The organism is Sporichthyaceae bacterium, from assembly GCA_036493475.1.
GTDB lineage: Bacteria > Actinomycetota > Actinomycetes > Sporichthyales > Sporichthyaceae > DASQPJ01.
In genome coordinates, this window is sequence record DASXPS010000081.1 from 1 (window position 1) to 45089 (window position 45089).

Consider the following 45089-nt stretch of genomic DNA (forward strand, 5'->3'; position numbering starts at 1 on the left):
ATCACGGAGTACCCGCTGGCCGCCGCGAAGTCGGTGCCGACCGCGATGGCCGCAGGCCCGGACGGCGCGGTGTGGTTCATCGAGACAGGCGGCAACAAGATCGGCCGCATCGACCCGACCACCGCCAAGATCACCGAGCACCCGATCCCGACGCCGAAGGCCACGCCGATGGGGACCGTGGCGGGCGCCGACGGCGCCATGTGGTTCACCGAGGCCTCGGCCGACAAGCTCGGTCGATTGAACCCGGCCACCGGAGCCATCACGGAGTACCCGCTGGCCGCCGCGAAGTCGGTGCCGACCGCGATGGCCGCAGGCCCGGACGGCGCGGTGTGGTTCATCGAGACAGGCGGCAACAAGATCGGCCGCATCGACCCGGCAACCGGCGAGATCAAGGAGTTCCCGGTGCCCAGCGCCAACAGCGTGCCGGTGTTCATCGCGCCCGGCCCGGACGGGGCACTGTGGTTCACCGAGCTGAGCGGTAACAAGATCGGCCGCGTGGGCGGCATCTGAGGTCGCTGATTGACTTCGGTCATGGCCCACGTCCGGCCCTGCCCGTGCGGCAGTGCCGTCGACTACCGAGCATGCTGCGGCCCGCTGCATGCCCGGCGGTCCACGGCGGAGACGGCGGAGGCGCTGATGCGGTCGCGCTACAGCGCGTTCGTCCGCCATGACGTCGACTATCTGTCGGCCACCTGGCACCCGAGCACCCGCCCGACGCACCTGCAGCTGGATTCGTCAGTGGTCTGGACGCAGCTGGAGATCGTGCGGGTGCGGGCCGGTGCCGCGGGCGATCGCCGCGGTCTGGTCGAGTTCCGTGCGCACCACACCCGCGGCGTACAGGCCGAGCGCAGCCGGTTCCTGCATGAGGACGGGCAGTGGTTCTACCTGGACGGCGAACGGCTCGACTGATCCACGCGTCCTGACATAACGTCCATTATCGGCGGAGGATCACCTTGCGTCCGAAGAAGTGTGGGTGCGCGGACACTGTTCTTCGGACGTTACGAGAGGTCGGGCGGTTAGTTCCAGAACTCCCAGCTGTGGAACGAACGCCACCCGTGCCACTTGAACACGTGCGCCAGTGGGCCGTAGCTGTAGGCGCGCCACGGCGTCCAGTGCCGGTGGGTGTCCCAGCGGGTGACGTCGCAGCCGTTGTGCAGGGAGATCGCGCGCTTGCAGGCGTCGCGAGCGTCCTGCCGGTAGATGTCGTTGCGTAGATGGCTCAGCCGCTGGGCGTGGAAGCTGTCCCAGCTGTGGCACACGGTCGACGTGCCGGTACACCAGGGACCCGCGGCAGCGCCGGCCTCGGCGGCGCCGGCCGCGGGAACGTTGAGGGTGACGACGGCGGTGGCGGCAGCCAATCCGACGAGAAGGCGGCGAGGTCCGCGCACGGCTACCTCCAGGGTGAGCACACCGGATGGTCCGGATTACCCCAAGCCTTACTCTTCGCCGGAGTTATGACAACCGGACGCGCCGGGCGGGCTAGATCCAGCCCCAGCCGCCCCAGCCACCCCAGCCGCCGCCGCCCCAGCCCCAGTGGTGGCCGAAGCCGATGCCGTGGCCCCAGTGATGCCAGCCGCTCCACCAATGGCCACCGCCGCCCCAGTCGTCCTCGGGGTCGATGCCCTCACAGGTGAAGGTGACGCCATCCCAGCACTCGTCGCCCCAGACGTCGTCGCAATCGCAGTCGTCCCAGCGCCAGTGGTGGTGATGATGGTGATGGTGATGCCACGCAGGGGCCAACGCGGGCGTGGGAACGGCGGCGGGCATCGTCGCGGCGCCCGCCGACGGCGCGGCGAAGGCGGCGAAAGCGACAGCGGCAAAGACAGTCCCCGCTGCTCTCTTGATTCCGATCATGGGTTCCTCCGGTACGCGCAGTAGCGGGGACAAACAATGATCAACTTCCATCAACCCGGACATATCGGGCAAGTGTTGGTTGTCACGTATACCCGTGCACACCTTGGCAATTCACGGCCTTTTCCCGGGCCTGATGTCCCCCTGCTCCCTTGACGCCCCGTTTGGTCGGCGATAAACATGAGGATTGTTCGTCGTTAACCTCACGCTTGCTAGCAGAGCGGCGGTCTTCGTGAGGCCGGGATCCGGGGCGCCGTGCGCGTCTCGATCACGCAGGAGACTGGATGCTGCGTCGGGTCGTGGCCGCTGCCATGCGCACCCGCCGCGCCACCGCCGCGGGACTCGTGGTGCTGGCCGCGGTGGGTTTCGCCGCCCTGCCCGATGTCCGGGAGCGCGCACTGCCGCCGCTTGGCACGCCGATTTTGCAAGTGCGCACCGCTACCCCGGGTCTTTCCGCCGACGACACGGAACGCCTGGTCACGGCGCCATTGGCGGCGGATCTGCGGGCCAATGTGACCGCCCTGGAGTCGGTCCATTCGGTGTCCCGGAGCGGACTGTCCATCCTCGACCTGAGGTTCAGGGCTGGCTCCATCAGCGATCGAGACCGTCAGGCGGTGCAGGAGCGTCTTGTCGGGGCCCATCTGCCCGGCGCCCCCCAGCTGGTCTCCCCCGCCGACCGCCTGTTCCTCGTCGCGGTGCACACGTCGCTGTCCCCCGCCGCACTCACCGAAGTGGTGAACAGCCGCATACGCCCGTCGTTGCTCGGCGTGGCCGGCGTCAGCAATGTCTGGCTGTGGGGTGATGTGGAACCACTCTTGGTAATTGATCAATTACCCACAGTTGATACGACGGCAGTAAGCGAGAAAGTGCAGCAACGGTTGGCCGAACTGGCACCGGGCCTGCCCCAGGCGCAATTCGATCCGCGGGTTTATCGCGCCGCGGACTATCTGACCGCCGCCCGGCACCAAGTGGCCCGGACAATGGCGTGGACCGTGCTCGCGCTGCTGGTGGCGCTCGCCGTGCTGTTGTTGGATTGGCGACGCGCGGTGCTCACCGCGGTTGCCGTGCCGCTGCCGGTGCTCCTCGATCTGGCGGCGCTGCGGGCGCACCACACCGCGGTGGACGCGATGACGTTGACCGGGCTGGCGGCCGTGGTCCCGCTCGTGCTGTTCGACGCCGTGGTGCTCAGCGAGGCGGGCGTGCGGGCCCTGCGCGACCGGGCCGGCGATCCCGTCGGTCAACTGTCCTCGATGCTGCACCGGCTGGGCCGGGCCGGACTGCTGCTGGCATTGGCCCTGCTGCCGGTGCTGTTCCTGTCCGGCCTGCCGGAACGTCCGTTTCTGCCCCGCATCGCGGGCGTCTTCGCTGTCGGCCTTCTCGCCACCGCGGCCACCGCCCTGCTGGTCGTGCCGACGGTGCTCGGTGCCCTACCCGGTAGGCCCGCCCGATCCCCGGCCCGCCGACTACTCCGGGTCGGACACGACCGCGTGCTGTGGCCGTTGGCCCGGCCCGCAGTGGCCGTCCTCGTGCTGTCCGGGTTACTCGCCGCCGGTGCGGTCGCCTGTACCCAGGTCACCACCCGGATGCGCCCCGCACTGCACGATCCGGCGGTGACCGTGCGATTGCAGGCCTGGCCGGGCACCACGCCGGCCCAAGTGTCCGCGGACCGCGACCGGGTGCTCGCCGGGGTACGGGGCCTGCCCGGGGTGCAGGACGCGGCGCCGTTGCCGGACTGTGCGGACACCCCCACAGGTGGCGACGGACAACACTGTGCCGACGTCGCCATCGCCCTGGCCGCCGGCGCCGACCGAGCCCACACGCTCGCCGCGGTGCGCGCGGTGCTGGCCGACTTTCCCGGCATGTTCCGCAGCGTCCGGGCCGATTTGGACACCCGGCTGTCCGCCGCGGCGGCTCGCCCGAATGCGGACCTGGTGGTGCGGGTCTCGGGCAATGATCCGACGACGCTGCGGACCCGGGCGGAGACGGTGCGCGCGGCGCTGGCCGGCGTGCGCGGCGTGCTCGCGCCGGCCGTGGCCGGTGCGCCGGACATCATCGAGCACTCCGACACCATCGGCACGCTGAGCGTCGAGGCCGGGATCAGTGGGCGCGACCACGCAGCGGTGCGCGCCGACGTGCGCACAGTTCTCGCCGGGCTGGCGCCGGCCGGCGGTACCGACGCGCATCTCCTCGACGCCGCTCCCAACCGGCACCGAGTTATCGCCGCGGGCCTCGCGGTCGCCGTCGCGCTGCTGCTGTTGTTGGTGGGCGCGCTGGGTGCCGGCGCTGCGCTGCTGATCGGGCTGGCCGGGGTGCCCGCGGTGCTCGGTGCGGGAGTGATCGCGTTGTGGGTCGACGATGCCCCGTTGGGGCCGGGCGCCGTCACCGGGTTGGTGGTACTCGCGGGTCTGCTGCTGCGGGCCGCACTGTTGATAGTGCCCGATCTGCAGCGGGACGATTGGGCCGAGAACGCGCCGCCCGGCGGCGAGGCCCGGCGGGTGTCGCACGCGGTACCGCTGCTGCAGGCGTGCGCGGTGCTGGCGGTGATCACTGTGCCGTGGCTGATGACCGGTCAGCGGGCCGGCACCGAACAACTCCACCCCTTTGCGGTGGTGCTGCTCGGCGGAATTCCGGCACTGGCGGCGGTAGTCGTGCTGGTCCTGCCGGGCACAATCGGTCAGTCGACCGGACGCACATCCGAACAGCGCGCCGGTGGATCTACCGGCGCGGCACCGGCGCCGATATCGGTGAAACGTTGGATCGACGAAATCGACGCCGGCCGGTCACGTTCGGTCCCCGGCTGACCCGCAATAAAGGGCGACCAATTAAGGCTTGCCTAATTTGCATTTGGGGTCCACCACTTGGTGGGACCGGGCAACTTCGATGAGGCGCGGCGGGGTGCATTTGCCCTAGTCTGTCCGGGTGAGTACCTTTCGCATCAGCGAGGTCGCAGACCTCATGGGGGTTAGCGCCGACACAGTGCGGCGCTGGACGGATGGCGGCCGATTGGCCGCCACCCGTGATCATCACGGCCACCGTGTAGTGGAGGGACGGGCGCTCGCCGAATTCGCCCGCTCGCTGGCCGAGAACCCCGAGCCCGGGCATGTTGTCGCCGCGTCGGCCCGCAACCGATTGCGCGGCATCGTCACCAACGTGCTTCGGGACAAGGTGATGGCACAGGTCGAAATGCAGGCCGGGCCACACCGCATCGTGTCGTTGATGAGCCGGGAGGCGGCGGACGAACTCGGGCTTGAGCCCGGTGTGCTCGCGCTGGCGTCGGTGAAGTCGACGAACGTCGTCATCGAAATTCCGGAGCCCGGTTGAGCTTGACACCGGACCGCCCGCCGCCATAGGAGTTTCCCATGCACCCACACCCGGCCCGCCATCGCAGAATCGTGCCCCTCGCCATCAGTGCCCTGGCTCTTGCCATGGTTGGCGCCTGCGCGTCCGACACCAGCAGCAAGCAGGTCCCGCCGGTGGTGGAAACACCCTCCGCCTCCGCTTCCCCGTCGCCGAGCGCGACCGGCACCGCGACCGGAGATCTCACCGTGCTCGCCGCCGCCTCGCTCACCGAGGTTTTCCAGAAACTGGCAACCACATTCCAGTCCGAGAACCCCGGCGTGCACGTGACGTTCTCCTTCGGTGCCTCGTCCACGTTGGCCCAGCAGATCGTGGCGAAGGCGCCTGCGGACGTATTCGCGGCCGCGTCCCCGGCCACCATGAAGACCGTCACCGACGCGGGCGATGCGACAGGCAACCCGCAACTGTTCGTGCGCAACGTGTTGGAGATCGCGGTGCCGCCGAGCAATCCGGGCAACGTCACCGGGCTGTCCGACTTCAGCAAGTCCGACCTGAAGATCGCGGTGTGCGCGGTGGCGGTGCCCTGCGGTGCCGCGGCGGACAAGGTGTTCAAGGCGACAGGTATCAGCGCGGAGATCGACAGCTACGAGCAGGACGTCAAGGGTGTGCTGACCAAGGTGGAATCCGGCGAGGCCGACGCGGGCCTGGTCTATGCGACCGACGTGAAATCCGCTGGGGACAAGGTCAAGGGCATCGACTTCCCGGAGGCCTCCAACGCGATCAACGACTACCCGATCGCGGCGCTGACCGAAGCCAAGAACCCCAGCGCGGCGGCGGCCTGGATCGCGTTCCTGTCGAGCGCGGAGGCCCGTCAGGCGTTCACCGACGCCGGCTTCCAGCTCCCGTCCTGACGCACCGTTCGATCCGTTGAGCCGGCGCGAGCGTTCCGGGGTACCCCCCGCATTGTTGGCGCCGGCCGGGTTGGCTCTGCTGTTCCTGATCGTCCCGCTGCTCGGTCTGTTCCTGCGCGCCCCGTGGCGCTCGTTGCCCGATCGGCTGCGCGAACACGCTATTCGCGAGGCGCTGCAGTTGTCCCTGGTGACCGCGACCGAGGCCACCGTGGTGGCCGTCGTGCTCGGTGTGCCGCTGGCGGTCGTGCTCGCGCACGGCCACTTTCCCGGCCGGTCCTTCCTGCGCGCCCTGGTGACCGTGCCGCTGGTGATGCCCCCGGTGGTCGGCGGCGTGGCCCTGCTCTCCGCGCTCGGACGGGCCGGGTTCGTCGGCAAGCGAATCTACGCCTTCAACGGGTACTCCCTGCCGTTCACCACCACCGCGGTCGTCATCGCCGAGACGTTCGTCGCGATGCCGTTCCTGGTGATCGCCGTGGAGGGCGCGCTGCGCGGCAGCGATGTGCGTTACGCGGAGGCCGCGGCCACGTTGGGTGCGACCCGGTGGACGACCTTCCGCACGGTGACCCTGCCGTTGGTGGCGCCGGGCGTGATGGCCGGAGCCGTGCTGTGCTGGGCCCGCGCGCTCGGTGAATTCGGAGCCACGATCACCTTCGCGGGCAGCTTCCCGGGCCGTACTCAGACCATGCCATTGGCCGTCTACCAAGCGCTGGAGACCGACCCGCCGGCGGCCATCGTGTTGAGCATGGTGCTGCTCATCGTGTCCGTGGCAGTACTTGCACTGCTGCGCGAACGGTGGGTCGCCCCGTCATGAGTGAGGGCCTCGTTGCGGATTTCCAGGTCTCCCGCGGGGAGTTCACCCTGCGCCTGGACCTGGCCGTGGAACCCGGTCGGGTGAGCGCGCTGCTGGGACCCAACGGGTCCGGCAAGAGCACCGCGTTGCGGGTCCTGGCCGGCCTGCTCGCCGTGGACTTCGGCACCGTGCGATTGGCCGGCCGCGATCTGGAGGACGCGTCCCGACGACTGCAGGTGCCCGCGGAGCACCGGGCGGTCGGCATGGTGTTTCAGGACTACCGGTTGTTTCCCCACCGCAACGCGCTGGACAACGTGGCCTACGGGTTGCGCCGCCGCGGCATGTCTCGGCCGGCGGCGCGCGAACGCGCGGGCGAATGGTTGGCCTACGTCGGATTGACCGAATACGCCAAGGCCAGGCCCGCGCGGCTGTCCGGTGGCCAGGCGCAACGCGTCGCACTGGCCCGAGCGCTGGCCACCGAGCCGGACCTGTTGCTGCTCGACGAACCGTTGTCCGCGTTGGACGCGGCCACCCGGATGCAGGTGCGTGGCGAGCTGCGCCGTTATCTGGCCGGCTTCTCCGGCGCGGTGCTGATGGTCACCCACGATCCGGTGGACGCCATGGTGTTGGCCTCGGACGTGGTGGTGATCGAAAACGGCGCGGTGGTCCAGCGCGGCCCCGTGTCGGAGGTAGCCGCACACCCGCACACCCAGTACGTGGCCCGGTTGGTCGGGCTGAACCTGTACCAGGGATTGGCCGGGGCCGACTCGAGCGTGGGCATCTCCCCCGACGTGCAGCTGCACACGGTGAGCACGGCCGAGGGCGCGGTATTCGCCGCGTTCGCGCCCACCGCGGTGTCCATGTTCCGGGAGCGCCCTCATGGCTCGGCGCGCAATGTGTTTCCCGCCCGGGTGGCCGACCTGGAAATGCACGGCGGCACCGTCCGGTTGAGCCTGGAGGGCGTGTTGCCGGCGCTGGCGGACGTCACCGCAGCCGCCGTCACCGAACTGGATTTGGTGCCCGGCCGCGAGGTGTGGTTCGCGGTCAAGGCCAACGAGATCAGTGTGTATCCCGCCTAACCGAGGGTGAGCGGAGCACCAACTCCCGGCACGACGGCAACAACGCGGGAAAGTCGGTGGCGCGCGTGCGCCGTTCGCGCTATCCATGAGCAAGCGAAACGGTCGAGTACTACGAATGTCCGATAGGTCGGGCTGCGGGGTGTACCGCCGGCCTTCTCGGGAATTCCGCAAGCAGCAGAACCGTTGTGGTCGTGTGCGGGTGTCACAGGGGGCCCGGAGGCCCGGAGGAGTGCGTGAATTATGAGTGAGCGAGCGCTGCGCGGTTCCCGTCTCGGAGCAACCAGCTACGAGACCGACCGCGACATCGAGCTGGCCCCGCGCACCATCGTCGGGTACGACTGCCCGAAGGGCCACCACCTCGAGGTGCCGTTCTCGGCCGAGGCCGAAGAGGTGCCCATGGTGTGGGAGTGCCGGGTGTGCGGTGCGCTGGCGCTGCGTTCGGACGGTCAGCGCGACGATGAGAAGCGATCCAAGCCGGCGCGTACTCACTGGGACATGCTGATGGAGCGCCGGACGCGCGAGGAGCTCGAGGAGATCCTCGCCGAGCGCTTGGCCGTGCTACGTGCGGGCGGTATCCCGGGCTACGGGCCCAACAAGAAGTCCGCGTAGCCATCACTCAGGGCTGTTCCGGCCCCGGCTCGTCGTCCACGACCTCTCCGCTGACCACCCGTCCACCGCCGGATTTCGGCCCGGGGCGCGGTGGTCGCGGCATGAATGGCCCCCCGCCGAAGGGCGTTGGGCCGGCCGGGCCCACCACCTGCACCCGGTGCACCATCCAGCCGACCAACAGCCGCCGGGCCAGCGGCCGGGTGAACGGCAGCACCAGGAAATAGCCGAGGATGTCGGTGAGGAAACCCGGCGCCATGAGCAGCGTGCCGCCGACCAGCAGCAGTCCGCCGTCGGCCAATTCTTTGGTGGGCATCCGGCCGGCGTTCAGGCTGCGGACAAGGTTCTCCCAGGCCCGACGGCCCTCGTGCCGCACCAGCCAGGCGCCGAGCACGCTGTCGGCGATCAGCAGCAGAATCGTCGGCCCGGCCCCGATGGCCTGCCCGACCTGCACGATCACGTAGATCTCCGCGATCGGGACGAGCAGTAACGCCAGCACCAACCAGCCCATGGCTGGAGCCTAGGGCGTGTCTCTCAACCCCAGCCGGCTACCGCGGTTGCGAGACATGCCCCGGGGCGGGGTCAGAGACCCAATTCGTCCAGGCTCCGCGAGCGCGACGCGACGGTGGTCAACGACCGGTGGGGGGCGCGCACCCGGCCGATGCGTCGGGTCAGTCCCCACAGGGTGACCCGCCACAGGGCCTCGACCACGATCGCGCGGCTCATCTTCGAGGTACCCAGTTCGCGTTCCACAAAGGTGATCGGCACCTCGATGACCCGGAACCCGCGGTCCACGGTGCGCAGCGCCAGATCGATCTGGAAGCAGTAGCCCTGCGAGTACACGGTGCCCAGGTCCAACGCGATCAGCGTCTTGCGGCGGAACGCGCGGAATCCGCCGGTGGCGTCCCGAATCCCCAGACCCAGCACCAGGTTCGCGTAGGCGGTGCCGCCGCGGGAGAGCAGGCGGCGCGATGCGGGCCAGTTCACCACCGCACCGCCGGGCACCCACCGTGAGCCGAGCACCAGGTCCGCGCCGGGCAGGCCGGCCAGCAGTCGCGGCAGGTCCTCGGGGCGGTGCGAGCCGTCCGCGTCCATCTCGACCAGCACGTCGTAGTTGCGCTGCAGGCCCCAGTCGAAGCCGGCCAGGTAGGCCGCGCCCAGGCCCTGCTTGCCGGTCCGGTGCAAAACATGGATGCGCTCGTCGGCGGCGGCGAGGTCGTCGGCGATCTGCCCGGTGCCATCCGGACTGTTGTCGTCCACCACCAGGACATGGGCGCTGGGCACCGCACTGGTCAGTCGGCTCAACACGCCGGTCAGGCTCTGTGCCTCGTTGTAGGTGGGCACCACCACCAACACCGATTCACGTTCCACCGCGCGGCCCCCTCCGGATGAACCCGGAAACCACGGTAGTCCTGCGGCGCCGCGGCATCCGGGAGTTGCGGGGTCGACACATCACGATCGAGCCAACCCCGAGCATCACCAGGACGAGTTCCGGCCAGGCGCCCAGGCGCATCGCAGTGGTGCGGCCTGCGCGCAGCGGAACCTGGCGCACAATGACCTCGCGGGTGAATTCCTTGCTCTGCCGTACCACGTGACCCGCGGGGTTGATCACCGCACTGATTCCACTGGTCGCGGCGACCACCACCGCGCGGCCGGTCTCGATCGCGCGCAGTCGGGTGATCTCCAGCTGCTGCTCGGGTTGTCCGGTGTGCCCATAGGTGGCGTTGTTGGTCTGCACCACCAGCACTCGGCCGCCGCCGCGCACCACGTCGTGTACCAGGTTGTCGTAGGCGACCTCGAAGCAAATCAGCTCACCGAGGTGGGTGCTGCCCATCTGCAGCAGCCCGGCCCGCGGCCCCGGCTGGAAGTCCCGGGGCACCCGGGAGAACCGGGCGATCAGCTTGGTCACCAGGCGACGCATGGGCAGGTACTCCCCGAACGGCACCGGGTGACGCTTGACGTAAATCTCGCCGGGGCCCTGATTGGGGTTCCACACGATGCCCGCGTTGCGCACATAGCGCGGACCGCCGTCGAGCACCGCACCGATCAGCGTGGGCGCCCCGATGTCGTCCACCGCCGCGGTAATCCGGAAGCTCACCATCGGCTCCTCGAACGGGTCGAGGTCCGAGGAGTTCTCCGGCCAGACCACCAGGTCGGGATGCGGGGACCGGCCCTCGCGTACCGCGGCGGCCAATGCGTGGGTGGCCTCCAGGTGGTTGGCGAAGACAACCTGTTGCTGCGCGGCGGTGTCGTATCCGGCCCGCGGCACGTTGCCCTGCACAACAGCGACGGTGACCATATCCGCGCCACCGGAGTGCACGGGCACGGCCCAACCGAGGCAAGCGACCGCGGCGAGGATCGCGGCGGGCAGCAGCGCGCCGCGCAGGCAGCGGGCGCGCAGCTGCACCAGGGCCGCGGCGAGCACGCACCCGGCCAGCGCCACCGCGAAACTGATCAACGGCATGCCGCCGATCGCGGCCAGCCGCGCGAACGGGGCATCGGCCTGGGCGAACGCCAGCCGTCCCCAGGGCAGACCGCCGAAGGGGACGCGCGCCCGCAACGCTTCCGCGGCCACCCAGATAGCGGCCTGCCACAACGGCCAACCGCGCCGCCCGGTGGTCCAGGCGAACCCGATGCCCACCGGCATCAAGAACAGCGCCTCCAGCGCGGACAGCCCGACCACCGCATCCCAGCCGACCACGTGCAGCCAACGCAGCAGCACCACGAAGAACGACATCCCGAACGCGAAACCCAGCCCAGCGCCTTGCCCAGCAGTGGCGCCCCGGCAGAGCAGACTGAGCGCGGCGACCGCGACCACGGCCAACGGCCAGGCGCCCACCGGCGGGAAGGCGAGCCCGAGCAGCACACCGGCGAGCAGCGCGCCGAGCAGCTTGCGTCGGTCCAGGCGTGGGCGATGCCGGGTGCGTTGCCGGGGCGATCGATGCCGGTGGCGGAGTAGCGGGCGCCGCCGCCCCGCCGATCCGGCGTGGTGGTCCCCGACGAGGACGTCGTGGCCTGCGCGCACGCTGCCCGATCCCCTTCGCCAGACGACAGTGCTCCGAGTGTGCACCTCCACCCTGCCGTCGTGCCGGATTTGGCGGGCGCGCCAATATAAAGTAGAGTAGTTATCATTGATTCCTAGGCGGGGGTTCGGCGCGTGCACATCGATCTGTGGATGTCGGTCGCCGGGCTGCTGGTGGGCTTCCTGGTCGGGCTGACCGGGATGGGCGGCGGGGCCTTGATGACCCCGATGCTGGTGATCGTCTTCCACGTCGCCCCGCTCGCCGCGGTCTCCTCCGACCTGGTCGCCTCGCTGGTCATGAAACCGATCGGGGGCGCGGTGCACCTACGCCGCGGCACGGTGCACAAGCCGCTGGTCAGCTGGCTCGCGCTGGGTTCGATCCCGGCCGCCTTTGCCGGCGTTCTGCTGCTGCGCGGGCTTGGCGGCAACAGTGCGGGCGTGCAGCACACGGTGAAACTCGCACTGGGCATCACGCTGCTGACCGCCGCGGCCGGGATCGTGCTGCGGGCCTGGTTGTCGCTGCGCGCCGCCGGGCGCAGCGAGGCGCCGCCGCCGGTACGGGTGCGTCCGCTGCCCACGCTGCTGGTCGGAGTGGCGGGCGGCCTGGTGGTCGGCATGACCTCGGTGGGATCCGGGTCGCTGATCATCGTCGCGCTGTTGTTCATGTACCCCGGGCTGAGCGCCGCGGAGGTGGTCGGCACCAACCTCGTGCAGGCGGTGCCGTTGGTGGCCTCCGCCGCGCTCGGGCACATCCTGTTCGGCGACTTCCGACTGGACCTGACCTCCTCGGTGCTGCTCGGTGCAGTGCCGGGCGTCTACCTGGGCGCCCGGGTCTCCGCACTCGGTGCGCACGGAATCGTGCAGCGCGCATTGGTCGGCGTGTTGGTGCTGTCCGGACTCAAACTGCTCGGGGCGCCCAACGGCTACCTGCTCACCGCGCTGGCCCTGGTGGTGCTCGCCGCGATCGCGACCCGCTGGGTACGGCCAAGTTCTGACGGTGCTTCAGCACCCGCGCCGACTGCCGTCGCGTCGGTGCGCGCCGATTTCGCCTGACGCTCCGTCAGGTTATCGACACCCGGGCCTTAAACCGAGGAAGGATCCGGGGGCCCTTCGGACCGACCTCGGGTTCGCTGGGTGCGAGACCGACGCCGTTGTCTACTGGGTCCCCGGATCCTTCCCGTGTTCAACCCCCGTACCGCTCGGGGCGTCCACTGCTCCGCTGGATTTCTCACGGGCTGGTGGTCGGGACGGGATGCGCCCCTGGCCCGTTCGCTCCTGAACACGGCGCCGAACGTTCGGTCCGATCGGAGATTCTTCGGTTGACGGCCGAACCGTACTGCCGCGATCGTCGGCCACTCAACCCTGCCCTCACCTGCATCGTTTCGCGTTGCCGCAGGTCAACCCGGGTCAGCCCAAGCTGGGAAGTTTCTGCTTTTTTCCAGATTCCCCGGCGTGTCGCGCGCGACACGAGGAATGAGCGTTATTCGGCCCCCGGAATGACCACCTCGGCGCGGGCACTGACCACCAATAACGGAGTCTCCAGGACGCGGCCGGCCGACGGCGAGATGTCCGGACGCGCGCGCACGCACACGTGCGCGGTCAGCTCGAGGGTGCGGCTGCGGTTGCCCACCCGTACCAGCTTGGCGGTCACCTCCAGCACGTCGCCGGCCATCACCGGGGCGCGGAAGACCAGCTCGCTGTACGACGCGAGCAACCCTTCGTCGCCGTCGGTCTGCAGACACATATCGGTGGCCGCGTCACCGAACAGCCCCACGGTGTAGGCCCCGTCCACCAGCGACCCGCCGTAGTGCGCGGCGGAGTGCGGCACGTAGCGGCGGTGAGTGACCATCCGGCCGGGGTACGGGGTCATGCGGCTGCTCCACCGAGAGTGTGCGCGAGATAACTGGCGACCTCACGCGGCGTGGTACCACGGGCGAAGATCTTGTCGACGCCGAGTTCGCCGGCCGCAGTCGGATCGAAGCGCGGGCCACCGACGATGAGCAGCGGGCGAGGACCGCAGGGATACGCCAGCCGCATTGCCTCAGCGACTTCCCGGGTGTTGTGGAGGTGCGCGTCGCGTTGAGTGACCACCTGGGAGATCAGCACCGCGTCGGCAGCCAACCGCCTGGCGGTGCTCACCAACTCACCGACCTCGACCTGCGAGCCGAGATTGTGTACCGCCATCTCCCGGTAGTACTCCAGGCCCTTCTCCCCGCCGAAGCCCTTCACGTTGAGGATCGCGTCGATGCCGACGGTGTGCGCATCGGTGCCGATGCACGCGCCGAGCACCACCAGTCGGCGACGCAACCGGGACCGGATCTCCCGGTTCACCTCGGCGGGGGTGAGCAACGGAAAGTCCCGCTCAGCCACCGCAATCTCGTCCAGGTCCACGCCGTGCCCGACGCGGCCGTAGATCACGAAGAAGGTGAAGTCCGAGCCCATGCCGCGGGTGTGCACCACGGTCGCCGGGTCCAGGCCCATCGTGCGGGCCAGCGCCAGTGCCGCGGCCTCGGCGCGGGCGTCAGGCGGGATGGGCAGGGTGAAGGAGACCTGCACCATGCCGTCATCGGTGGTGTCGCCGTAGGGGCGCACAACGCGGCTCATGCCGCGCCCGGCCATTGCGCTGCGCTCTCGGTGTTCTCCAGCAGCTCGGCCACCGGGTTGAGATAGCCCTCGGCCTTGGCCACCACCCCATCGCGGCCGCGTCCGCGGTCCGCGGGCCGGCGCATCAGCCCGAACGTGCCCTCGCCGATCGCGGTCAGCAGACTGTCCCCCTCGATGCGGCGCAGCAGGTCGATGGCCTCGCCGAGCACGGTGTTCGCCCGAGTGGCGATGAAGCCGTCCGGGGCGGGGTGGAAGTCCTCCCCCAGTGCGCCGGCCGCGTCCAGCACGTAGCGCACGTTGCGCAGCGCCAGGTCGCGGTCGGACAGGAACGGGGTGACCACGGCCTCGGTCATCATGCCGACCAGCAGGATGCCCTGCCCGGTGAGCGCACCGGCCAGGTTGAAGAACCCGTCGAGCAGGTAGCCGCGGAAAATGTCGCCGGTCATGTGCTTGGTGGGCGGCATCCACTTCAGCGGGGCGTCCGGGAACAGCGAGCGGGCGAGCAGCGCGTGGGCGAGTTCCAGGCGGAACGAGTCGGGCAGGTCCGGGTCGATCTCGAAGGCGTGACCCAGACCGAGTTGCCAATCGGCGAGCCCGGCCTCCTTGGCGAAATACTCGTTGAGCAACTGCGACACGGTGACCGTGTGGGCGCCCGATACAGCGTCCGCGGTGGTCAGATAGTTGTCCTCGCCGGTGTTGATGATGATCCCGGCATGCGCGTGGATCTGCCGGGCGAAGCGCTGGTCGGTGAAGGTGCGCAGCGGGTTGATGTCGCGGAAGAGGATCCCGTACATCGAGTCGTTGAGCATCATGTCCAGCCGCTCCAGGCCGGCCAGCGCGGCGATCTCCGGCATGCACAGCCCGGAGGCGTAGTTGGTCAGCCGCACGTAGCGACCGAGTTCGCGGGAGACCTCGTCCAGCGCGGCACGCATCAGCCGGAAGTTCTCCGCGGTGGCGTAGGTGCCCGCGTAGCCCTCCCGGGTCGCGCCCTCGGGGACGTGATCCAGCAGTGATTGTCCGGTGGAGCGAATGACCGCGACGACGTCGGCGCCCTCCCGGGCGGCGGCCTGCGCCTGCGGGATGTCCTCGTAGATGTCGCCGGTGGCCACGATCAGGTAGATCCACGGTCGGCGCGGTGGATCGCCGAGTTCGGCCACCATCGCCTCGCGTTCCGCGCGCCGGGCGCGCACCCGGGCCAGTCCCCCGGCGGCGGCGGTACCGGCCGCGGCCCGGGCAGCCTCGGCGTCGCCGGCGGCGGGCAGCCGAAACTGCACCGCAGCGGCTGCGGCCTTCTCGGCGAGTTCGCGCAGGTCGCCGGCTTGTCCGCGCAGCAGCGCGTCCCAGACGGGCAGCGCCACCCCGTGCTCGAGTCCGACCTGGCCGTGCACCGCGTTAACCAGATGGTTGGGCCAGGGCAGACCGTCGGAGTCGGCGCCGGTCAGCCCGGCCAGCCGCAGCACGGCCCGCTCCACCGAGGTGGTGGTGTGCGCCTTGGCCATCTCGACCACCGGCTCCCCGACCCGGCGGGCCAGGTCGCGGGCGAGCGCCACGGTGCCCGCGTCCAGCTCGAGCTTCACGAGCCCACCTCCGTCGCCAGTCGGCGTTCGTACATCGCGCGCAGCCCGGCTTCACTGCGCAGCAGGCCCAGCGCGATCCGGTCGTGGCCGGGCGCGTAACCGTTGCCGATGAGCAGCGTGACATCGGCGGCCAGACCCTCGGCGCCGAGGGCGGCAGCGGCGAACGAGGTCGCCATCGAGAAGAAGATGACCGTGCCGCGCTCGGCAGTGGCCAGCACCGCGCCGTGCTCGGCGCCGGGCACGTCCACGCAGACCACGGTGACGTCCACCGGTCCGCCGCAGCCGGTGATCGCGTCCAGCACCGACAATGGGTCGCGGGCATCAATGACCGCGATGTGCTCAGCCAGGCCGGCGGCGCCCAGTGCCTCGGCCTCGGCGGCATCGCGAACCAGTCCGACGGTACGGCCGGCGCCGGACGCCCGCGCGGCAGCCAGCGCCAGCGAGCCGCTCTTGCCCGCCGCACCGATCACCGCGACCGAGGGGCGCCGGCGCAGCACCGCACGCTCGGCGACCACCCGTCCGGTCAGCGCCGCGGCGCCGGCCACATCCAGCACCGCGAGCGCGAGGTGGGAGTCCAGATCGTCGGGCAACACGGCGGCGATCGAGCGGCCGAACAGGATGGCGTGCCCGGCGGCAGGCACCTGCTCGCTGCGGCCGGACCAGCCGGCCAGACCGTCGCGCAGGTGCAGTGGGGTGAGGGTGAGCGAGACCAGGGTGGCCACCCGATCCCCGGCGCGCAGGCCGAGCGGTGAGTCAGGGGCCGCCTCGGCCACCCGGCCGACCAGCATGCCGCCGGAGCCGGTGACCGGATTGTGCATCTTGCCCCGCTCCGCGACGATCCCGACGACGGCTGCGCGCACCGCGTCCCCATCCGGTCCAGACACTGTGAGGTGATGCTCGGTCAGCTGGCGGTAGGACGCGGCGTCCAGGTTCAACCGCTCGATCTCGATGCGGACCTCATCCGCCCACAGCTGTGGGTCCGGGTCCAGCCGCCAGGCGGCCTGTGGCAGCACCGGGGTCTCGTCGCACACCCGGTGGCAGCCGAACGGCGAGCCGCCCTGTCGGAACACCGAGCCTCCTGTCGAGGCAAACTCACGACGAATCTTCCTGCATAAGGGTACCGTCGAGAGGGAAATCTTTGGTTCAACATCAGATTTGCTTGCTTTTCTTCACACAGGTGGTCGCGGAGGTCGCCGTGTCCCAGCCCTACTCATACTCGCGGCGCGAGCTGGTCGAGCCGGACTGGACGCGGTTTCCGGGCTGGCGCAACGTCACCGCCACGGAGTGGGCGGACGTGCAGTGGCAGCGGGCGCACTGCGTGAAGAACGCGGTCCAGTTGCGCGCGGTGCTCGGCGATCTGGTCGCCGACTCGTTCTACGCCGACCTGCTCATCGACCAGCAGCAGCACGCCACCATGTCGATGCTGATTCCCCCTCAGATGCTGAACACGATGACAGCGACGGTGCTGCCCGGCGGCCCGGACAGCCTCACCGAGGCGTTCCTGGCCGACCCGGTACGCCGCTACATGCTGCCGGTCGCCTCCGACCGGGACGACCACTGGCCGAGTCATCCCTATGCCAGCCGGGACTCGTTGCACGAGTCGGACATGTGGGCCGTGGAGGGGCTGACCCATCGCTACCCGACCAAGGTGCTGGCCGAGTTGACCAACACCTGCCCGCAGTACTGCGGGCACTGCACGCGTATGGACCTGGTCGGCACGTCCACCCAGACCGTGGACAAGCATCGGTTCTCGCTCAAGCCGGTCGATCGGCAGGAGCGCATGCTGGGCTACCTGCGCCGCTCCCCCGGGGTGCGCGACGTGGTGGTCTCCGGCGGGGACGTGGCCAACGTGCCGTGGCCGCGACTGGAGGCCTTTGTCGCGGCGCTGCTGGAGATCGAGAACATCCGCGACATCCGGCTGGCCAGCAAGGCGCTGATCGGCCTGCCGCAGCACTGGTTCGCCGACGACGTGCGGGCCGGCATGGAGCGCCTGGCGCGCACCGCCCGGGCACGCGGGGTGGGGTTGGCGGTGCACACCCACACCAACGCGGCGGACCAGGTGACGCCTTTGGTGGCCCGGGCCGCCCGTGGCCTGCTGGACGTCGGGGTGCGGGACGTGCGTAACCAGGGTGTGCTGCTGCGCGGGGTGAACGACTCGGTGGGCGCGCTGCTCGACCTGTGCTTCGCGTTGCTGGACGGCGCCGGCGTACTGCCGTACTACTTCTACCAGTGCGACATGATCCCCGGCAGCGAGCACTGGCGGCTGCCACTGCACCACGCGCGGGACCTGCAACACGGAATCATGGGCTACCTGCCCGGCTTTGCCACCCCGCGGATCGTGGTCGACGTGCCGTTCGTCGGCAAGCGCTGGGTGGACCAGGCGGCGTCCTATGACCGGGTGCGCGGCATCTCCACGTGGACCAAGAACTACCGCACCGCGATCGAGTTGGCCGACGCCGAAGCGCTGTCGCGGCAGTACCCGTACTACGACCCGATCCACTCGTTGCCCACCGCCGGGCGGGCCTGGTGGCGCACGCAGGCGACCGCCGGCCACGTGCCGGCCCAGCTGCCGGCGCACCGCGCCGCAGGCTGAGCCTGCCTCGACCCGTACGCTGCCCCGGTGCGATTGCTGGTCACCGGGGGCGCCGGGTTCATCGGCTCGCACGTCGTCGCGGCGGCGTTGGGCGCCGGGCACCGCGTGCGGGTGCTGGACTCGTTGTTGCCCGCGGTGCATCGGGTCGAACCTGATGTCCCGTCAGCTGCCGAGTTCATCCGGGCCGACATGCGCGACCCCGCGGCGGTCGCGGCCGCGCTGGATGGGGTGGACGCCGTGCTGCATCAGGCGGCCATGGTGGGTCTGGGGTTGAACCTGGACGACGCCCCGGACTACGTCGGGGCCAACGACCTGGGCACCGCGGTACTGCTGGCGGCGATGGGTCGGGCCGACGTGCGCCGGCTGGTGCTGGCCAGTTCCATGGTGATCTACGGCGAGGGTCGCTACCGCTGCGCGGAGCACGGTGTACTGCCCGCCGGAGTACGCACCAGGACGGCGCTGGACTCCGGCGCGTTCGATCCGCCGTGCCCCACCTGCGGGCGCCCGCTGAGCCCGGATCTGGTCGGCGAAGACGCGATCCCCGATCCGCGCAACGTCTACGCGGCGACCAAGCTGGCGCAGGAGCACCTGTCCGCGGCCGCAGCGCGGGTGACCGGGGCGCGGGTGGCCGCGCTGCGCTACCACAACGTGTACGGCCCGCGGATGCCACGGGACACCCCGTACGCCGGTGTCGCCAGCATCTTTCGGTCCGCGCTCGCGGCCGGAAAGCCGCCCCTGGTCTTCGAGGACGGCCGGCAGCGGCGCGACTTCGTGCATGTACGCGACGTGGCCACCGCCAATCTCGCCGCACTGGACGCCACCGCGGACGGAGCTCCGATCGCCGCGGGCAGCCTGCGCGCCTACAACGTCGGCAGCGGCACACCGCGCACCGTGGGCGAGATGGCCCGGACGCTGGCGCAGGCGTGTGCCGGGCCGGACCCGGTGGTCACCGGGGAGTACCGCCTCGGCGACGTCCGGCACATCACCGCGTCGTCGCAGCGCCTACGCACCGAGCTGGGCTGGACCCCGACGGAGGACTTCGCCGCGGGCATGGCCGAGTTCGCCGCCGCCCCGTTGCGCGCCTGAACCCCTCATCCTTGCCGGACGAAGTTGTCGGGTGGAGGGGTCAGGCCAGGACCGGCAGGGACACCTCGAAGCGGCAACCGCCGGCGATGTTCGCCACCGTGATCTGGCCGGCGTGTGCCTCGACGATGCCGCGGACGATGGCGAGCCCCAGACCCGCGCCGCCGTCCGGCCCGGGGGTGCGGGCATTGGTGCCGCGCCAGGCCACGTCGAACACCCGGGGCAGGTCCTCTTCCGGTATGCCACCGCAGCCGTCGGTGATGGCGATCATGGCGCGCTCCGCGTCCGCGGACAGGTGGATTTCCACGGTGCCGTCCGACGGCGTGTGCCGGATCGCGTTCACCACCAGATTGCTCATCAGCCGCGACAGTTCGCGGCTGTCGGCGCGCACCGCGACGTTGCCGTCGGCGTGCCCACGCAGCGCCACGCCGCGCTCCCGGGCCAGCGCGTCCGCGCTGGCCAAGGTATCGCTGACCAGATCGGCCAGGCTGATCCGGTCCAACGACAACCGCAGCGCACCGGCATTGATCACCGCCAACTCGAAGAGGTCATCGACCATGCCCGCCAGCCGGTCAACCTCCATGCGGATCTGCTTGCGGTAGCGGTCCTCGTCCTCGGCGACGCCGTCCTCCAACGCCTCGGCCATGGCCCGGATACCGGCCAACGGGGTACGCAGGTCGTGCGACACCCAGGCCATGAGCTCGCGACGGGAGCTTTCCAGGGCCGCCTCCCGGGCCCGGGACTCGGCCAACCGGACCCGAGCGGCATCCAGTTCCCGGCTCAGCGCGACCAGTTCGGCACTGCCCGGCCGCGCCGGCCGGGTTGCGCGGTAACCGTCGTGGTCGACGGTTTCATCGCCGATGGCCCGGGCCTCCGCGGCCAGCGCCCGACTGCTCGCCGTCAGCATGCGCGCGTAGAGCCCGGACACCGCGGTCATCAGCGCCGCCACCACCACGCTGACGATCAGCAGCACCCCGTAGTCGTGGTGGGACAGGAACATGGCGTGCGCGGTGCCGACGGTGGCCGCGATCACCGCGCCCACCGTCGTCAGGCACAACACCAGCAGGGACTGGCGCATCGGGCGATAGCGCAACGCGCGCAACGACAGCGCGCCGGCCACCGCAACCGTCCCCGCCCAGGCCATGGCGATCAGCACCACCTGGACCTTGTCGCTCACAGAGCCGCCCCCTGGCGATCAGCGGCCGGTGCGTCGAAGCGGTAGCCGACGCCCCATACGGTCACCAGCAACCGCGGATCGGCGGGGTCGTCCTCGATTTTCTCCCGCAGCCGACGCACGTGCACGGTGACCGTCGACTGATCGCCGAACTCCCAACCCCACACCTGTCGCATCAGGGCCTCGCGGGTGAACGCCTCGCCGGGGTGGGCGAGCAGGAACGCCAACAGGTCGAACTCACGGGTCGTCAGCGCCAACGGCGCTCCGCCGCGGGTGGCCCGGTGCCCGGTGACATCGACCCGCAGTCCGCCCGCGGAGAGCACGGTGAGCCCGTCCTCCTCCGGCGCCGGGGCGGAACGTCGCAGCACCGAGCGCACGCGCAGGGTTAGCTCCCGGGGGCTGAAAGGCTTCGTGACGTAGTCGTCGGCGCCGACCTCCAGGCCGAGCACCCGGTCGCTCTCCGCGCCCAGCGCCGTCAGCATGATCACAGCGATCGGACCCGACTCCTGCAGACGCCGGCACACCTCGAGCCCGTCGATGCCGGGCAGCATCAAATCGAGCACCACCAGGTCGGGCCGGTTCGCCTCGGCCGCCGCCAGAGCGCTGGGGCCGTCCGCGGCATGTTCGACCAGATAGCCGGCGCGCCGCAGGTAGGCCAATACCACCTCGGCGACCGTCAGGTCGTCCTCCACCACCAGCACCCGGGCCGTCACGCCGTTGAGTCTAGGGAGAACAGGGCTGGTCCCGGCGGTACGCGCGCGGCCGTTCGCGGACCGTAAGCCTCTGCTCGCCCGGCGGTGCCGGGCGGCCTCTACGGTGAACCCGTGCAGCCAGTCGCGGACCCGCCGATCCGGGTCGACGTGGTGCTGCCCTGCCTGAACGAGGCCGCCGCGCTGCCCACGGTGCTGGCCGGCTGCCCACGGTGGGTACGCCCCATCGTGGTGGACAACGGATCCACCGACGATTCGGCGGAGATCGCCACCCGACTGGGGGCGACCGTGGTCGCCGAACCGCAGCGCGGTTTCGGCGCGGCCTGCCACGCGGGCCTGGTCGCCGCGAGCGCGGAGATCGTCTGCTTCTGCGACGCCGATGCGTCGCTGGACCTACGCCAACTGCACCGCGTGGTTGATCCGGTCCGTGCAGGGCAAGCTGATTTGGTGCTGGGACGTCGCATACCCACGGCCGGGGCCTGGCCGCTACACGCGCAACTGGCGAACCGGGTGCTGGCCCGTCACCTGTCCCGGCGTACCGGGGTTCGGCTGCGCGACCTGGGTCCGATGCGGGCCGCGCGGCGCACGGACCTGCTCGCGCTGAATCTGACCGACCGTCGATTCGGCTATCCGTTGGAGATGGTGATCGCGGCCATCGGGGCCGACCTGCGGGTGACCGAGCAGGACGTGGACTATGCCCCGCGCACCGGGAGGTCGAAAGTGACCGGGACGGTGCGCGGCACCCTGCGGGCGGTGCACGACATGCGTGCGGTGCTCGCCCGATGACGAGCGAGCTCACCATCCTGGTGATGGCGAAGGCGCCACTGCCGGGCCGGGTGAAGACGCGCCTGACCCCGCCGTTCACTCCCGACGAGGCCGCCGCGCTGGCCGCGGCCGCGCTGGCCGATACCCTGCAGGTGGCGCTGGCCGCGCCGGCCCGACGCCGGGTCGTGGTGCTGGACGGAGCGCCGGGTGACTGGCTGCCCGCCGGCTTCGACGTGCTGCCACAGGTCCGCGGCGGGCTCGACGAGCGCATCGCGGCGGCGTTGGACACGGTGACCGGCGCCGTCCTGCTGGTCGGCATGGACACCCCGCAGATGACGGTAAGTCAGTTAACGGTGTCGTTCGCCGCGCACGACGCGTGGTTCGGCCCGGCCGAGGACGGCGGGTTTTGGGCGTTGGGCCTGGCGCGGTCGGACCCGACGTTGGTCCGGGGAGTGCCGATGTCGCGGGACTGCACCGGTGCGGTACAGGTGGGTCGCTTGGTGGACGCCGGCCTGCGCGTCGGGATGCTGCCCCGATTGCGCGACGTGGACACCGCCGCCTGCGCGGTCGAGGTCGCCGCCCTGGCCCCGCACACCCGCTTTGCCGCGCTGCACACCCGATTCACCGCCGGCGCGGTGCGGGCGTGACCACCTGGCTGGATTCCACCGCCTGGCAACCCGCGGTCGTGGACCACTACGACCGCGCGCTGTGGGACGAGCTCGGCATGCACGTCCGGGAACGCGACGGCGAGGCACTGCCGTTCGATGTGCGCCGTTGGCTGCGCACCCCGGACGCCGCCGATGAAACAGTGCTGGCGCGCTGCCACGGCCCGACGCTGGACATCGGGTGCGGGCCCGGTCGCCTGGTCGCCGCGCTCGCCGTGCGCGGCATTCCCGCGCTGGGCGTGGACGTAGCACCCGCGGCCATCGCGTTGACCCGTTCGCGTGGCGGATTGGCGCTGCGCCGCTCGGTCTTCGAGCGCATGCCCGGCGCCGGACGTTGGCACTGCGCCGTGGTGGCGGACGGCAACATCGGCATCGGCGGCGATGTCGGCGGGCTGCTCACCCGCATCCGCGAACTGCTCGCCCCCGGTGGCCGCGCGCTTATCGAGGTGGAGCCAACGGATACCGACCGCCGCCTCGAGGTGGAGGTGACCGCGCCGGACGGCCGCGCGGTGGGCGCATTCCCCTGGGCCCGGATCGGTGCGCCCGCGCTGCGCCGCGTCGCGCTCGATTGCGGATTCCGGCAGCGTTCCGGGTGGCACTGCGACGGCCGACACTTCGTCGAGCTGCGCGCGCACGGCGGGGACGTTCGCGAGCGGTAAGCAGCCGGAGAGATCCCAGACGGCGGCCGCGCCCCTAGGTTGATCGGGTGGACGTGCGCAACCAGTTGCAGACCTTGAACCGACGCATCAGCGAGAACCCGCCGCCCGGCCCGTTCCGGAAGTCCTTCTGGCGCAGCCCGATTCGGGGTCCGTGGCTGACCTCGGTGTTGGGCACGGTGTTGTTGCTCGGCGTGCCGGTGCTGTTCCTCACCGGGTTGCTGTCCTTTTTGGCCTACAACCCGTGGCTGCCCGGCAACGGCGGCCGCGAGGGCTCCCACCTGTTGACCTTCATCCCGTTCCACTGGCCCACCCACCCGAGTTGGGGTTACCGGCTCAGCCAGGGCATCCACGTCACGCTGGGCGTGACGCTCGTCCCGGTGTTGCTGGCGAAGTTGTGGTCGGTGATCCCGAAGCTGTTCGAGTGGCCACCAGTGCGCTCCCCCGCGCAGGCTGTGGAACGGGCGTCGCTCTTCCTGCTCGTCGGCGGCGCGGTGTTCACCTTCGTCACCGGGTTGCTGAACATCCAGTACTGGTACCGGTTCCCCGGTTCGTTCTATCGGCTGCACTACTACGGCGCCTGGGTGTTCATGGCGGGCTTCCTGACCCATGCGGCCATCAAGATTCCGGTGATGCGCCGGGCGCTGCGCGAACGGCGGCTACGGAATGAGCTGCGGGTCGACCTCGCGCACACCACGCCCGAGCCGTACGTCGAGCACGGCCTGGTGGCCGCGCAACCGTCCGCGCCGAGCATCTCCCGCCGGGGTGCGCTCGGCCTGGTCGCGGGTAGTTCGCTGGCCCTGTTCGCGCTGACGGCGGGTCAGAGCATCGGCGGCCCCCTTCGCCGGGTCGCCCTACTCGCCCCACGCGGCGGCTTCGTGCAGGGCAGTGGTCCCAACGACTTCACCGTGAACATCTTCGCCGACGACGTGGGGGTGCGCGGCGCCGACGACACGTGGCGCCTGGAGGTGCACGGCCCTGACGGGGTCCACTCCTTGCGCCGCGAGCAATTGCTGGCCATGCCGCTGCACGGATCGCATCTGCCGATCGCCTGCGTCGAGGGTTGGTCGGTGCCGCCGCAGCACTGGGAGGGGGTGCGACTGCGTGACCTGGCCGCGCTGGCCGGGTTGCCCGGTGCGCGTTCGGTGTTCGTGCAGTCGTTGCAGACCAACGGCGGGGAGTTCGGCCAGGGTCGGCTCGCGGGCAATCAAATCCGCCATCCGGACAGCCTGCTCGCGCTGCGGGTCAACGGGGTGGACCTCTCCCGTGACCACGGCTTCCCGGCGCGCATCATCGTGCCCAACAACCCTGGCGTGCGGAACACCAAGTGGGTCCGCAGCCTGACCTTCGAGGCCTGACGTGGCGCGCGCTGTCGAGCAGCTGCGCCGTCGCTACGGCGCCCACCCGGCGCACCTGGCAGTGTTGTTGGCCGGGTTCGTGGTGGCCGCGCTCGCCCTGCACGTGCTCTTGGGTGAGCGACGCCTGGATGTCGCCCAATGGTTGGTGGGCAGCGCAGTGCTGCACGACGCCGTGCTGGTGCCGGCCTACATCGGCCTGGATGCGACCCTGGTGGCCGTGTGGCGACGACGACCCGGACGCGTGCCCTGGCTGAATTTTGTCCGCGTCCCGGCGGCGATCAGCGCGCTGCTGTTCGCAGTCTGGTCCCCGCTGATCCTGCGCAAGGCGCAGTCCTTCCACTACGCCACCGGGCGGAACACCGACGCCTACCGACCGCACTGGCTGTTCGTGAGCGCGGTGTTGTTTGCCGTCTCCGCGGTGTGTTACCTCATGCGCCGGCTGACCCGCCGCGGATGAGGCACGCGGCACGCTGGGGCTCGGTCGGCGGCGTCCTGGCGTTGACCGGCCTGTGCGGCACCGCGGCATGGACGCTGCACCTCAACGGGCCGGCCACAGCCGGCGGCCGGCGGGTGATGACCTGGTACGCGATCTGCTGGGTGATCTTCGCGATCGCCGCGGCGTGCGCGCGGTTGGTACCCCGCCGCGCCGCGGTGGCGCTGATCCTGCTCGGCGGGCTGGCGTTACAGCTGCTCGCCATGAACTGGCGGCCCACCACCACCGACGACTGGTACCGCTACATCTGGGACGGCACCGTGCAGGCGCACGGCATCGACCCGTACCGCTACGCGCCCACCGACCCGGCGCTGGAACCGCTGCGCGACCCATGGATCTTCCCCGGCGCCGCGGGCGTGCCGGGGCCGGCACGCGGCCACCCGGAATACTGCGGGTTCACCCAACCGGGCCAGGGCTGCGTGCGGATCAACCGCCCGGACGTGCACACCATCTACCCGCCGGTGGCCGAGGCCGCGTTCCTCGGCCTGCACGCGGTGTCCCCGCAGCAGCACCGACTGCGCGCCGCGCAGGCCCTGGCCGCCGCGCTGGCCGTACTCGCCACCGTGGTGCTGCTGTGGGTGTTACGCGCGCACGGCCGGGATCCGCGCTGGGCGGCCTGGTGGGCGTGGTGTCCGACGGTGTGGTTGGAGTGCGGCAACAACGCGCACATCGACGTGCTGGGCGTGGTGTTCCTGCTCGGCACATTGGGCCTGGTTGCCCGCGCCGCGCCCACGACCCGCCGCATCGCGGCAGCGGGCGTGCTGTTCGGCGCCGCGGTGGCGGTGAAGCTGATCCCCGCGCTGGTCGGCCCGGCGTTACTGGCCCGTCGCGCCGTGCTGTTGCTGGGTGCCGCGGCCGCGCTCGTCGCTGTGGGCTATCTGCCGCACGTGATCGCGGTCGGCACACACGTGTTCGGCTACCTGCCCGGCTATCTGCACGAGGAGGGCTACTCCGGCGAGAAGCGGTTCGGCGTGCTGCGCCTGCTGGTCGGCGACTCCGCCGCCCCCGTGCTCGCCGTGCTCGTCATCGCCGCGGTCGCCGGTTGGGCGTGGTGGATGACCCGCACCCGTCCGGCGGTGGACGGCGCCGTGCTGATCGCGGGCGTGACCTTTGCGGTGATCGAACCCAGCGAGCCCTGGTACGGCCTACTGCTGATCGCGCTGGCCGCGGCCGCCTGCCGACCGGAGTGGCTGTTGGTGGCCGCGGCGGCCTACCCCGTCTACAGCCGCGACTTCCTCGGCGTGGGTGACACGGCGATGCAGCAACGCTGCTACCTGCCCGCCGCGCTGTTGGTCGCGGTCGTCGCCCTGGTGCGGTTTCGACGGCCGGCCCACGAGGGTGGCGCGCCCGACCCGATCAGTGCCCGCCGGCCTGCCCCACCCCGTCCACGGTGAGGGTGTACGGCGCATACGTTTGCACCGTCTCCGTTGGATCGTCGTAGGAAATCACCGCGACCAACGTCGGATACCCCGCGAACTCCTTGATCTGACTCTTCGTCAGTGTGAGGTCGAACCTGCCGTTGAAACGGGCCACATGCGCCCGGTGGTGCGCCTCGTCGAGTCCCACCAGCGCGACCGACCAGTTGTGCACGACCACCGGATGCATTTCGGTGAACGACTTGAACGGCGCGATGGACGATCCGTCGCTGATCACCGTGTCGCCGACCTTGACATCGTCGATGTACCAGCCACCGGCGTTGACCAGCGGGTCGGAGACATAACGGAAGCCGAGGATCACGCTCTGCCCGGCGTACGGGGCCAGATCGAAGGTCTGCGGGGTTGCGATCGGGGACGAGCCGGTCAACGCCTGCCCGTCCGGGGCCGGGTCACGGGTCGGCTTGGTGTTGGCGTTGCCCAGCGTCCGGTAGGTCTTCCCGTCGTCGGTGGAGATCACCGTGTAGCCCCAGTCGAAGCCGTCCTCCATGGACCAGCTGGAGGTGTAGGTCAGTCGCGGGGCGTTGCTGGGCACGGTCACCCGGAACACCGCGGAGGCATCGGTGTTGGAGGAGTTGCCGGAGAACAACGCGGGGTGGTCAATGGGCAGCGGGCCGAGATCCGGCAGCACGATGGGATCGGGCGGCGGCGCATTCGGCACGCTGGGCAGGATCAGCGGCGGCAGCAACGGGGTTTTCGGCACCTCGGTCCAGGCCAGCGGAATTGCGGGTAACCCGTGCGCGCCCGCAAAGCCGAACTCCGACAGCGCCTTACCGGGCAGGAAGCCCGCGCCTGTGGTGCGCAGCGGCACGAAGTCGGCGCCGTTCGGGGCGGCGCCGGGCTTGATGTAGGCGGCCGGGTTCAACAGGTTGATCGAGGAGTTCAGGCTGGGGGTGCTGACCCGCGCGCGGGAGATGCCACTGACCTTGCCCTGCGAGACCAGCTTGTCCAGCAGCGTCATCAACTGGAAGTCGTGCAGCACGTCGGCGACCTTGGCGTGCTTGCCGTACTTGTCCAACGCCACCTGCACGCCGGTCAGTCCCTGGTACTGCCCGTCGCGGTGAATGGACTCCAGGATCTTCGGACCGTAGCGGTCCTTCAGGAAGAGCAGGAAGGACCAGGCCTCGCCGTAGTCGGCGAGGATCTCCCCGCCGTCGCCCTCGTCGCCCCACAGCGTCAAGGAGTTCTCCGGCCCACCGCATGGTTGTGGGTTCGGGTTGTACTTGGTGCGCACGATGCCGAAGCCGTTGAAACAGATGATGTGGCTCTCGTTCTTCTTCTGGAACACCGTGTGCGTGGTGGAGGCGTAACCGGTCAGGCTGATCGCGTAGTCGGACAGCCCCTCGTTGATGAAGTTGACCTCGGCCGGGTCCACGTAGTGCTGCAACAGGTGCTGGTACTCGTGGGCGAAGATGCCCTCGTAGAGCCGCGGACGCGACGGCCGCGACTTGCAGATGTCGGGGTTCTGGTCGTCTCTCGGGTCGACGCCGGTGCGGTGCGTCCAGTCGTAGGCGTCTATGGTCATCACGTTGCGGTCGGTCAGGTCGTTGAACTGCGCGGAGAAGAACCCGGCGACGTAGGTCTGGTTCTTCGGGAAGTCGTAGAAGTTCGGGTCCCGCACGTTGTCGACCAGCGTCACGGTCTTGTTGCCGTCACCGCTGAAGTCCAGGCCCTTGGTGTCGTCGTTTTCGGTCTTCTTCGAACCATCGCGCGGTGGGGCCACGCTGAACGCCTTGGATTCCTTGGGCAGGATGTTGTTGTCGTACTGATTCATCAATGCGGCGATCTCCGCATCGGTGATCGTGGTGCTGCCGGACACCTCGTAACGACAGTCGCCCTTGGGGAAATCGGTGCCCATCACCCCGTCCGGGCCGGGCCCGGTGGCCACCCAGACCTCGATGTTCTTGCCGACGCCGCGAAGCGTGTACCGCTTGGTGTAGACGACGCCCTTCACCTGATCCAGGGCCGGCCACATGCGTTTGGTCCCCACCGCCGGCGTCGACCCGGAGTGCCGGCGCAACTGCGCGGCACCGGACGGGGTTTGCCGCCATGCGGCCAACGTCGGCCCGACCGAGGCGTCCAACGGGTAGTGCACGCCGATCGGGAGTTCGGCGACGTCGGACAACGTCGCGGAGGCGGCGTCGAGCAGGTCGGCGGCCGGAGCAGCGGCCTTCGCGGTGCCGCCCGGCGTGAGAGTCAACCCGCCGAGCAGGAGGCCGGCGATACCGAGACCGCAGACCGTCCGCACCCGCCGCATTCCGTGCCCCTTCGCCGACCCCGCCGCCGTGATCACTGTCTCGTCCCATTTGCGGCGGAGCACGCGGATTTACCCTGTGGATTCCTAAACGTTCCGGCGCCGGCCTGGTTCCCCCGCTCAGCCGGGCAGCCCCGGCGGTCGGTTCTCATAGGGCGTGGAGAGCACCACGGTGGTCCGGGTGGACACGTTCACGGTGCTGCGGATCTCGCCCAGCAGCGCCTCCAATGCGCCCGGGGTGGCCACCCGCACCTTGAGGATGTAGTTCTCATCCCCGGCCACGCTGTGGCAGGCCTCGATCGCGGCGATCCCCGCCAGTTTGTCGGGCGCGTCGTCCGGCGCCGCAGCGTCGGTGGGCTTGATGGAGATGAACGCGGTCAGCGGCAGCCCGATCGCGTCGGGCTCCACGACCGCGGTGTAGCCGCGCAGCACGCCGCGTTGCTCGAGGCGGCGCACCCGTTGCTGGGCGGCCGAGGTGGACAGCCCGGTGCGCTTGCCGAGGTCGGTGAAACTCATCCGCCCATCGGCGCACAGCAGCTCGACGATCTGCCGGTCGATCTCCTCCACGCCGCCCACCGTAGCCCCGGCACCCGGATCGCCACACCCGGGCAGGTCAGGCGGGCAACACCGTCAACTCACGGGGCGTCAGATTGAGCCGCTCCCCGCCGGTCTCGGTGCACACCACGATGTCCTCAATGCGAGCACCGTGTTTGCCCGGCAGATAGATACCGGGCTCGACGGAGAACGCCATGCCGGGCTCCAGCGCGGCGGCGTTGCCCTCCACGATGTAGGGATCCTCGTGGCCCTCCAGCCCAATGCCGTGACCGGTGCGATGAATGAAGTACTCGCCGTAGCCGGCCTCGGCGATGATCCGCCGGGCCACCCGGTCCACCTCCTGGCACCCGATGCCCGGCCGCACCGCATCGCAAGCCGCGTGCTGGGCCACCCGCAACACCTCGTAGTACCGGCGGAACTCCGCGTCCGGCTCCCCCACCGCATAGGTGCGCGTCTCATCCGAGCAGTAGCCGGCCTCGGTGGTACCGCCGATGTCGACCACCACTGGGTCGCCAACCTGCACCTCCCGGTCGGACACCTCGTGGTGCGGGCTGGCGCCGTTCGGACCGGAGCCGACGATGACGAAGTCGGCGCGCACGTGGCCCTCGGCCACGATCGCCTCGGCGATGTCCCGGCCGATCTCCCGCTCGGTCCGGCCGGGCTTGAGCCATTCCGCGATCCGGTCGTGCACCCGATCGATCGCCGCACCGGCCTCGCGCAGCGCGTCGATCTCCTCGGCGGTCTTGCGAATGCGCAGGTCACGCAGCACGCCACCGGCCAGGGCCTGCTCGACACCGGGCAGCCCGGCGCGCAGCCGGAGCACCTTCTCCGCCCACATGTGATCGTCCACGCCGTACACCGCGGCGCCCGCGGGCAGGATCTTGCCGACCAGCGCGATCGGATCGTCGGTCTCCTGCCAGTCCGCGATGGCCAGGCCCAGCTCCCCCACTCCGGCCGCCTCGGCCGCCGCGCGTTCCAGGAACGGCACGATCAAGACCGGGTCGGCATGCGCGGGCAGCACCAGGCAGGTCAGCCGCTCCAGCGGCTTGGCCACGTAGCCGGTGAGGTAGCGCAGGTCCGGCCCCGGCGTGATCAACAGGGCGTCCAGCCCGGCGGCGGCGGTGGCGGCCCGGGCGCGGGTCAGACGGGCGGCGAAGACGTTGGACATGCCGCAATCTTGTCAGGCCGGCAAGCTGCGGGTGTGCCGGAACTGATGCTGCTCGATGCCCCGTCGTTGTACTTCCGGGCGTTCTTCGGGGTGCCCGACTCGGTGCGCGCTCCGGACGGTACTCCGGTGAACGCGGTGCGGGGGCTGCTGGACTTCATCGCGACGTTGGTCCGGCTGCGTCGACCCACCCACCTGGTGGCCTGTCTGGACGCTGACTGGCGCCCGGCGTTCCGGGTCGAGGCGATCCCGTCGTACAAGACGCACCGGGTGGCCGACGCGGTTGTCAACGCCGAAGAGGTACCGGACGCGCTCGAGGTGCAGGTGCCGATCATGCTCGACGTGCTGGACGCCCTCGGCCTGGTGCACCTGGGCATGGCGGGCTACGAGGCCGACGACGTGATCGGCACGTTGGCCTGCACCGCGGATTGCCCGGTGGACGTGGTCACCGGGGACCGCGACCTGTTTCAGTTGGTGGACGACGATCGTCGGGTACGGGTGCTTTACATCGCCCGCGGGGTCAGCAAGTTGGAGATCGTCGACGAGGCCGCGGTGACCAAGAAGTACGCGATCCCCGGCCGCAGTTACGCCGCGTTCGCCACGTTGCGTGGTGATCCCAGCGATGGGCTGCCCGGCGTGCCCGGTGTCGGGGACAAGACCGCCGCGGCGTTGATCACCGCCCACGGGGATGTGGCGGGGGTGCTGTCCGCCGCCGCTGACCCGGGGTCAGGCATCGCGCCGGGGTTGCGCGGAAAGCTGTTGGGCGCCTCGGACTACCTGGCGGTGGCCCCGACGGTGGTGGGGGTGGTCCGGGATCTGCCGGTGCCTGAGCTGGATGCCCGGCTGCCGGCCACTCCTCGCGATCCGGAGGCGCTGCTCGCGCTCTCCGATCGCTGGGGGCTGGCCGGGCCATTGAACCGGGTGTTGCTCGTCCTGTCCGAGTTGGCCGCGGGCTAACCCCCGCTGACCGAGGAGTAAGCCACCACGCCGCGTCGAACAGCGGCGATAGCCGCCTGCGCGATGGCCGCGGTCTCCTGCTCCGCGGCCGCGGCGATTTGCCCGAGCAGATCGATCAACTGCTTGCACCAGCGGACGAAGTCCCCGGCCGACAGGTCCGCGTCCCGCAGCACCGCGTCCAACGCGCGCCCGTTCGCCCAGCGGTAGGCCACGCTGACGAAACCGAGATCCGGCTCGCGGAGGAACGAGACCCGGTGATCTTTCTCCACCCGGTCCAACTCGCCCCACAGCCGGGTCATCTCGGTCAACGCCTCGCGCACCCGACCCTCGGGCAACCGCGGTGGTCCGTCGTCGTCAGCCCGCCGCGACTCATAAACCAGCATCGAGACGCACCCCGCCAACTCCGCCGGCGTCAGGTCCTGCCACACCCGGCGCCGCAGGCATTCCGCGGTGAGCAGGTCCAACTCGGTCCACAGCCGGGACAACCGCCGGCCCTGATCGGTCACCCGGTCGCCGTCCAGGTAGCCGCGCGCGTCGAGCACGGCACAGACCCGGTCGAAGGTGCGCGCGATGGTGCCGGTGCGGTTCTGCACCTGGACGCGTAACTTCTCGGTGTCCCGGCACAGTTGTTGGCGGCCGTGCGCGCGCCGGGCGTGCTCCTCCCGGTCCGGGCAGGAGTGGCACGGGTGCGCGCGCAGCTCACGACGCAGCCGGCTCACCTCCGGGTCATCGCCCCCCGCCGGAGCCTTGCGCGGCCGGCTGGAATCGGCGCGAAACCCTTTGTGCTGCAGGGTGCTTGCCAGATCCCGGCGGGCCTGTGGGGAGCGCGGGTTGAACGAACCGGCGATGCGCACCCGCCCCAGGGGCTCCACCGGTCCGGCGAAGTCCGCCTCGGACAACCGTCGGTACTGCCGGTCCGCGGTGACCACAGTGGGCCGCGGACCCTCATCGGCCGGACCCGGATCGAGCACCACGGCGATGCCGGCAAACCGGCCCCGCGGCACCACGATGACGTCGCCGCGGCGCAGCTTGTCCAGCGACGAGGCGATGCGCGCCCGGCCGTCCCGGGAGCGTTGTCGGGCCAGTTCGTTCTCCCGTTCGGACAACGCGGCGCGCAGCGCGAAGTATTCGCTGAAGTCCCCGCGATCGCAGGCATCGGCGGCGATCTGACGGGCCAACAGGTCGTCCTGTTTGCGGATCTGTGCGGCCAACCCGACCACCGAACGGTCTGCCTGGAACTGGGCGAACGACGTCTCCAACAGGGCCCGCGCCCGGTCCCGGCCGAGCTGACCGACCAGGTTCACCGCCATGTTGTAGGACGGACGGAAGCTCGAGCGCAGCGGGAACGTGCGCGCCGAGGCCAGACCGGCCACCGTGCGCGGGTCCAGCCCCGGCTGCCAGAGCACCACCGCGTGGCCCTCGACGTCGATTCCCCGCCGTCCGGCCCGGCCGGTGAGTTGGGTGAACTCCCCGGGCGTGATGTCCGCGTGCGTCTCCCCGTTGAACTTGACCAACTTCTCCAGCACCACCGCCCGGGCCGGCATGTTGATGCCCAGCGCCAGGGTCTCGGTGGCGAAGACCGCCTTGACCAGACCGCGTACGAACAGGTCCTCTACCACCTCGCGGAAAGCGGGCAGCATTCCGGCGTGGTGGGCAGCGATCCCCCGCTCCAGGCCCTCCAACCAACCGCGATAGCCGAGCACCGCGAGATCGCTTTCCGGGATGCTCGCCGCCGTGATCTCGGCAAGTCGGCGGACGGCGTCGCGTTCGTCGTCGGTGTTCAGCCGCAGGCCCGCGCGCAGGCACTGTTCGACGGCGGCATCGCAGCCGGCCCGGCTGAAGATGAAGGTGATGGCGGGCAACAGCGCGGCTCGGTCCAGGCGCAGGACCACCTCGGCCCGGCTGGGCACCATGCCGCGGGGGCGGGGTGGGCCGGGGCGACGACCGCGCCGACCTGACGGGCCATCATCAAAGGAGTGGCGGGCCAACCGCACCAGTTCCGGGTTGAGTTGCTGCTGAGCGTCGTCGACAAACAGGTCGACGATCTGGTCCCGCACCATCACGTGTTGCCACAGCGGCACCGGCCGGTGCTCGGAGACGATGACCTCGGTACTGCCCCGCACCGTTTGCAGCCAATCGCCGAACTCCTCGGCGTTGGACACCGTGGCGGACAGCGAGACCAGGGTGACCGACTCGGGTAGGTGGATGATCACCTCCTCCCAGGCCGCGCCGCGGAACGGGTCGGCCAGGTAATGCACCTCGTCCATGACCACGAACCCCAGCCCGCGCAATGTGGCCGAGCCCGCGTAGAGCATGTTGCGCAGCACCTCGGTGGTCATCACCACCACCGGCGCCTCGCCGTTGATGGTGTTGTCCCCGGTGAGCAGCCCGACGGCGTCCCGGCCGTGCCGGGCCGTCAGGTCGGCGTACTTCTGGTTGGACAGCGCCTTGATCGGCGTGGTGTAGAAGCACTTGCGGCCGGCGGCCAGGGCCAGGCTCACCGCGAACTCGCCGACCACCGTCTTGCCCGCGCCGGTGGGCGCGGCCACCAGCACGCCGGAGCCGGCCTCCAGCGCGCGGCAGGCGTGGACCTGAAACTCGTCGAGCCCGAACGGGTAATCCTCCGCGAAACGGTGCAGCGCGGTGCGTTCGGAGACGGCGCGCAGGCGCGCGGCGGCGTACCGCTCAGCCGGGGAGGACATGGACCTCAGCCTTGCAGACGGTTAGAGCTGGGCTGCGGCTCGTGCGCGTCGGCGATCGATGAAGGTGGTGATGACGATCGCACACCCGTACAGGAAGACCATGGGCGTGGCCATCACGGTCATCGTGCCGGGGTCGCCGGTGGGCGTGGCCACCGCCGCGAACACGAAGATGCCGAACGTCATGCCGCGCCACCAGGAGCGCACGCGGCGGGCGCTGACCAGCCCGGCCAGGTTGGCCATGACGATGACCAGCGGCAGCTCGAAGGACATGCCGAACACGAACAGCATGCGCAGCACGAAGTTGAGGTAATCGTCCAGCGGGATCTGGTTGTGCACGTCGGTCGGGGACAGCCCGAGCAGCACGCGCACGGCGGTGGGCAGAATCAGGTAGGACAGCCACGCCCCGAAGGCGAACAGCGGCACGCCGGCCCCGACGATCCCGTACGCCCAGCGCTTCTCGTGCCGGTGCAGACCCGGCGCCAGGAACGCCCAGAACTGGTAGAGCCAAACCGGGGAGGCGAACGCGATGCCGGCGAACAGCGCGACCTTCATCTGCAGGGAGAACGGGCCCACCACACCGGTGACGACCAGCGCCCCACAGCGGCCGGTGGAGACACCCTTCACACCCGGTTGACAGACCGGGTCGATCATCGCGTGCACGATGTGGTCGTAGAAGTACCAACCGGCTACCGCGCCGATGATGATGGCGATCAGCGAGCGGACCAGCCGCCGCCGCAATTCCCGCAGATGCTCCATCAGCGGCATGCGGTTGGCATCGGAGGCCGACCCGCGCGGCGCCCGATTTCCGATGCCCGCGCTCATTGCAGCAGCAGCAATATCAGCTGTCGGTGCGGTTGTCCGGAGGCTCGACCACGCCGCTCACCTGGCGCGGTTGCGGCGCCGCAGCGTTGCCGTCGTCGTCATTGCTGCTGATCGACTTCTTGAAGATGTGCAGCGACTCGCCGAGGGACTTGGCCATGTCTGGCATCCGCTTTGCGCCGAACAGCAGCATCACGACAAGTGCGAGAAGAATGATCTCGCCGGTTCCGAGCCTGCCCATTTCCTATGCCTCTCGTCGGTGGTGTCAGATTACAGCCGAATGACCCGTTAAGGGACATCTCAGAGTTATTGGACGGCGAAGATCGCTAACGGCCGGTAGCCGCACGCCCGGTCAGTGCCGGGTACGGGACAGGTCTCCGGCCGCCTGATGCAACGCCGTACTGGCGTCACGGAGCTCGCCGGATACACGCCGAACCTCGCGGTTGAGTACTCGCACATGCCCGAATAATCTGACCGCAGGTATCGCAACCACGAGCAGCCCGGCGACACCGACCAACACCCAGAGCGCGATCCACACGCCTAGACGGTAGCCGACGGAGGCCGACCCCGGGCGCCCGCACCGACCAGGGCCCGTACCGCCGGAACGCCCCGGGCCACCAGTTCCTCGACCACGTCCGCAGTCACCGGCCGGCGCACCCGCAACGAGCAGTCCGGGCAGCCGAACACGTAGTAGGAGCCCTTCGGCGGCGCGCTCACCACGATGCGCACATCGGCGGCGTTGACCCGCACGTGCCCGCACGCCGGGCAGGTGACCTTTAGTTGGGTCATCTCGGCCTCACAGACCCTCACCGTACGCGGCCAGGGCCGCACTGGCCTGTAACCGCACCGTGTCCGCGAGTTCCGGCGGGTCGAGCAGCGCCGCGTCGGCACCCAACCGCAGCGCCAACCGCACCACCCAGGCCGGGTCTGCCGTGCGCAAGCGCACCACGGTGCCGCCGTCGGGCTGCTCCTCGAGCGCCTCACACGGGTAGTACTCGCTGACCCAACGGGCCCGCGGGGTGAGTCGGAAGGTGGCCACGGTGTCGTCCGCGCCGGGACGGAACAGCCCCGCGTCCAGGTCCCGGCCGGCTTTCGCCGGCGGGGTGGCCGGGGTGTCCAACACCTGGAGCGCCAGGACCCGGTCCAGGCGGAAGAGCCGGACGTCCTCCGCCCGGTGGCACCAGCCCTCCAGGTAGGTGTGCCCGTCCACCAGGGCCAGACGCATCGGGTCCACATCTCGCTCGGTGGACTCGTCTCGCCACGGCACCCAGTAGCGCAGGTGCAGACGCTTGGCCTGCGCCAGTGCGGTCCGGGCGCCGGCCAGCACGTCGGCCGCGGGCACCTCCGGCGGCGCCACCCCGACCCGGTCGTCGGCGTCGGAGGCGGTGGACCCGGCCACCTCCTGCAGCTTGGCGATGGCCTTCTCCAACGCCTCGGACTCCCCCGCGCCGGGCAGGCCGGACAGCAGGCGCAGCCCGACCAGCAGCGCGGCCACCTCGTCGATGCCCAACCGCAGCGGGCGGTCGATGGCGTCCGCGTTGCCGAGGAACACCCGGCCGTCCTCCCACTCCGCCTCGATGAGGTCGTCGGGCAAATGGCCGGGCAGGCCGCAGACGAACAACAGCTCCAGGTCCTTGATCAGCTGCGCCTCGCTGACCCCGGCAGCGGCCGCCGCCTCCTCCAGCGCGATGCCCTGCCGGTTGAGCAGGTAGGGCACCAGCGCAAGCAGTCGGCTGAGTCGGTCCGCAGCCCCGCTCACGACGTGGCTCCGGCCAGCACGCGCAACCGCTCGATCACCGCGCTGCGCAGCTCCTCCGGGGCGAGCACCACGACGGCGTCGCCGTGCGCGACCAGATCGCCGGCCATCCGGTCGATGTCCCAGTAGCCGAGCTCGAGGTGATCCCAGCCGGGCTCGGCCGGTCGCGCTGCGGACGCGGTGCGGCGCAGTCCCAACCCGGCACCCTCACGCACCTGCACCGCAGCGGTGCTGCGCGGCTCCGGCGGGATCATGCGCGCCAACTGGTCACGGATGTCGGTGCCGGGCGGCACCACCACCGCGCCCGGCTGACCCTCGCCGTGCACGTCGCCGGTGATCCGACCGACCCGGAATACCCGGGGGGCGTTGCGGTCGGAGTCGAAACCCACCAGGTACCAGGCCCCGTTCCGGGTGAGCAGGCCCCAGGGCTCCACCCGACGGGTGGCCACCGTGACGTCCTGCCCGGCCCGGTAGTCGAAGCGCACGACGCGTCGCTCGCGCACCGCGGCCCACAGCGCGGCGAACGCGGGCTCACCGGCGCTCAGCCGCGGCTCGAGGCCCAGCAACCCGGAGGAGTCCGGGTCAGCTCCGGCCGCCTTGAGCTTCAGCAGCGCGGTGCCCGCCGCGGTGGACAGCGAGGCCTGCTGCCAGGCCCGCGCGGCCAGACCCAGCACCGCCAACTCATCCGGTGCGAACGACACGTCGGGTAGCGCGTAGGCCTCCCGGTCGATCCGGTAGCCGAGCTCGTCCCCGTGCAGCCGGTCCAGTGTCCCGGTATCCAGTGGGATGCCGAGCTCACGCAGCTCTTCCTTGTCCCGCTCGAACATCCGCTCAAATGCCTCGTCGGTCGCGCACTCGACGTAGCCGGGCACCGCCCGTCGAATCTGATCCTTCGTCAGATAGCGTCGGGTGGCGAGCAGACAGATGGTGAGATTGAGCAGCCGTTCGGTACGTCTCGCGGACACCGCCCCACCTCCCGGCCCGACCATACCTACTGACCGCTGGGAACAATCGCCGGCGGGCCGCAGTGTCGGGTCGGCACACGGGTAGCGTTCGCCGGGTGATCCGCTGGCGGCGCGGGGTGGTCAGCGCCGTGCAGGCGCAGTGGCCGGGGGCCATCGAGCTCACCGTGGACACCGACGCCGGCCCGCTGCCGGCACTGGCCTATCCAGCCCTGGTGGGCACCCCGACGGTGGGTGACGTGGTGCTGCTCAACGTCAACGCGCTGCTGCACGGCCTGGGCACCGGCGGGTTGGCCATCGTGGTGGCGTTGCCCGAACGGCTGCCACCCGACGCGGCGCCGGAGGGACACCTGGTGAAGGCCCGTTACACCCCGTTGCAAGTGATGGTCGCCGGTGCCGACGAACCCGGCGGGACGCACCATCACCTGCTGGCCGAGGCCGATGACCTGGCCGGCATGCCGGTGGTGGTGGCCGATCTGCACTCCGCCCTGCCGGCGGTCAGTGCGGCGATCGAGGCCGATCGACCCGGCACCCGGGTGGTGCACGTGAGCACCGACGGTGGGGCGCTGCCGGTGTGGTTCTCCCGCTCCGTGGCCGGGCTGCGGGAGGCGGGCCGGCTGGTGGCCACGGTCAGCACCGGGCAGTGTTTCGGTGGCGATCTGGAGGCGGTGACCGTGCACTCCGGGTTGTTGGCCGCGAGTTTGGTCGCCGGGGCGCAGATTGCGGTGGTCACCCAGGGACCCGGCAACCTGGGCACGGAGTCCCGGTGGGGGTTCTCCGGGGTGGCCGCGGGCGAGGCGGTCAACGCCGCCGCGGCGCTCGGTGGTCGGCCGGTCGGCGCCCTGCGCGTGTCGGCCGCTGATCCACGGGAGCGGCACCGCGGCGTCTCGCACCACAGCCTGACGGCCTACGGCCGGGTGGCGTTGGCCGCGGCGGACATCGCGGTGCCCGCCCTACCCGGCCAGTTCGGGCAGCGGGTGCGAACCCAGTGCGCCGCGCTGTCCGGTCGGCACCGCTTGGTGGACGTGGAGCTGTCCGGGTTGGACGCGGCGCTGCGCGCCTCACCTGTGCCGCTGTCCAGCATGGGCCGGGGGCTGGATGACGACCCCGACTACTTCCTGGCCGCCGCCGCGGCCGGGCGACACGCGGCCGCGCTACTTGGCTGAGGCGGCCAGCACCCCGGTGCGGTAAGCGCCGAGGATGTCGATGACGAAGACCAGGGTGTCCTTCGCCGTGATGCCCGCCCGGGTGTTGCCGGCGGCGCCGTAGCCCAACGCCGGTGGAACCACCACCAGCAGCCGGCTGCCCACGGCCCGGCCGACCAAGGCCTGGATCAGACCTCTGACCGCTCCGCCGACCGGCGTGCCGTTGAGGGTGCCCGGCGGCGCCATCCGAATGGCCACCGGAGTGGCCCCGTCCGGGCGGGTCCAGGTCGAGTCGAACGGTTTGCCGGTGCCCCAGATCAGCCCGGTGTACTGCACCGCGAGCCACTGGGCGTCCTTCACCTTCGGCCCCTTGCCCGCCACCAGCAATTGCTGGACCAGCGAGGTCGGCGCCTTGCCCTTGGGCACGCTGACCGTCGGGTTGGTGGTGCCGGACACGGTGGGCAGCGACGCGTCCTTCGTGACCGTCTGTACGGCCCCCACCGGCCCCCGGTCGCGGGGGAAGGCGCCGAGCACGTCGATCACGAACATCAGGGTGTCGTTGGGCAGGATGTTGGTGCCGGCCGGGGGCTTGAGCCCGAATGCATCCTTCGACGCGGCGATCAGCAGCACCCGGGAGCCGACCTGCACGCCGGGCAGTTTCGCGGTCCAGGCGGGAATCACCTTGTTCAGCGGCTGCACGAACAAATCACCGTTGGCGAAGGTGTCCTGGAACGGTTGCAGGCCCTTCCCGACGTTCTCCCAAACCTGACCCTTGAGATCGGCGACGACAATGTCGGCCGCGGTGAGCGCGGGCCCGCTGCCCTGGTGCAGGACCTTGAGCATCGTTTCCGCGGGCGGGGAGGTACTCGCGGTGATCGTGGGGTCCACACCGAGGTCATTGCTGGACACCGTCGGGAAGGCGAACGGGGCATCGGTGTTGCGCAGGTCCTGCGGGACGCCCGTCGCCTGCGGCTTGGCATGACCGCCGCACCCGCTCAGCACCAGGCCCAGGCTCAACAGCAGCGCGGCGGCACGTCGCATGGACACCCTCACCTCGACAGGATTGCTGCTGGAGTCTAGGCGCGCGCGGGCTCACATCGAGGCGATGAGCTTCTCCACGCGCTCGTCGGTGTGCCGGAACGGGTCCTTGCACAACACGGTGCGCTGCGCCTGATCGTTCAACTTCAGGTGCACCCAGTCCACGGTGAAGTCGCGGCGCCGCTCCTGGGCCCGGCGGATGAACTCCCCACGCAACCGCGCCCGGGTCGTCTGCGGCGGCACCGATTTGGCCTCGAAGATGGCCAGGTCGCGAGCCACGCGCTCCACAGCGCCCTTCTTCTCCAATAGGTAGTACAGGCCGCGGTGCCGGTTGATGTCGTGGTAGGCCAGGTCCAGTTGCGCCACCCGCGGGGCGGACAGCGCCAGGTCGTGCTTGGCGCGGTAGCTCTCGATCAGCCGGTACTTGATGACCCAGTCGATCTCCCGCTCCACCGGCCCCAGGTCCTCCGCACCCACCGCCAGCAAGGTGCGCTCCCACAGGTCCAGCACCCGCTTGACCACGCCGTCGTCCAGCGCCCGGCGCGCGGCGAAGTCCCGCGCCTTGGACAGGTACTCCTCCTGGATCTCCAGCGCGTTCGCCTCCCGACCGTTGGCCAGGCGCACCTTGCGGCGGCCGGTCATGTCGTGGGAGATCTCGCGGATGGCCCGGATCGGGTTCTCCAGGGTGAGATCACGCATCACCACGCCTGACTCGATCATCCGCAGCACCAGGTCGGTGGAGCCCACCTTGAGCATCGTGGTGGTCTCGGACATGTTCGAGTCACCGACGATGACGTGCAGTCGGCGATAGCGTTCGGCGTCGGCGTGCGGCTCGTCGCGGGTGTTGATGATCGGCCGGGACCGGGTGGTCGCCGAGGAGACGCCCTCCCAGATGTGCTCGGCCCGCTGGCTCACGCAGTACACCGCGCCACGCGGGGTCTGCAGCACCTTGCCGGCACCGCAGATGATCTGACGGGTGACCAGGAACGGAATCAGCACGTCGGCCAGTCGGGAGAACTCACCGTGCCGGGCAACCAGGTAGTTCTCGTGGCAGCCGTAGGAGTTGCCGGCCGAGTCGGTGTTGTTCTTGAACAGGTAGACGTCGCCGGCGATGCCCTCCTCGCGTAGTCGCCGCTCGGCGTCCACCAGCAGGCCTTCGAGGATGCGCTCGCCCGCCTTGTCGTGGGTGACCAGGTCGATGACGTTGTCGCACTCGGGCGTGGCGTACTCAGGATGTGAGCCGACGTCGAGGTACAGCCGGGCGCCATTGCGCAGAAAGACGTTGCTGCTACGGCCCCAGGAGACAACCCGACGGAACAGGTAACGCGCCACCTCATCGGGCGACAACCGCCGCTGCCCGCGAAAGGTGCACGTTACGCCGTACTCGTTCTCCAACCCGAAGATGCGGCGATCCATGCTCGTCACATTACGCCCGCCGCCCTCAGCACACGTCGCGAACCGCAATGGCGAGCGCCGCTTTCCGCCAGAGCGCAGGTCGCAGGCGACGCAGAGAGCGAGGAACGAGCGACCGGAGGAGCCTAAGACCGTAGCGGCGGCGGTGGCGGCGCGAGCGGGACGCGGGCGGAGCCCGCAAATGTCACAGCGGGACGCGGGCGGAGCCCGCAAATGTCACAGCGCAGGGCCCTCTGCGCCGCCGGTCTCGGTGCTACCCGGTTTGGGCGGCTCCGGGCCGACCGGCGGGCGGGCATTCTCGTCGGCCTCCGCCGCGGCCGGTGCCGCGGGCGGGGGCGGGGGCGGCGGGGCGGCGCCCAGGATCTGCTCGAGCCGGGCTCGGGTCAACCGGCGGAACTTGCGCTTGGGCCGCGAACGGTCCAGCACGGCCGCCTCGAGCTGGTTGGCCGCGATGGCCCGCGGGCCATCCGCGTTGGGTGGCTGACCGCCCTGACCCAGCGCCCGCACGGCCAGCATGATCGCTGCGTCCAGGCCCTGCCCGGCGACGTAGTTCTGTTCCAGGAAGGCCCCGATCGGCTCGGTCTGACCGCCCATCACCATGTAGCCGTGCTCGTCGGCCACTGAGCCGTCGTAGGTCAACCGATAGATCTGGTCATCCTCAGCCGTGGCGCCGACCTCGGCCACCGCCAACTCCACCTCGAAGGGCTTCTCGCCGGCCGAGGAGAAGATCGTGCCGAGGGTCTGGGCGTAGGCGTTGGCCAGGCCGCGGGCGGTCACGTCGCGCCGGTCGTAGGAGTAGCCGCGCAGGTCCGCGATGCGCACACCCATGATCCGTAGGTTCTCGAACTCGTTGTATCGGCCCACGGCGGCGAAGGCGATCTGGTCGTAGATCTCGCTGATCTTGTGCAGCGCGGGCGACCAGTTCTCCGCGACCAGCAGGATGCCCGCTTCGTACTGCAGGACGACGGCGGACCGACCCCGGCCGATGCCCTTGCGGGCATAGTCCGCCTTGTCCTTCATGATCTGCTCGGGCGAGATGTAGAACGGGGTGGTCACCGCGGCGCCTTACCTCTCATTTGTGGGCCTGTCAGCATGCGGAGGAACTGACTGTGAGTCAGCTCGTGGCGTGCGGGCCGTCGGGAGCGGACAACCGACCCTCGACCACGCTGCGCACGACCGCACCGATCTCCTCGTCGGGCAGCCGGTGCGCGCCATCAGTAGTGATCGTGAAGACCACCGGCCAAATGGCCCGGCTGAGGTCCGGCCCCCCGGTGGCCGAGTCGTCATCGGCGGCATCGTAGAGCGCCTGCACCAGCACCCGGATCACCTCGTCGGCGGTCATGCCCGGCCGGTGCAGCTTCTTCAGCGCCCCGCGGGCGAAGATCGAACCCGAGCCGACCGAGTGGTAGTTGGACTCCTCGTAGCGGCCGCCGGTGACGTCATAGCTGAAGATGCGGCCCTCACCGGTCTCGGTGTCGTACCCGACGAACAGTGGGACCACCGCGAGGCCTTGCATCGCCAGGCCCAGGTTGCTGCGGATCATCGTGGACAGCCGGTTGGCCTTGCCATCCAGCGACAGGGTGGTGCCCTCGATCTTCTCGTAGTGCTCCAGCTCGACCTGGAACAGTCGCTGCATCTCCAGACCGATGCCCGCCGTGCCCGCGATGCTCACGCAGCTGTACTCGTCCGCGGCGAAGACCTTCTCGATGTCGCGCTGGGCGATGATGTTGCCCATCGTCGCGCGCCGGTCGCCGGCGATCACCACGCCGCCGGGGAAGGTGGCCGCCACGATCGTGGTGGCGTGCGGTGCCTCGACGCGGGCGCCCGGCGGGATCGCCCGCCGGTGCGGCAGGAGTTCCGGGGCGTACGAGGTCAGGAAGTCGGTGAACGACGAGGTGCCCTGACTCAGGAAGGCGGCCGGGACGCGTCCGGAGTTGTCGGGGATGGTGGTCACGCAGGTCCCTTCGAAGGCGTTAGCTCGTGGGGACCGACCCTATCCAGACAGGAACGCACCGTCCCCGCGGGGAACGGTGCGTTCGCTGAGCGCTGATCCGCTCCGGCTACTGGCCGCCCTTCTGAACGAACGAGCGGACGAACTCCTCGGCGTTCTCCTCGAGCACCTCGTCGATCTCGTCGAGGATCGAGTCGACGTCGTCGGAGAGCTTCTCGTGCCGTTCTGCTACATCGGTGCTCGACTGCGCCTCGGTCGCTTCTTCGGTCGAGTCGGATTTACGGGCCTGCTGCTGGCCGCCGGTGTCCTTGGTCGCCACCGGGCCTCCTTCGATTCTGCGACGCGCACGAGCGCACCGATCGTACGGCCAATTTTACCGGCGACTTGCTCGCCGCGGTGTCCGAATCGCCCGAACCGCCCGGCCGGGCCTGATCAGCCGCCCGCGAGCGTGCGCAACAGGTCCTCCGCGGTCGCGCAGCGATCCAGCAGGTCACCGACGTGCTTGCGGGTCCCGCGCAGCGGCTCCAGGGTCGGTACCCGCTGCAGCGAGTCCCGACCGGGCAGGTCGAAGATGACCGAGTCCCAGGACGCCGCGGCGATCTCGTCGGGGTACTGATCCAGGCAGCGACCACGGAAGTAGGCCCGGGTGTCCTCCGGCGGGTTGGTCATCGCCCAGGTCACCTTGGCCTCCGCGGCGATGCGTTCCATGCGGTCGCGGGCGGCCAGCCGGTTGTACAGGCCCTTCTCCGGCCGCACGTCGGAGTACTGCAGGTCGACCAAGTGCAACCGCGGCGCGTCCCAGTCCAGGCCGTCGCGCTCGCGGTAACCGTTGAGCAACTCCAGCTTCGCCACCCAGTCCAGCTCGCGGGACAGGCTCATCGGGTCGGTGGCCAACCGGGTCAGCACCGACTCCCAACGGTTGAGCACGTCCTGGGTGACATCGTCCGCGTCGGCCCCGTAGCGGTCCTCGACGTACTTACGGGCCTGCTCGCAGTACTCCATCTGCAACTGCACGCCGGTGAGCTTGCGGCCGGACTGCAGGGTGATCAGATGCTTGAGCGAGGAATCGTGGGAGACCTGATGCAACGTCTGCACCGGTGCCTGCACGGACAGGTCCGAGGACAGGAAGCGGTCCTCGATCATGGACAGCACCAGCGACGTGGTGCCCAGCTTTAGGTAGGTGGAGACCTCGGCAAGGTTCGCGTCGCCGATGATCACGTGCAGCCGGCGATACTTCTCCGGGTCGGCGTGCGGCTCGTCGCGGGTGTTAATGATCGGCCGCTTGAGCGTCGTCTCCAGGCCGACCTCGACCTCGAAGAAGTCGGCCCGCTGGCTGATCTGATATCCCTCGTTCCTGCCGTCGGCGCCCAGTCCGACCCGCCCGGCCCCGCACACGACCTGCCGGGAGACGAAGAACGGGGTCAGGTTCCGCACGATGTCCGCGAACGGCGTGGACCGGCGCATCAGGTAGTTCTCGTGGCAGCCGTAGGAGGCGCCCTTGTTGTCGGTGTTGTTCTTGTACAGCTGGATCGGCGCGGCCCCCGGCACGGTGGCGGCCTTGGTGGCCGCCTCGGCCATCACCCGCTCCCCCGCCTTGTCCCAGATCACCGCCGCCCGCGGGTTGGTGCACTCGGGCGTGGAGTACTCGGGATGCGCGTGGTCGACGTAGAGCCTGGCCCCGTTGGTGAGGATGACGTTGGCCAGC

General features: G+C 70.2%; 45 protein-coding genes. 19 read left to right on the forward strand and 26 right to left on the reverse strand.

The annotated features are described in order from the left end of the window. Both VGJ14_08825 and VGJ14_08830 read left to right on the forward strand, forming a co-directional pair. Positions 1-510 (forward strand): hypothetical protein (locus VGJ14_08825; protein ID HEY2832514.1); only part of this gene is annotated, 510 nt, incomplete at its 5' end. 21 nt (positions 511-531) lie between these two features. Further along, complete coding sequence (locus VGJ14_08830; GenBank protein HEY2832515.1) at positions 532-909, forward strand: YchJ family metal-binding protein; 378 nt, start codon at positions 532-534, stop codon at positions 907-909. A gap of 107 nt (positions 910-1016) precedes the next feature. Here the strand turns inward: VGJ14_08830 and VGJ14_08835 are convergent, their stop codons facing one another. Together VGJ14_08835 and VGJ14_08840 are read right to left on the reverse strand one after the other, a co-directional pair. Continuing rightward, entirely contained in the window at positions 1017-1388 is a 372-nt protein-coding gene (locus VGJ14_08835; GenBank protein ID HEY2832516.1) for a hypothetical protein, read from the reverse strand. Positions 1389-1479: 91 nt separating this feature from the next. Then, positions 1480-1854, reverse strand: a complete 375-nt coding sequence (locus VGJ14_08840; GenBank protein ID HEY2832517.1) for a hypothetical protein — start codon at positions 1852-1854, stop codon at positions 1480-1482. 281 nt (positions 1855-2135) lie between these two features. Between VGJ14_08840 and VGJ14_08845 the strand changes: the two genes are divergently transcribed. The 6 genes from VGJ14_08845 (at position 2136) to VGJ14_08870 (ending at position 8537) form a co-directional block, all read left to right on the forward strand. Continuing rightward, positions 2136-4652, forward strand: coding sequence for an efflux RND transporter permease subunit (locus VGJ14_08845; protein ID HEY2832518.1), 2517 nt, complete (start codon positions 2136-2138; stop codon positions 4650-4652). Between the two features lie 118 nt (positions 4653-4770). After that, the gene (locus VGJ14_08850) at positions 4771-5172 is read left to right on the forward strand and encodes a helix-turn-helix transcriptional regulator (GenBank protein ID HEY2832519.1); all 402 of its coding nucleotides are present in this window, start codon (positions 4771-4773) and stop codon (positions 5170-5172) included. 71 nt (positions 5173-5243) lie between these two features. Beyond that, positions 5244-6059 (forward strand): molybdate ABC transporter substrate-binding protein, encoded by an 816-nt coding sequence (gene modA / locus VGJ14_08855; protein ID HEY2832520.1) that lies wholly within the window; start codon positions 5244-5246, stop codon positions 6057-6059. 16 nt (positions 6060-6075) lie between these two features. Next, on the forward strand, positions 6076-6870 hold the full coding sequence (gene modB / locus VGJ14_08860; protein HEY2832521.1) for a molybdate ABC transporter permease subunit: 795 nt from the start codon (positions 6076-6078) through the stop codon (positions 6868-6870). Next, positions 6867-7928 (forward strand): ABC transporter ATP-binding protein, encoded by a 1062-nt coding sequence (locus VGJ14_08865; GenBank protein ID HEY2832522.1) that lies wholly within the window; start codon positions 6867-6869, stop codon positions 7926-7928. Before modB ends, VGJ14_08865 begins: the two co-directional genes overlap by 4 nt. A gap of 240 nt (positions 7929-8168) precedes the next feature. Then, the gene (locus VGJ14_08870) at positions 8169-8537 is read left to right on the forward strand and encodes an RNA polymerase-binding protein RbpA (protein ID HEY2832523.1); all 369 of its coding nucleotides are present in this window, start codon (positions 8169-8171) and stop codon (positions 8535-8537) included. A gap of 7 nt (positions 8538-8544) precedes the next feature. Here the strand turns inward: VGJ14_08870 and VGJ14_08875 are convergent, their stop codons facing one another. The 3 genes from VGJ14_08875 to lnt form a co-directional block, all read right to left on the reverse strand. Next, positions 8545-9045 (reverse strand): FxsA family protein, encoded by a 501-nt coding sequence (locus VGJ14_08875; GenBank protein HEY2832524.1) that lies wholly within the window; start codon positions 9043-9045, stop codon positions 8545-8547. A gap of 71 nt (positions 9046-9116) precedes the next feature. Then, entirely contained in the window at positions 9117-9905 is a 789-nt protein-coding gene (locus VGJ14_08880) for a polyprenol monophosphomannose synthase (protein ID HEY2832525.1), read from the reverse strand. Then, positions 9895-11559: an apolipoprotein N-acyltransferase gene (lnt, locus tag VGJ14_08885; protein HEY2832526.1), complete on the reverse strand. Its 1665-nt coding sequence runs from the start codon at positions 11557-11559 to the stop codon at positions 9895-9897. The genes VGJ14_08880 and lnt overlap by 11 nt, the downstream gene beginning before the upstream one ends. Before the next feature lie 132 nt (positions 11560-11691). Here lnt and VGJ14_08890 point away from each other — a divergent pair, with 132 nt between their 5' ends. Then, a complete protein-coding gene (locus VGJ14_08890; GenBank protein HEY2832527.1) occupies positions 11692-12609 on the forward strand; it encodes a sulfite exporter TauE/SafE family protein in 918 nt (305 codons plus the stop codon). 427 nt (positions 12610-13036) lie between these two features. Here VGJ14_08890 and VGJ14_08895 read toward each other — a convergent pair whose 3' ends face one another. From VGJ14_08895 to VGJ14_08910, 4 genes are read right to left on the reverse strand one after another with little or no spacing between them, the layout of a single operon-like run. Next, positions 13037-13426, reverse strand: a complete 390-nt coding sequence (locus VGJ14_08895) for a hotdog domain-containing protein (GenBank protein ID HEY2832528.1) — start codon at positions 13424-13426, stop codon at positions 13037-13039. Then, positions 13423-14160 (reverse strand): OAM dimerization domain-containing protein, encoded by a 738-nt coding sequence (locus VGJ14_08900; GenBank protein HEY2832529.1) that lies wholly within the window; start codon positions 14158-14160, stop codon positions 13423-13425. Before VGJ14_08900 ends, VGJ14_08895 begins: the two co-directional genes overlap by 4 nt. Then, a complete protein-coding gene (locus tag VGJ14_08905; GenBank protein HEY2832530.1) occupies positions 14157-15737 on the reverse strand; it encodes a lysine 5,6-aminomutase subunit alpha in 1581 nt (526 codons plus the stop codon). The genes VGJ14_08900 and VGJ14_08905 overlap by 4 nt, the downstream gene beginning before the upstream one ends. Beyond that, complete coding sequence (locus tag VGJ14_08910; GenBank protein ID HEY2832531.1) at positions 15734-16807, reverse strand: L-erythro-3,5-diaminohexanoate dehydrogenase; 1074 nt, start codon at positions 16805-16807, stop codon at positions 15734-15736. Before VGJ14_08910 ends, VGJ14_08905 begins: the two co-directional genes overlap by 4 nt. A 107-nt stretch (positions 16808-16914) precedes the next feature. Between VGJ14_08910 and VGJ14_08915 the strand changes: the two genes are divergently transcribed. Together VGJ14_08915 and VGJ14_08920 are read left to right on the forward strand one after the other, a co-directional pair. Next, positions 16915-18330 (forward strand): lysine 2,3-aminomutase, encoded by a 1416-nt coding sequence (locus VGJ14_08915; GenBank protein ID HEY2832532.1) that lies wholly within the window; start codon positions 16915-16917, stop codon positions 18328-18330. A 27-nt stretch (positions 18331-18357) separates the two neighbouring features. Then, a complete protein-coding gene (locus VGJ14_08920; GenBank protein HEY2832533.1) occupies positions 18358-19416 on the forward strand; it encodes an NAD-dependent epimerase/dehydratase family protein in 1059 nt (352 codons plus the stop codon). A 40-nt stretch (positions 19417-19456) separates the two neighbouring features. Here the strand turns inward: VGJ14_08920 and VGJ14_08925 are convergent, their stop codons facing one another. After that, the gene (locus VGJ14_08925; protein HEY2832534.1) at positions 19457-20590 is read right to left on the reverse strand and encodes a HAMP domain-containing sensor histidine kinase; all 1134 of its coding nucleotides are present in this window, start codon (positions 20588-20590) and stop codon (positions 19457-19459) included. Beyond that, positions 20587-21300 carry a response regulator transcription factor gene (locus tag VGJ14_08930; GenBank protein HEY2832535.1) on the reverse strand — a complete coding sequence of 238 codons (714 nt, stop codon included), beginning with the start codon at positions 21298-21300 and terminating at the stop codon, positions 20587-20589. The genes VGJ14_08925 and VGJ14_08930 overlap by 4 nt, the downstream gene beginning before the upstream one ends. A gap of 111 nt (positions 21301-21411) precedes the next feature. Between VGJ14_08930 and VGJ14_08935 the strand changes: the two genes are divergently transcribed. From VGJ14_08935 to VGJ14_08960, 6 genes are read left to right on the forward strand one after another with little or no spacing between them, the layout of a single operon-like run. Then, entirely contained in the window at positions 21412-22083 is a 672-nt protein-coding gene (locus VGJ14_08935; protein HEY2832536.1) for a glycosyltransferase family 2 protein, read from the forward strand. Further along, positions 22080-22709: a DUF2064 domain-containing protein gene (locus VGJ14_08940; protein ID HEY2832537.1), complete on the forward strand. Its 630-nt coding sequence runs from the start codon at positions 22080-22082 to the stop codon at positions 22707-22709. The genes VGJ14_08935 and VGJ14_08940 overlap by 4 nt, the downstream gene beginning before the upstream one ends. Further along, positions 22706-23386 carry a class I SAM-dependent methyltransferase gene (locus VGJ14_08945; protein HEY2832538.1) on the forward strand — a complete coding sequence of 227 codons (681 nt, stop codon included), beginning with the start codon at positions 22706-22708 and terminating at the stop codon, positions 23384-23386. The genes VGJ14_08940 and VGJ14_08945 overlap by 4 nt, the downstream gene beginning before the upstream one ends. A gap of 47 nt (positions 23387-23433) precedes the next feature. Beyond that, the gene (locus VGJ14_08950; GenBank protein HEY2832539.1) at positions 23434-24741 is read left to right on the forward strand and encodes a molybdopterin-dependent oxidoreductase; all 1308 of its coding nucleotides are present in this window, start codon (positions 23434-23436) and stop codon (positions 24739-24741) included. 1 nt (position 24742) lies between these two features. Further along, on the forward strand, positions 24743-25198 hold the full coding sequence (locus tag VGJ14_08955) for a hypothetical protein (protein ID HEY2832540.1): 456 nt from the start codon (positions 24743-24745) through the stop codon (positions 25196-25198). Then, positions 25195-26628 carry a glycosyltransferase 87 family protein gene (locus VGJ14_08960; protein ID HEY2832541.1) on the forward strand — a complete coding sequence of 478 codons (1434 nt, stop codon included), beginning with the start codon at positions 25195-25197 and terminating at the stop codon, positions 26626-26628. The genes VGJ14_08955 and VGJ14_08960 overlap by 4 nt, the downstream gene beginning before the upstream one ends. On the opposite strand, the gene VGJ14_08965 is transcribed toward VGJ14_08960, so the two are convergent. The 3 genes from VGJ14_08965 to VGJ14_08975 form a co-directional block, all read right to left on the reverse strand. Next, positions 26591-28924, reverse strand: coding sequence for a hypothetical protein (locus VGJ14_08965; protein HEY2832542.1), 2334 nt, complete (start codon positions 28922-28924; stop codon positions 26591-26593). The two genes, VGJ14_08960 and VGJ14_08965, sit on opposite strands and share 38 nt — an antisense overlap. 117 nt (positions 28925-29041) lie before the next feature. Beyond that, entirely contained in the window at positions 29042-29488 is a 447-nt protein-coding gene (locus VGJ14_08970; GenBank protein HEY2832543.1) for an Lrp/AsnC family transcriptional regulator, read from the reverse strand. Between the two features lie 46 nt (positions 29489-29534). Next, entirely contained in the window at positions 29535-30644 is a 1110-nt protein-coding gene (locus tag VGJ14_08975; GenBank protein HEY2832544.1) for a Xaa-Pro peptidase family protein, read from the reverse strand. Between the two features lie 33 nt (positions 30645-30677). Here VGJ14_08975 and VGJ14_08980 point away from each other — a divergent pair, with 33 nt between their 5' ends. Beyond that, positions 30678-31598, forward strand: coding sequence for a 5'-3' exonuclease (locus VGJ14_08980; protein HEY2832545.1), 921 nt, complete (start codon positions 30678-30680; stop codon positions 31596-31598). Here VGJ14_08980 and VGJ14_08985 read toward each other — a convergent pair. From VGJ14_08985 to VGJ14_09010, 6 genes are all read right to left on the reverse strand, one after another. Then, entirely contained in the window at positions 31595-34300 is a 2706-nt protein-coding gene (locus VGJ14_08985) for a DEAD/DEAH box helicase (protein ID HEY2832546.1), read from the reverse strand. The two genes, VGJ14_08980 and VGJ14_08985, sit on opposite strands and share 4 nt — an antisense overlap. A 21-nt stretch (positions 34301-34321) precedes the next feature. After that, positions 34322-35122 carry a twin-arginine translocase subunit TatC gene (tatC, locus tag VGJ14_08990; GenBank protein ID HEY2832547.1) on the reverse strand — a complete coding sequence of 267 codons (801 nt, stop codon included), beginning with the start codon at positions 35120-35122 and terminating at the stop codon, positions 34322-34324. 16 nt (positions 35123-35138) lie between these two features. Then, entirely contained in the window at positions 35139-35360 is a 222-nt protein-coding gene (locus VGJ14_08995) for a Sec-independent protein translocase subunit TatA (protein HEY2832548.1), read from the reverse strand. A 299-nt stretch (positions 35361-35659) separates the two neighbouring features. Beyond that, complete coding sequence (locus VGJ14_09000) at positions 35660-35908, reverse strand: hypothetical protein (GenBank protein ID HEY2832549.1); 249 nt, start codon at positions 35906-35908, stop codon at positions 35660-35662. A 7-nt stretch (positions 35909-35915) separates the two neighbouring features. Then, the gene (locus VGJ14_09005) at positions 35916-36878 is read right to left on the reverse strand and encodes a WYL domain-containing protein (protein ID HEY2832550.1); all 963 of its coding nucleotides are present in this window, start codon (positions 36876-36878) and stop codon (positions 35916-35918) included. Further along, positions 36875-37840, reverse strand: a complete 966-nt coding sequence (locus VGJ14_09010; protein ID HEY2832551.1) for a WYL domain-containing protein — start codon at positions 37838-37840, stop codon at positions 36875-36877. Before VGJ14_09010 ends, VGJ14_09005 begins: the two co-directional genes overlap by 4 nt. A 95-nt stretch (positions 37841-37935) precedes the next feature. Here VGJ14_09010 and VGJ14_09015 point away from each other — a divergent pair, with 95 nt between their 5' ends. Further along, positions 37936-39003, forward strand: a complete 1068-nt coding sequence (locus tag VGJ14_09015) for a DUF3866 family protein (GenBank protein ID HEY2832552.1) — start codon at positions 37936-37938, stop codon at positions 39001-39003. On the opposite strand, the gene VGJ14_09020 is transcribed toward VGJ14_09015, so the two are convergent. From VGJ14_09020 to dop, 6 genes are all read right to left on the reverse strand, one after another. After that, positions 38992-40023 carry an FKBP-type peptidyl-prolyl cis-trans isomerase gene (locus VGJ14_09020; protein ID HEY2832553.1) on the reverse strand — a complete coding sequence of 344 codons (1032 nt, stop codon included), beginning with the start codon at positions 40021-40023 and terminating at the stop codon, positions 38992-38994. The two genes, VGJ14_09015 and VGJ14_09020, sit on opposite strands and share 12 nt — an antisense overlap. 51 nt (positions 40024-40074) lie before the next feature. Next, a complete protein-coding gene (gene pafA / locus VGJ14_09025) occupies positions 40075-41436 on the reverse strand; it encodes a Pup--protein ligase (GenBank protein ID HEY2832554.1) in 1362 nt (453 codons plus the stop codon). A 213-nt stretch (positions 41437-41649) separates the two neighbouring features. Next, positions 41650-42489: a proteasome subunit alpha gene (gene prcA / locus VGJ14_09030; protein HEY2832555.1), complete on the reverse strand. Its 840-nt coding sequence runs from the start codon at positions 42487-42489 to the stop codon at positions 41650-41652. Between the two features lie 58 nt (positions 42490-42547). Next, positions 42548-43387 (reverse strand): proteasome subunit beta, encoded by an 840-nt coding sequence (prcB, locus tag VGJ14_09035; GenBank protein ID HEY2832556.1) that lies wholly within the window; start codon positions 43385-43387, stop codon positions 42548-42550. Between the two features lie 106 nt (positions 43388-43493). Further along, positions 43494-43703 (reverse strand): ubiquitin-like protein Pup, encoded by a 210-nt coding sequence (locus tag VGJ14_09040; GenBank protein ID HEY2832557.1) that lies wholly within the window; start codon positions 43701-43703, stop codon positions 43494-43496. 113 nt (positions 43704-43816) lie between these two features. Continuing rightward, on the reverse strand, positions 43817-45089 hold a 1273-nt coding region (gene dop / locus VGJ14_09045), incomplete at its 5' end, for a depupylase/deamidase Dop (GenBank protein HEY2832558.1).

What these genes read in the sequence shown, in the direction of transcription:
- pafA (HEY2832554.1), bottom strand. Translation starts at nt 41,436, where the DNA reads ATGGATCGCCGCATCTTCGGGTTGGAGAACGAGTACGGCGTAACGTGC.
- VGJ14_09020 (HEY2832553.1), bottom strand. Translation starts at nt 40,023, where the DNA reads ATGCGACGTGCCGCCGCGCTGCTGTTGAGCCTGGGCCTGGTGCTGAGC.
- VGJ14_08940 (HEY2832537.1), top strand. Translation starts at nt 22,080, where the DNA reads ATGACGAGCGAGCTCACCATCCTGGTGATGGCGAAGGCGCCACTGCCG.
- VGJ14_08985 (HEY2832546.1), bottom strand. Translation starts at nt 34,300, where the DNA reads ATGTCCTCCCCGGCTGAGCGGTACGCCGCCGCGCGCCTGCGCGCCGTC.
- VGJ14_08865 (HEY2832522.1), top strand. Translation starts at nt 6,867, where the DNA reads ATGAGTGAGGGCCTCGTTGCGGATTTCCAGGTCTCCCGCGGGGAGTTC.
- VGJ14_08870 (HEY2832523.1), top strand. Translation starts at nt 8,169, where the DNA reads ATGAGTGAGCGAGCGCTGCGCGGTTCCCGTCTCGGAGCAACCAGCTAC.
- VGJ14_08830 (HEY2832515.1), top strand. Translation starts at nt 532, where the DNA reads ATGGCCCACGTCCGGCCCTGCCCGTGCGGCAGTGCCGTCGACTACCGA.
- VGJ14_08845 (HEY2832518.1), top strand. Translation starts at nt 2,136, where the DNA reads ATGCTGCGTCGGGTCGTGGCCGCTGCCATGCGCACCCGCCGCGCCACC.
- VGJ14_08895 (HEY2832528.1), bottom strand. Translation starts at nt 13,426, where the DNA reads ATGACCCCGTACCCCGGCCGGATGGTCACTCACCGCCGCTACGTGCCG.
- VGJ14_08965 (HEY2832542.1), bottom strand. Translation starts at nt 28,924, where the DNA reads ATGCGGCGGGTGCGGACGGTCTGCGGTCTCGGTATCGCCGGCCTCCTG.
- VGJ14_09000 (HEY2832549.1), bottom strand. Translation starts at nt 35,908, where the DNA reads ATGACCCAACTAAAGGTCACCTGCCCGGCGTGCGGGCACGTGCGGGTC.
- tatC (HEY2832547.1), bottom strand. Translation starts at nt 35,122, where the DNA reads ATGAGCGCGGGCATCGGAAATCGGGCGCCGCGCGGGTCGGCCTCCGAT.
- VGJ14_08840 (HEY2832517.1), bottom strand. Translation starts at nt 1,854, where the DNA reads ATGATCGGAATCAAGAGAGCAGCGGGGACTGTCTTTGCCGCTGTCGCT.
- VGJ14_08995 (HEY2832548.1), bottom strand. Translation starts at nt 35,360, where the DNA reads ATGGGCAGGCTCGGAACCGGCGAGATCATTCTTCTCGCACTTGTCGTG.
- VGJ14_08875 (HEY2832524.1), bottom strand. Translation starts at nt 9,045, where the DNA reads ATGGGCTGGTTGGTGCTGGCGTTACTGCTCGTCCCGATCGCGGAGATC.
- VGJ14_08900 (HEY2832529.1), bottom strand. Translation starts at nt 14,160, where the DNA reads ATGAGCCGCGTTGTGCGCCCCTACGGCGACACCACCGATGACGGCATG.
- VGJ14_08960 (HEY2832541.1), top strand. Translation starts at nt 25,195, where the DNA reads ATGAGGCACGCGGCACGCTGGGGCTCGGTCGGCGGCGTCCTGGCGTTG.
- VGJ14_08975 (HEY2832544.1), bottom strand. Translation starts at nt 30,644, where the DNA reads ATGTCCAACGTCTTCGCCGCCCGTCTGACCCGCGCCCGGGCCGCCACC.